The following is a 57,083-nucleotide window of genomic DNA, read 5'->3' as shown; positions in this document are numbered from 1 at the left end:
CATTTTGCGCTGGTGGTGGATGAATATGGCTCGCTCGAAGGGCTGATCACGCTGGAGGATATCCTCGAAGAGATCGTGGGCGAGATCACCGATGAGTTTGACCCGGATGCCGAACACCCGGTGCGCCGCACCGAGGATGGCAATTACGTGGTGGACGGCGCCATGACGATCCGCGACCTCAACCGCGCCACCGACTGGAACCTGCCCGATGAAGAGGCCAACACCGTGGCCGGGCTTGTCATCCACGAGGCCCAGATCATCCCGTCTGTGGGACAGGTGTTTTCCTTCCATGGCTTCCGCTTCGAAGTGTTGGAGCGCAAGGACAACCGGATCACGCGACTCAGGATCAGGCCCCTGGCCTGAACGCGAAATGGCCGGGCGCATGATGCGCCCCGCCACGCAAGCGATTTCTGGTCAGGTCGAGATGGCTCGGATCAGTTCAACGGTCCGGTGAGGAATGCAAGCGACAGAGTTTCGCTGCCTAACAACTCATAAACCGCATATCCGCCAAGCGCAGCGACCGGTGCGAGCACCATTGCGCCGATCAGACCGTAAAGAGCGAAGCGTTCCAGCTGCCGCGCGACGCGTTTGCGTTCGAGGTCCGCAGAATATGCATGAGTTGTGGTATTCATAATGTCACCGTGTTTGGCCCCGACTGTTTTTTTGCCCGGTCTTTGTGGCATAATGGGGCATCAAAATGGGCAATTTTGCGACATCATCGCAATCTTGCGAAACAACCCGATCTGGACGGACTCTTTGGAGATCATTCGCCAACGGCTCCGCCGCTGCAACCAGACACATGCAGCACAACTTATTGCCGGGAATCTATTTCTGTGAGACGGTTTTCCCGCGTGACGGATATTTTCCGGAACAACGCATCCATAAAGGGAGGACACTTATGAACCTGCGACCAGACCCGACATTTCACGCCACCCCGAAAATGGCCATGGAAGCGCCCGCAGAAACGCTGGCCTTCACCCTGATGCTTAGCCCCAACGGCTCGCAGCCCGACGGGTTGGCCGTGGTCGATGTGGACCCCACATCCGACACATATGGCCAGATCGTGCATCAGCTGATCATGCCCAATAAGGGCGACGAGTTTCACCATTTCGGCTGGAATGCCTGTTCCTCGGCGCTGTCGCCGCTGACCGGTCACGCTTTTCTGGAACGCCGCTACCTGATCATTCCCGGCATCCGCTCCTCCCGGATCTACGTGATCGACGTGAAGGAACCGCTCAAGGCCAAGATTCACAAGATCATCGAACCCGAAGAGGTCTTTGCCAAAACCGGCTATTCCCGCCCGCACACCATCCATTGCGGCCCCGAAGGCATCTATGTTTCGACCCTTGGCGGCGGTGGCGAGGACGGCACCGACGGCCCTCCGGGCATCTTCATCATGGATTGCGAAACCTTTGAAATCCTCGGCCGCTACGAAATGGACCGGGGCAAGCAGGACAAGCATTACGATTTCTGGTGGAACCTGCCGCGTGACTACATGGTCAGCTCCGAATGGGGCCTGCCGCCGCAGTTTGAGAACGGCATTGTGCCCGAGGATCTTTTGTCCAACAAATACGGCCATTCGATCCATTTCTGGAACCTGCGCGAGCGCAAGAACGTGCAGACCATCGATTTCGGCGAAAATTACCAGATGGCGCTGGAAATCCGCCCCGCCCATGATCCGGCCAAGGATTACGGCTTCTGTGGCGTGGTAGTGGATACCACCAACCTTCAAGGCGCGATCTTTACCTGGTGGCAAAAGGATGACGGCACATTCGAGGCCAAGAAGACCATCACAATCGACCCACGCCCGGAAAAGGCGGAAAACCTCCCGCCGCTTCTGCAGGGGTTCGAGGCCGTGCCGCCGCTGGTCACCGATATCGACCTCTCGCTCGACGACAAATACCTCTATGTCGCCTGCTGGGGCATGGGCGAGATGCATCAATACGATGTCTCCGACCCGATGAATCCCAAGCTGACGGGCAAGGTCGAGCTGGGCGGCATTGCCCGCAGGGCCAATCACCCGAACGGGAAACCCTTTGTCTTTGGCCCGCAGATGGTCGAGATCAGCCGCGATGGCAAACGGGTCTACTGGACCAATTCGCTCTATTCCACCTGGGACAACCAGTTCTACCCCGATGACGAAGGCGGACAGATGGTCATGGCCCATGTGGGTGAAAATGGCGGGCTGACCCTGGCCGAGGATTTCTACGTTGAATTCCCCAAGGGTTACCGCAGCCACCAGATCCGGCTTGAAGGCGGCGATTGCTCGACCGACAGCTTCTGCTACCCCTCCGTCTAAAACATGGAGCCAATAAGCAGTGCAACGGCCCTCTGGGGGGCCGTTGTCGTCTCGGGTCTTTATCACGGGGTCAATCCCGGCATGGGCTGGCCGCTGGCGGTGTCGGCTGCGCTGATGGAGCGCAAGCCGCGTGCATTGCCCCGCGCGCTGGGAATGCTGGCGCTGGGGCACCTGATCGCCATGGTGGCGATCCTGCTGCCCTTCTCGGCCATGCTGATCCTTGTCGAATATCAGCGCGAGATTCAGATCGGCGCGGCGCTTCTGGTGATTGCACTGGGCATTTACCTGTTGATCAATCGCCGCCATCCAAGGTTTCTGGCGCGGGTGCATCCCAGGAAACTGGTGCTCTGGTCCTTCCTCGCGGCGATGGCCCATGGCGCGGGGCTGATGCTGGTGCCGATCTATCTTGGCATTTGCAAAACGGTCGAGACAGATACCGGCCATGCCGCCGCGGATCAGCTGATGCAGGGCAATGCGACGATCGCCTTGGCGGTCGCCGTGGCCCATACGCTCGCCATGACGGCGGCGGGCGGTGCGCTGGCCTTTGGGGTCTATCGCTGGCTGGGGCTGGAATTTCTGCGCCGCAGTTGGTTCAACCTCGACGTGGTCTGGGCGCTGAGCCTGATCCTCGTGGGTAGCGTGGCGCTTTGGACGGTGCATTGAAAGCCGTGCCCCCTTGGTGTTTCGCGCTGGCGATCCCGAAACCGGCACTCTAAGTTCCGCCTTACCAGACCCCTGAAAAGGCCCTCCCCATGTCCCCCTATCGCGGCCCTCTCTACATGACCGCTGCCATGGCGTTTTTCGCCGTGGAGGACATGTTCCTCAAATCCGCGATGCAGGAGATCACGGTGGGGCTTGGGCTGATCCTCTTTGGCTTGGGCGGCCTGATCATTTTCCTGATCTGGGCGTGGATACGGGGCGAAGTGCCCTTGCACCCTGCGGTCACGACACGCCCCCTGCTTCTGCGTTCGGCCTCCGAAGTGCTCGGGCGGTTGTTCTATACGCTGGCTTTTGCGCTGGCCCCGCTCTCGGTTGTTTCCGCCATCCTTCAGGCCACGCCGCTGGTCGTGGCGCTGGGGGCGGTGGTGTTCTTTGGTGAAACCGTGGGCTGGCGGCGCTGGTCCGCCATCGGGATCGGTTTTGTCGGCGTCCTGATGATCCTGCGCCCGGGCACGGATGCGTTTGAGCTGACCTCGATCTTCGCGGTGCTGGGCATGCTGGGCTTTGCCGGTCGTGACCTTGGCTCGCGCGCCAGCCCCGCGTCGATGTCCAACGCGCAGCTTGGCGTGCTGGGCTTTGCCATGCTGGTGATCGCAGGGCTGATCCTGATCGCAATCACAGGCCCCGGTGCAATGCCGTCGCCGCGCGCGGCGGGACAGGTGGCGCTGGCGGTTGTCGTCGGTGTTCTGGCCTATACCGCGCTGACTGCCGCCATGCGCGTGGGTGAGGTCTCGGTCACCGTGCCGTTCCGCTACACCCGGCTGATATTCGCGATGATCATTGGAGTGGTCATTTTTGGCGAACGCCCCGACACCATGACACTGGCAGGCAGCGCGGTGATTGTGCTGAGCGGGCTGGTGGTGATCCGGCGCAGCGCTCGGTAAACAGAGATTCCCCCTTTTCACTGCGCACGCGGCTCCCTATATTCACACTGTCTCGCAAGGGACTATGGACATAAACGCGCTCGTAATAAGCGGATCGGACCCGGGGGCGGTACCCGGCGGCTCCACCAATACTCCTTCGTTTGGGGATCATGGGGCCGAAACAGGATCGACGGACGTCTAAAGGGGTTAGCTTTGTCTCGGCTGTCTGCCACCGTTACCGGCGAAAACAGTACAATTGCAAACGACAATCGTGCTCCGGTTGCTCTGGCTGCGTAAGCAGTTCGAGGAATCGAAACTTTAAGCCCTAGCGCCTAGCAGCGTTAGGCGGGGTTCGCAGGCACCTGGCAACAGAAGCCTGCACTTCCACAAAATCAGGCAGTTACGGCGCGAACTTCATGTTCGTCCAGATGCGCATGGTTGACAGGCCCCGACCGCTGCCGCATGCAGATTGCATGAGGGTGCCATCGCGCCACCCGTTGCCAAGCTGATGGGTCCATGACGGATACGCCGCCCTCTTTCCCGCATCTGTTTCACGCCTTTGCGCGCATCGGTCTGTTGTCCTTTGGCGGACCGGCGGCGCAGATCGCGGTCATGCACCGGATTCTGGTGGATGAACAGAAATGGCTGACCGAGGACCAGTTCCTGCGGGCCTTGAGCTTTTGCATGATGCTGCCGGGCCCAGAGGCAATGCAACTGGCCACCTATGCCGGTTGGCGCTTGCGAGGCACGGCGGGCGGACTGATCGCGGGGCTTCTGTTTGTCTTGCCCGGGGCGGTTGTGATTGCGATTCTCGCAGCGATTTACATCAGTTACGGCACCCTCCCGATCTTTCAGACGCTGTTTGTCGGGGTCAAGGCTGCGGTGGTCATGATCGTGGCGCAGGCGCTTTGGCGGCTGTCGAACAAGGCACTGAAGGACCGGTTTTCCATCGTCCTCGCGGTGCTGGCCTTTGCCGGGCTCTACCTGTTCCAGGTGCCGTTTCCGGTGATCATCGCCTGCGCGGCATTGCTCGGAGTCCTGCGCGCGGTCGCGCCCGCGCCGGACCTGCTCGCAGAGGCCCCACCGGGCGTTCCCCTGCGCAGCATCGCCATCTGGGGCGGGCTCTGGGTCGCGCCACTGGTACTGCTTTGGGGATTGGGTGAGGATTTCCTTCTAAACCTCTCACTTTTCTTCGGAAAACTTGCTCTCGTGACCTTTGGCGGGGCCTATGCCGTGCTGGCCTATATGACGCAGGAAGTGGTGCAGGCCCACGGCTGGATCACCACCGAACAGATGATCGACGCGCTGGGCCTCGCCGAAACCACGCCCGGGCCGCTGATCCTTGTCACGCAATTCGTGGGCCATCTGGCCGGATCCGAAGAGATGGGGCGCGCCGGGTTCGCGGTGGCCGGTCTCCTGACGCTGTGGATGACCTTCACCCCCTGTTTTCTGTGGATTTTCGCGGGCGCGCCTTATCTGGAGCACATCACCTCGCGTCCGCGGATCAATGCCGCGCTCAGCGCTGTCACGGCGGCGGTGGTGGGTGTGATCGCCAATCTGTCGCTCTGGTTCGCGCTCAATGTGATCTTTGCCGCCACCAGGACCGTCACTTGGGGGCCCGTCGATATTGTCCTGCCCCTCATGTCCACGTTCAGCCCCACGGCCTTTGTCCTGAGCGGGGTTTGCGCGGTCCTGATCTTTGCCTTGCGCGCCTCGATCCCGCTGACGCTGGCCATTTCTGCGGCGGTTGCCCTGTTGCTGGGCAGCGCCATCGGTTGACGGATAATGCCACAGCTTGCCCCCTTTTGTTTCCCTTCGAATCCCCTATGATCAAGCCAAGTGAACTGGGGCGGACCACATGGAAGACAGCATTGATTATGGAAACCTGATGCATCGCGCGATGCGGGGGCTTATCCGCAACGTGCTGACCGATGTCTCCAAACACGGCCTGCCGGGCGATCATCATTTCTTCATCACTTTTGACACCACCCATCCCGAGGTGCAGATCGCCGATTGGCTGCGGGACCGCTACCCGAGCGAGATGACGGTCGTCATGCAGCACTGGTATGACAATCTTGAAGTGGGTCAGGACGCGTTTTCCGTCACGCTGAATTTCGGCGACGCGCCGGAACCGCTCTTTATTCCCTATGACGCGATCCAGACTTTTGTCGATCCGTCGGTGGAATTCGGCCTGCGCTTCGAGAGCCAGGAAGACGACGAGGAAAAACCCCAGATCAGCGCTCTCCCGGATACCGAGGCCGAGCTTGAAGTGGAAACGCCGGAACGCGAACACCACGACGCTGACGTGGTCAGCCTTGACAGTTTCCGCAAGTAACGGGTTTCTGACCCTCATGTGACATTTCCCCGTCACAGCAAATCCGGACTTTACTTTACGTCAGCACCACATAATGAATGCCGCATCGCAGAAAATCAGTGGTGTGACATGTCCGATTTGCCGTTTTTCCTTGGCCGTCTTGTGCGCCGTCCCCACGAGGTTGCCGCTGTCGCGCCGTCTTCTCAGGCGCTGGCGCGCGCCATGGCCATGGAAGTGCCCGATGACGCCATTCCCGGCCCCGTGGTCGAGCTTGGCCCCGGCACCGGGCGGATCACCCGGGCGCTTCTGGAGCGTGGCGTTGCGCCGCCGGACCTGCATTGTTTCGAGATGAGCGCGGATTTCGCGGACCATATCCGCCATAACTTTGACGGTGTGAACGTGCATCACGCGCCTGCCCAAAGCCTTGGCCAATCGGGGTTGCGCGATGTGGGTGCGGTGATCTCGGGCCTGCCGCTTCTGTCTATCCCGAACCCGGTCGTCGAAGACATCCTGAACGCCAGCTTTTCCGTGCTGCGCCCCGGTGGCGTGTTCGTGCAATTCACCTATGGCCCGACGCCACCAGTTCCCGAAGAGTTGCGCGAAAAATTGCGCCTGTCCCACATCCGGGGCCGCAGGATCTGGAACAATCTGCCCCCTGCGCGCATCTATACCTTTCGCGGCACGGCCGAGCTCGCGTAACCTGCGCCAAACTAGCCGATTGCCCCGGATGCCGCCCCGGTTTATTCCGCATGCAACGGTATACACATGAACGGAGTGAGACATGTCCGCAACCCGCACCGAAACCGACAGCTTTGGCCCGCTTGAAGTTCCCGCCGACAAGTATTGGGGCGCACAAACCCAGCGCTCGATCCTGAATTTCCCCATCGGCTGGGAAAAACAGCCCGTGGCCATCGTGCGCGCGCTGGGCTGCATCAAGAAAGCCTGCGCCATGGCCAACAAGGAGTCGGGCAAGCTGGACGCGAAAATCGCCGATGCGATCATTCAGGCCGCCGGTGAGGTGTTCGAAGGCAAGTTCGACGACAATTTCCCGCTGGTCGTGTGGCAGACCGGCTCGGGCACCCAGTCGAACATGAATTCCAACGAGGTGATCGGCAACCGCGCGATTGAAATCCTGGGCGGCACTCTGGGCACCAAGGATCCGGTGCACCCGAACGATCACTGCAACATGGGTCAGTCGTCGAACGACACTTTCCCCACCGCCATGCATATCGCCACCGCGATGACCGCGCATGACGTGCTGATCCCGGGTCTGGAAAAGCTGCATGCTGCAATGGCGAAAAAGGTCGAAGAGTTCGACGGTATCATCAAGATCGGTCGCACCCACACGCAGGACGCCACGCCCCTGACGCTCAGCCAGGAATTTGGTGGCTACACCCATCAGATCGCCATGGGCATTCAGCGGGTCAAGGACGCGCTGGGTCGGATCTATGAGCTGGCACAGGGTGGCACCGCTGTCGGCACCGGGCTGAACACCTCGCATGGCTGGGACACGACCGTGGCCGCCAATATGGCCGAGATCACCGGCCTGCCCTTTGTCACCGCGCCGAACAAGTTCGAGGCGCTGGCCGCGCATGACGCGATGGTGGAAATGTCGGGCGCGCTCAAGGTGGTTGCTGCAAGCCTCTTCAAGATCGCCAATGACATCCGCCTTTTGGGCTCCGGCCCGCGCTGCGGCCTTGGCGAGCTGATCCTGCCCGAGAATGAGCCGGGTTCGTCGATCATGCCGGGCAAGGTGAACCCGACCCAGTGTGAGGCGCTGACGCAGGTCTGTGCGCATGTGATGGGCAATGACGCCGCCGTGGGCTTTGCCGGATCGCAGGGCCATTTCGAGCTCAACGTCTACAAGCCGATGATGGCCTATAACGTGCTGCAGTCCATGCAGCTGCTGGGCGATGCCGCCAGCGCGTTCACCGACAACCTCGTGGTGGGTCTGCAGGCCGACAAGGATCGCATCGAGAAACTGATGCGGGAATCGCTGATGCTGGTCACCGCGCTGGCGCCGGAAATCGGCTATGACAACGCCACCACCGTCGCCAAGACCGCGCATAAGAACAAGACCACGCTGATCGAAGAAGCGGTCCGCCTGGGCTTTGTGACCGAAGAGCGGTTTAACGAGGTGGTCCGCCCGGAAAACATGGTCGGCCCGAAATAATCCCGAACAGCCCCCGCACGCGCTGTGCGGGGGCTGTCGTCTCAGGCGTCAACGACGCGGAAAATCTCCCAATAGGACGAGCCGGATACCACCAGTTCGCTCATCTTCTTGCCCCAGTCGGCATGAACCTGAACCGTTGCGATCTTGTCGAAGAACGCATCGAGTTGTGACAGGTTCTCGATCTCCATCTCGGTTTCGATCACCGCTTCCTTGGCACCGATGGAGCCGGTAATCATGCGTTCCTCGGCAACATCAAGGCCGGTCTGTTTTCCGACCGCCTCGTTCCACTCTTTCATCAATGCAATTACTTCGTTCTTGTGGCCAAACTTGGCCTCGACATGCCAACGTGCAATCATCATCGTCTCATCTCCCATTTGGACCAGATGTAGACTGCCCGATGCGCCTGATGCATTGACCTGCAGTGACATCGTACCAGTTCTGGCGCAAACCCGATAGCCACAGCCATGGCCCGCCAACGAAGGATCGCACATGTCCGCCAAGATCGTGAACATGAACAAGGCAAGAAAGAAAAAAGACCGTGCGGCGCGCAAAGACCGCGCCGACCGCAATGCTGTCATCCACGGAATGCCGAAATCCGAACGCGACAAGGCCACCGCGCAGAATAAGGCAGCGGAGAAAGAACTGGACGGAAAAATCCTGAAATTGCCACAGGGCAATACCAATCATGACCAAAAATCGTCGTAAAGTTTATTTAGTTCTAATACTGTCTGCTTAATCATCGTCCCGAATTGCAGAGTTGCAATCGGTAATGAGTACACATTATATAGTTGAATAAAAATAAAACTTGTGCTGCTGCCTGTTTTGCACGAGCCATTAATGTTGCCTGTTCGGGACCTCCACCTGGAGTTATTCAATATGAATTCTCGGCCCAAAAAACGATCTTTGACGCTGCGGGGGCATCGTACTTCGGTTTCACTGGAGGACGACTTCTGGCGCGCTTTCCGTGACATTGCGGACAAAAGGTCCCAACCTATCAATGCGTTAGCCGCAGAAATAGATGAAGCGCGCGGCACCGATTGCGGGCTTGCCTCGGCCATTCGGCTTTACGTCCTACGATACTACCGCGAAAGTTGTATTGACTGACGCCAAAGGTGACTCAAAACCCTTCCTTTTGCGCCAAGGCCCAGGCGCAAATCGGAAAATCCGGATCGTTGGTCAAATCATCATTGGCCTTGTCATATTCCGGCGGCCATTTCCCCACCAGATTTCGTAACGCGGCTTCGCGGTTCCCCCATTGATCCGACATGACATTTTCGGGCTGAAACCCGCCTTCGATCAACAGGTTGGCAAGCCCCCGCGCCGACCAGCGGGAACAATCCACCGGCGCGCCGTGATACGGGATGAAAAACGGCACCGCGATCCAGAAATACCCGCCCGGGCGCAGCATCTCGCGCACATGGCGCACCGCGGCATAAGGCCGGTCGAGATGTTCCCAGACCTGATTGGCGAGAATAATGTCACACCGGACCGGCGCGCCATCCACGCTGATCGGGCCTTCGCAAATGTCATGTTCCGGAAAGAACAGGCTCTGATAGGACCGAAAGCCCAGATGCTTGCCCCAGACGCCGGAAATTTCAACCGCGTCCAGCGTCTCGGGCATCAGGGTGCGAAGGAGCGTCCGGCTCTTCTTTTGCATATAGACGCGATTCAGGCTTGCCACTATTCAACCCCAGCTGGTTTTTGGGGTAACCTAGTGCGCGTCTGTTAACCTTTTCAACACCCGCAAATGTGTCAGGGCGACGCCGGTTTGCGTCACGTCGCACAAATCTGGTCCGATTGATTTCCGATCAAAATCAGCGCGTTGCCGCCGCCTTGGCCTTTTTCCGCTTCTTCTCGGCCACGACCTTTTCTGCCAGATCGCGGGCGATGGCAAAGGCGCCCTTGATCTTGTCCGCGTCGTTTTTCCAATCGCGGCGGATGACGATCTTGTTGTCCTTGACCTTGGCCTGCCCGCGCTGGTCCTTGATGAATTCGACCAGCCCCTGGGGAGAGGCGAATTTGTCATTGTGGAACTGGATCGTCGCGCCCTTGGGTCCGCCATCCATCTTGGCAATCCCGGCCTTTTTGCACATGCCCTTGATCCGCACGACCAGCATCAGCGTGTTGACCTCACGCGGCAGCTTGCCGAAGCGGTCGATCAGTTCGGCGGCAAAACCTTCAAGCTCCACCTTGCTGGCGAGCGAGGACAGGCGGCGGTAAAGGCCCAACCGCACATCCAGATCCGGCACGTAGTCTTCGGGGATCAATACCGGCACACCCAGATTGATCTGCGGTGCCCATTGGTCGTCGGTCTCGGACAGCCCCTCCAACTCGCCCGCCTTGATCTTGGCAATCGCCTCTTCCAGCATGGATTGGTAAAGCTCGTAGCCCACATCGCGCATCTGGCCGGATTGTTCCTCGCCCAACAGGTTCCCTGCCCCGCGAATATCAAGGTCCTGAGATGCCAGAGTGAAGCCCGCCCCCAGCGTGTCCAGAGACCCCAGCACCCGCAGCCGTTTCTCCGCCGTTGGCGTCAGCCGCGCGCGCGGTTTCGTGGTCAGGTAAGCATAGGCGCGGGTCTTGGACCGACCCACGCGACCCCGGATCTGGTAGAGCTGGGCAAGCCCGAACATGTCGGCGCGGTGCACCACCATCGTATTGGCGGTGGGAATATCAAGGCCCGATTCAACGATGGTCGTCGCCAAGAGCACGTCATATTTGCCGTCGTAGAACGCGTTCATCTTGTCGTCCAACTCGCCCGCCGCCATCTGGCCATGGGCCACCACATAGGACACTTCCGGCACCTGGGTTTTCAGGAACTCCTCGATATCCGGCAGGTCCTTGATGCGCGGCACCACGTAGAAGCTCTGCCCGCCGCGATAATGTTCGCGCAACAGCGCCTCGCGGATCGTGACCGCGTCAAACTCGGAGACATAGGTGCGGATGGCAAGGCGATCCACCGGCGGCGTGCCAATGATCGACAGGTCCCGCACGCCCGACAGCGACAGTTGCAACGTGCGCGGAATGGGTGTCGCGGTCAGAGTCAGCACATGCACGTCCGAGCGCAGTTGCTTGAGCCGCTCTTTGTGCGACACGCCAAAATGCTGTTCCTCGTCGATGATGAGCAATCCGAGATTCTGGAACCGGATACCCTTGGCCAGAAGCGCATGGGTGCCAATGACGATATCGGCGGTGCCACGTGAAATCCCCTCACGGGTGAGCGCCGCGTCCTTGGCGCTCACGAAACGCGACAGGGGGCGGACATTGACCGGGAAGCCCCGGAAGCGTTCGGCAAAACTGTTGTAATGCTGCCGCGCCAGAAGCGTCGTGGGCGCGATCACCGCCACCTGCATCCCCGACATGGCGGCGACAAAGGCCGCACGCATCGCCACCTCGGTCTTGCCAAAGCCCACATCGCCACAGATCAGCCGGTCCATCGGCTGGCCCGAATGCAGATCGTCCATCACATCGCCGATAGCGCGCAGTTGGTCGTCGGTTTCCTCATAAGGGAACCTTGCGCTGAAATCCTCGTAGGCCCCATGCGGCGGGTCCATCACCGGCGCCTTGCGAAGCGCGCGTTCGGCCGCCACGCGGATGAGCTTGTCCGCCATCTCGCGGATGCGTTCCTTGAGCTTGGCTTTCTTGGCCTGCCACGCGCCACCGCCCAGCCGGTCCAGGAGCCCCTCGTCATGGCCATATTTCGACAGAAGTTCGATGTTTTCGACCGGCAGGTAGAGCTTTGAATTCTCGGCATATTCAAGGCTCAGGCATTCATGCGCAGCCCCCGCCGCCGTGATCACCTCAAGCCCGTGATAGCGCCCGATGCCGTGATCCACATGCACCACCAGATCGCCGGGGCTGAGCGATTGCGTTTCGGTCAGGAAATTCTCGGCACGGCGCTTTTTCTTGGGCGCACGGATCAGCCGGTCACCCAGCACATCCTGTTCGGAAATGACGGTTATGTCGGGCGTCTCAAACCCGCTTTCCAGCGGCCAGACAGCCAGATGCAACCCGCGCTTGCCCACGCCGCGCGCGTCGCGCACATGCACCGTCTCGGCCAGCCCTTCATCCTCGATCAATCCCGAGAGCCGCTCGCGCGCACCCTCGGAATAGGAGGCAATGACAACCGGGCCAAACTCCAGCTTGCTTTTCACATGGGACGCCAGGGCCGCGAACAGGCTGATATTTTCCTGCTGCCGTTCGGGCGCGAAATTGCGCCCGATCCGCCCGCCCGCGTCCGACACGCCGGGGCCAGAGGCCTGCGCCAACGGGTGAAACTGCAACACGCGCCGCCCCTCTACGGCATCCATCCATGCGCCGTCATCTAGATACAGCGTCTCGGGCGGCGCGGGTTTATAGACCGTGTCCATGCGCGATTTGTTCTGCATGGCGATCTTGCGCGTCTCGTACTGGTCCTCGATCATCTCCCAACGCGACAGCCGCGCGGGCGTGACCTGATCATCCAGCGTGACGGTCGCCTTGGGCAGGTAGTCAAACAGCGTCTCAAGCCGGTCATGGAAAAAGCCCAGCCAATGCTCCGCGCCCTGATGCTTGCGGCCTGCAGTGACCGCCTCGTAAAGCGGATCGTCGCTGCCCGCCGCGCCGAATTCTATGCGGTAATTCTGCCGGAACCGGGTGATCGCGGCCTCGTCCAGGATCACCTCGGAAACCGGGGCCAGTTCCACCAGATCAAGCTTTTCCGTGGTCCGCTGCGTCGCCGGATCAAAGCGCCGCGCCCCGTCCAGCACATCGCCAAAGAGATCAAGCCGCACCGGCCCGCCCTCGCCCGGTGGGAAAATGTCGATGATGCCGCCGCGCACCGCGTAATCGCCCGGCTCCATCACCGTGGGCGATTGCACGAAACCCATCCGCACAAGGAAGGCGCGCAAGCCTGCTTCATCAATCCGATTGCCGACGCGTGCGGTAAACGCCGCCTCGCGCAGCACCTCGCGCGCGGGGATCTTCTGGGTCGCCGCCGACAGGGTGGTCAGCAAGACAAACCGCTCCGGCATGCCATGCACAAGCCCCGCCAGCGTCGCCATGCGCGCGGCGGAAATATCGGCATTGGGCGATACCCGGTCAAAGGGCAGACAATCCCAGGCCGGGAAGGTCACAACGGGCATGTCGGGCGCAAAGAACGCCAGCGCCGCCTGCATCGCGGCCAGCCGCTTGTCATCGCGCGCGATATGCAGAACCGGGCCGCCCGAGCGCGCAACCTCGTCAAGGATCAGGCGAGCATCGAACCCTTCGGGCGCGCCGCCGATGATGCGTGTGTCTGTCTGTGCCATGGGGGCGTTATCTGGTCCGGTTTCCCGTCCCGGTCAACCGCCCATTCACCCGCCCAGAATGGAATGGGTGAAATTCATGTACATGCCGAACATCGCGGTGATGAAAATCGACACCACCCCCAGCATCTGCACATAAAGCCTGTGACGGGTGAGCCGCTTGCGCAGGTCTTCTCCGGCAAGCTCCAGATCCACGATCAGCCGCGCGGTATTGAGCGACAGAAGCCAGACCAGCGTCATCGGGAACAAGAGCAGGAACACCGCCTGCGCAAATTCCATCCAGTAGACAAATCCCAGAATGATCAGCGAGCTGTGGACGAAGCACGCCAGCCCCAAAAGCCACAGCCCCGCCATCTGCCCGATATAGAGCAAGCGCCCGGTATTGATCCGCACCAGGTCTTCCAGATCGACCTGGGCCTGCCCTTCATGGCGTCGCGCGCGCACGATCATGTCGAACGGAACGCCCAGCACCCAATGGCTGACCGTGGACCACATGACCGCCAATGCGATCCAGAACCAGAGGTTCGAGAAGGAACGCATATCGATCAGGTCGAAAATCGCGACTTGCAGGCTGCCCAAGCACTTGTCCTCTTGCCATTGTCCGGGCTGCTTAGCGCAAGGTTGTCCAAGGTGCCAGAGGCTGCGACACGGCACCGCTTGGGGCTGGACTTGGCGCAACAGGTTTGGCAGGTGAGAGGTCAGACGAGGAGACCGAAGATGACCATCGCCCCCTATCCCGCCGCGCGCTTCCGCCGTGCCCGCAGGTCCGCCGCCATTCGTGACCTTGTGCGAGAAAACAGCCTCAGCCCCGCCGATTTCATCTGGCCGGTCTTTGTGCGCGATGGCGAGGGGATCGAGGAACCTGTGCCCTCCATGCCCGGCGTGATGCGCCGCTCCGTGGACCGCATCGCCGATGCCGCGCGCGAGGCGCATAGCTTAGGCATTCCGGCGATCTGCCTGTTTCCCTATACTGACCCGAGCCTCAAGACCGAGAATTGCGCCGAGGCCTGGAACCCCGACAACCTGTCCAACCGCGCCACCCGCGCCATCAAGGCGGCAGTGCCCGAGATCGCAGTGATGACCGACGTGGCACTCGACCCCTACAACATCAACGGCCATGACGGTTTTGTCGTCGACGGCGAGATCGTCAATGACGCCACGGTCGAGGCGCTGGTCAAACAGGCGCTGTCACAGGCCGAGGCCGGGGCCGACATCATCGGCCCCTCCGACATGATGGATGGCCGCATTGGCGCGCTGCGCGCGGCGCTTGAGGGCGCGGGGCATAGCAATGTCATGCTGCTGAGCTATGCCGCGAAATATGCCAGCGGCTTTTACGGGCCCTTCCGCGATGCGGTGGGGGCGTCCGGCGCGCTCAAGGGCGACAAGAAAAGCTACCAGATGGACCCGGCCAATTCCGATGAGGCGCTGCGGCTGGTGGAACGCGACCTCACCGAAGGGGCCGATATGGTCATGGTGAAACCCGGCCTGCCCTATCTCGATATCTGCCGCCGGGTCAAAGATGCCTTTGGCGCGCCAACCTTTGCCTATCAGGTGTCAGGGGAATACGCGATGATACAGGCCGCGGCGCAGAACGGCTGGATCGACGGGGAAAAGGTCATGCTGGAAAGCCTCATGGCGTTCAAACGTGCAGGCTGCGACGGGATTCTCACCTATTTCGCGCCAGCAGCGGCCCGCATCCTGAACGGGCAATAGACCGCCCAAGCGGCCCGCTTGGGGCGTGACAGCGCATCGCGGCTGGGGTAAGCTTGCGTCGACGACCGGCATCAAGACCGGCGCAAGAGGCATTTCGAGCAGAGGTAAGCCATGAACACCCTTCCCCGTCGTACTTTCATGATGTCCGGCCTTGCCGCCACATCGCTGGCCGCCTGCGGCAATGGTGTCGGCTCGGCCGGCCCGGCCACCATCGACGCGCGCGCCGATGCAACCCTGTCCCAGCTTTACGCCGAATTCCCCGCCACCCGCGAGGTCGAGGCGAAATCAGTGGGCATGCTGGTCATGCCGCTGGTGACCGAGGCGGGCCTTGGCCTTGGCGGTGGTTACGGGCGCGGCGCGCTGCGCATCAATGGGGCCACCGTGGATTACTATGCGCTGACCAAGCTTTCGACCGGTCTGCAGATCGGCGCGCAGCAATATGCGCATGTGCTCTATTTCATGACCGATCAGGCGCTGGAGAATTTCCGCCGCTCGCCGGGCTTTGCCGCGGGTGCGGGCATCGAATACGCCATCCCCGATGGCGGCGGCGATGTGAGCGCAGAAACCACCACATCGCTGGCCCCGATCATCGCCGTGGTCTTTGGCCAGGCCGGTTTGCGTATCGGCGCGACGCTGGAAGGCGTGAAATACACCCGGATCATTCCCTGAATTCAGGCGGATTGGGGGGCTCTGCCCCCCGGCCTTCGGCGGTCTCCGACCCTTCGGCGCTGAGATTGATCCCCCGGATCAATCTCCGGGCGCGCCTCAGTCCCCGAGGTATTTTCAAACAGAAGAAGATCAGGAAAGATCCAGCCCCCGTCGGATCACTCCGAAACGGGGGCCTTCTCCTGTTGCGATCATCGGCGCCTCCGCCTGTACCGCAGGAACAGAGTGCATCATTACCTTAATGATCCGTTACTTCTTCTGTTTATAAATACCTCGGGGGTGTCGCGAAGCGACGGGGGCAGAGCCCCCACCCAGCGCGACGGCATAGCCGGCGCAACCTCAATGATAGGTGAACTCCCCCACAACATTGCGCCACTCCCCCGGCGCAATCATCTTGCGATGGGTAAAGCGCACGGAATGCAGCGGGCCCTCGATCTCGTCCTGCCAGAATTCTATGAATTTGAAGAGCCGGGGATGATCGGGCGCGATATCATACTCCTGCCAGATATAGCTGTTCAGCACATGGGCATAATCGGGCATGTGGTAGTAAAACTCCGCCGTCGTCAGCCCGTATCCCTTGAGCATCATTTCCGTCTCGGACATCTGCATGGGTCACCTCATTTTTGCCTGCTCCATTTTCATGATGCCCGAAAGAAATTACTTTTCAATGAAAACAGTATGTTAGCAGCTTGACGTTGTGGCTGCCAAATCCGGGCAAAGCAATGATTGCACCCCATATCCTGCCTCTGATATAAGAGCGGACAACAAGATATAGAAACCGTCAAAAACCGGTGAGGATACGTGAGCGACACGCCCCAACCCCCCGAAAACGAAGAAGAAAAGCCCGAGCGCCCGGCCTATGACGGACCGACGGTGTCGATCACCGACGAGATGAAGTCGGCCTATCTCGACTATGCCATGTCGGTTATCGTCTCCCGCGCGATCCCGGATCTGCGCGACGGGTTGAAGCCGGTGCATCGGCGCATCCTTTTCGCGATGCACGAAACCAATAACAGCCATGACAAGCCCTATCGCAAATCCGCCCGCCCGGTGGGCGATGTGATGGGTCAGTACCACCCCCATGGCGACAGCGCGATCTATGACGCGCTGGTGCGCATGGCGCAGGATTTCTCCATGTCCCTGCCGCTTCTGGATGGTCAGGGCAATTTCGGGTCCATGGACGGCGATAACCCCGCCGCCATGCGCTATACCGAGGTGCGCATGGACAAGCCCGCCGCCTATCTCCTGGCCGATATCGACAAGGAGACGGTGGATTTTCAGGACAATTACGACGGCAAGCAGAAAGAGCCCACCGTTCTGCCCGCGCGCTTCCCCAATATGCTGGTCAATGGCGCGGGCGGCATTGCGGTTGGCATGGCCACGAATATCCCGCCCCATAACCTGGGCGAGGTGGTGGACGCCACGCTGGCACTGATCGAGGATCCCGACCTGTCCTCCGAGCAGTTGATCGACTATATCCCCGCCCCGGATTTTCCCACCGGCGGGATCATTCTGGGCCGTTCCGGCGCGCGCAAGGCCTATCTGGAAGGCCGCGGCAGCGTCATTATCCGCGCCAAGACCCGGGTCGAAGAGCTGCGCAAGGACCGCTATGCCATCGTCATCGACGAGATCCCCTATCAGGTGAACAAGGCTTCGATGATCGAAAAGATCGCCGAGGCCGCGCGTGACAAGCGGATCGAGGGCATCGCCCATGTGCAGGACGAGAGCGACCGCAACGGCGTGCGGGTCGTGGTGGAGTTGAAACGCGATGCCACCCCGGACGTGGTGCTGAACCAGCTGTTCCGTTTCACCCCCATGCAGACGCATTTCGGCTGCAACATGCTGGCGCTAAACGGTGGGCGACCCGAGCAGCTGACGCTGCGCAAGTTCCTGACATCCTTCATTGATTTCCGCGAAGACGTGGTTGCACGCCGCACCGCGCATCTGTTACGCAAAGCGCGCGAACGTTCCCACGTGCTGTGCGGACTGGCCGTGGCTGTTACCAACGTGGACGAGGTGGTGGCCACCATCCGCTCCTCTGCGGACGCGGCAGAAGCCCGCGCCAAGCTGATGGAACGGCGCTGGCCCGCCCATGACATCGCCGATTACATTCGCCTGATCGACGATCCGACCCATACGATGAATGACGATGGCACCTATAACCTGTCCGAGACACAGGCGCGTGCCATTCTCGAACTGCGGCTCCAGCGCCTGACCCAGATCGGGGTCAAGGAAGTCACGGACGAGTTGGAAGACCTGGCAGGCAAGATCAAGGAATACCTCGAAATCCTTGCCTCGCGCGAACGCATCATGGGCATCATCGCGGACGAGCTGCGCGAAACCCGCGAACTATTTGCTGTGCCGCGCCGTACCGAAATCACCGACTGGTCCGGCGATATGGAGGACGAGGACCTGATCGAGCGCGAGGATATGGTCGTGACCGTGACCCAGGGCGGCTATATCAAGCGCACGCCCTTGGCCGATTTCCGCGCCCAGAAACGTGGTGGCAAGGGGCTGTCCGGTGGCGGGCTCAAGGACGACGATGTGGTGACCACGCTGTTCGTCGCCAACACCCATACGCAGCTCTTGTTCTTCACCACTGATGGTATGGTCTACAAGCTTAAGACCTGGCGCCTGCCGCTGGGCGGACGCACCTCCAAGGGCAAGGCCATCGTGAATATCCTGCCCATCCCGACCGGTGTCTCCATCGCCGCCATCATGCCGGTGGACCGGGACGAAGAGGAATGGGCCGATCTGCAAATCGTCTTTGCCACCTCCGCGGGCGATGTGCGGCGCAACGCGCTGTCGGATTTCACCAATGTGAAGCGCAATGGCAAGATCGCCATGGACCTGCCCGAGGGTGTGGAACTGGTCAATGCGCGTATCGCGGGTGAGGATGACGATGTCATGCTGGTCACCGATGCGGGCCGCGCGATCCGCTTCCCCACCACCGATGTGCGGGTCTTCAAGGGCCGCAAATCGACCGGCGTGCGGGGCATTCGTCTCAACAATGGCGACCGGGTCGTGTCCATGTCTGTAATCCGCCATTTCGAGGCCGAAGCTTCCGAGCGCGCCGCCTATCTCAAGATGCGCCGCGCCGTGGCTGGTCTGGCCGATGATGCCGAGGCCGAGGATGAGGACGCCGCAATGCCCGGCGAATTGAGCCAGGAACGCTATGCCGAAATGTCGGCGGCGGAAAACCTGATCCTGACCATCACCGCACAGGGCACCGGCAAGCTGAGTTCGTCCCATGACTACCCCGTGCGCGGGCGCGGCGGCCAGGGCGTGCAGGCGATGGACAAGGCGATGCGCGGTGGCGCTTTGGTCGCCTCTTTCCCGGTCGATCTGGATGATCAGATCATGCTCGCCACCTCCAAGGGTCAGTCGATCCGCGTGCCGGTCGATGGCATTTCCTTCCGCTCGCGCAGCGCCGGTGGCGTCAAGGTGTTCAACACCGGCAAGGGCGAAGAAGTGGTCAGCGTGGCCTGGATCGCCGAACAGGCGGATGAAGACGAGGCCGAGGGCGGCGAGGGATAACCCCGCCTGGCGGACAGCTTACCCCCGGTCCGGTGAAACCCTGACCGGGGGTTTTTCTTTGCTTATTGCTCGGCTTGCGCCAAAGGTCCCGGCGTTTCACGAATAGGCATGTGTATCAACGTCGCCAAAAGCCCCAACACAATCGCCATCCACCACATCATCGCGTAATCGCCCGTGCTGTCATAGATGCGCCCGCCCAGCCACGCGCCGATGAATGCGCCGGTCTGATGGCTGAAAAACACCAGCCCGGCGAGGGTCGACAGGAAACGCAAGCCTTGGGTCTGGGCCACCAGCCCGGTGGTCAACGGCACGGTCGAGAGCCAGAGCAACCCCATCGCGGCCGAGAAGACATAGACGCTGGCGGGCGTGAGCGGGATAAGAATGAACGCCATGATCACCGCGGCGCGGACGAAATAGATGCCCGACAGCACGGTCTTCTTGGAATACCGCTGCCCCGACCAGCCCGACAGGAACGACCCGGCGATGTTGAACAACCCGATCAGCCCCAGCGACCACGCGCCAATGATCGGGGCCAGACCCTGATCCGCGATATAGGCAGGCAGGTGGGTCTGGATGAACGCGACATGGAAGCCGCAGACAAAGAACCCCACGAACAACAAGACAAAGGACCGGTCGCCAAAGGCGGTGCGCACCGCATGGCCGAACCCGTCACTGCCCGCCCCTGTGGCGGTGGGTTTCGACACCCGCGCGATGAACACCAGGCCCGGCAGGATCAGCAGGAAACTGGCCGCGATGACAAGGATCGAGCTTTGCCAGCCAATCCGTGCCAACAGCATGGAGGACAGCGGTGCCGCCACGAACATGCCGGTCGAGGCCGCCGCCGTGCCGAGCCCGAGAATGAAACTGCGGCGGCTGGTCTCCACCACCTTGCCAAGCGCCACGATCACCACCGGAAAGGAACAGGCCCCGGTGCCGATCCCGACAATCACGCCAGAGGCCACGAAAACGCCCGGATCAATCACCGCCCCGCGCAGGAAAAACCCCAGCGCCGACACCACCGCGCCAAATCCCAGTACCCGCGCAGTGCCGAAACGATCCGCGACCATGCCCGCCAGCGGCTGGGTGATGCCCCAGCACAGCGCCTGAATCGCCATGGAAAGGGAAAACACCTCGCGCGCCCAGCCCAGATCTTCGGACATCGGGCGCAGGAACACGCCGAAGGTGGCAGCAAAGCCGAAGCCCACAAAAGCAACGAGGCCGCCCGCGACAATCGCGGCGGTGACATTGGTCTGATCTTGCATGGTGATGTCCAGTCCGGAAACAGAATGGTGACAGGCGTCATTTGAACACCACCTGAGCCAAACGCGCAACGTCTTGCATGATAGACGGCAAACGGCCAAGCCCAAACCCTGTCCCCGCCCCGGTCCTTCTTTGGCTCGGAAATATCCCGGGGGCTGAGGCGCGCCAGGAAATTGATCCAGGGGAACAATCTCAGGGCCGAAGGGTCGGGAGACCCCGCAGGGCGACGGGGGCAGAGCCCCCTTGTCCCCTACTGCCCCGCGCGTTCCGCTTCGATCTCGCGCCAGCGCGCGACGTTGCGGTTATGTTCGTCCAGCGTCTCGGCAAAGGCGTGGCCACCGGTGCCATCGGCCACAAAGAACACGTAATTGCTGTCCTCGGGATCTACGGCGGCCATGATGGCGGCGCGGCCCGGGTTGGCGATGGGGGTCGGCGGCAGCCCGTCGATGACATAGGTGTTATAGGGCGTCTCGCGGCGCAGCTCGCTCTGGCGCAACCCCCGGCCCAGCGCCCCCTGCCCGCGCGTGATGCCGTAAATCACCGTCGGGTCGGTCTGCAGCCGCATGCCACGGTTCAGCCGGTTGATGAAGACGCTCGCCACAAGGCGGCGCTCCTCGGCCACGCCGGTTTCCTTCTCGATGATCGAGGCCAGCGTGAGCATCTCGTCCTTGCTCTCCAGCGGCAGCCCGTCCACCCGGTTGGCCCAGGCCTCGTCGATGATTGCCTGTTGGCGGGCCTGCATGTCCGAGATCACCGCCTGACGCGTGGTGCCCGGGCGCACTTCATAGCTGTCGGGGGCAAGCGAGCCCTCAACGGGCAGCTCATCCACCGAGCCTTCCAGCACGTCCAGCGCCTTGAGCTCTTCGACTACCTGCCAGCTGGTCACGCCCTCGGCCAATGCGATGCGGTAGCGCGTGTCGCCCTGTTCGCGCACGCGTTTGTATTCCGTCGGAGCCTCGTCTTCGGCCGGGTTGAATTTGGCTTTCTCGACAAAGCGTTGCGTCGTCGGGTCCAGTTCGCGCACCTCGGCCGACACGCGGGTCACGCCGATCCGGTAGACCACTTCGGTGCCACAGGTGGAGGCCCCGCCCCGGGTCACGATATCGACGATCTCGGCCATGCTGGCGCCTTCGGAGACAAGGAAGGAGCCTGCCTTGAGCTCATCGGTCTTGTCCGAATAATCCGCGCCCACGCGGAACAGAAACCCGCTGGACACCGCGCCACGCTCTTCCAGATCCTTGGAGACGCGGGAGAAATTCGAGCCGCGATCCACCTGAAGGCAGATCGCTTCGGTCAGCGGACCGGGCGCGGAAAACTCCCGCTGCGACCACAAGAGCACGCCGCCGGCCAGGAAAATGGCGACGACGAAAAAGCTCAGCGCGTTGGAGGCGATGCTGCGCCACATGGTGGTTTATACTTTCTTGAACAGGACAGAGGCGTTGGTGCCGCCAAAGCCGAAGGAGTTGGAGAGCGCGTAATTGATCTCGCGTTCGCGCTTTTCATTCGCGGCAAGATCGACCGGTGTCTCAACCGCCGGATTGTCGAGGTTGATGGTCGGCGGGGCGACCTGATCGCGGATGGCGAGGATCGAGAAGATCGCCTCGATTGCGCCCGCCGCGCCCAGAAGGTGCCCGGTGGCGGATTTGGTCGAGGACATGGTGACCTTGTCCGCCGCATCGCCCATCAGCTTCTCAACCGCGCCCAGCTCGATCACATCCGCCATGGTCGAGGTGCCATGCGCGTTGATATAGTCGATCATCGACGGGCCAACGCCCGCCTTTTTCAGCGCCATCTTCATGCAGCGCAGCGCGCCGTCGCCATCCTCGGAGGGCGCGGTGATGTGATAGGCATCGCCGGACATGCCGTAGCCCACGACCTCGGCGTAGATTTTCGCGCCGCGCGCCTTGGCGTGTTCGTATTCTTCCAGCACAACCACGCCCGCGCCCTCGCCCATGACAAAGCCGTCACGATCCGCGTCATAAGGACGGCTGGCCTTTTGCGGCTCGTCGCCACGTTTGGTCGAGAGCGCCTTGCAGGCATTGAACCCCGCGATGCCAATCTCGGAAATGGCACTTTCGGCACCGCCCGCGATCATCACCTCGGCATCGCCATCCTTGATGATACGTGCGGCGTCGCCGATGGCATGGGCACCGGTGGAGCAGGCTGTCACAACCGAATGGTTCGGGCCCTTGAAGCCGAACCTGATCGACACCTGACCGGAGATCAGGTTGATCAGCGCGCCGGGAATGAAGAAGGGTGACACCCGCCGGGGGCCGCGCTCCTTGATCAGGATGGCGGTTTCGGCAATGGAGTTCAGCCCGCCGATGCCCGAGCCGATCAGTACACCGGTTTCCAGCAGGTCGTCCTCATCCTCGGGCATCCAGCCCGAATCCCGGACGGCCTGTTCCGCCGCCGCGATGCCGTAGAGGATGAAATCATCCACCTTGCGGCGCTCTTTCGGAACCATCCAGTCATCGGGGTTGAACGTGCCATCACTGCCATCGCCATAGGGCACTTCGCAGGCATAGGTGGTGGCCAGATTGCTGGCGTCGAATCTGGTGATGGGGCCAGCCCCGGATTTTCCGTCGAGAATGGCCTTCCAGCTTTCCTCCACTCCGCATGCCAGCGGTGTGACCAATCCAAGCCCTGTGACAACTACTCTGCGCATGGCTTTGCCCCCTTTTCACGCTTTGTCCGCTCTTACCCCGACCGGGCCGACAGGGGCAAGAGGCAGCGGCGCGATCATGGGCAGAGCACCGCGTATGGGCTGCAGAATGCCAACGCCCCGCAAGCTCCGCAAATGACATCCACGTTTAAGCGGGCATTGCGGGGCCGCGGGGCCAATCTTTTGCAAAAGATTGGCAAAAGCTTTGGAAAGCTTTTGCACGTGGTCGAAGCGGCACGGCAGGTCTTCCGCCGTGCCGTTACAGATCAGCGGTAGAGCAGCGATTGCCCATTCGCGAAAAGATGCACCTTGGCCGGGACCGCCGTAAGGTTCACGACCTTGCCGCGGACATCCTTGTGAATGCCTGCCAGTTTGCCGATCACCGGGTCGGCGTCGCCCTGCTTTTCGAAATAGAGCAGCGTGACCTCGCCAAGCGCCTCGGCAATGTCCACTTTGGCCTGATAGATAAAGCTTCCGTCACCGCTTTCGACGAAATCCTCGGGGCGCACGCCCACATTCACCTTCAGCCCCATATCCGCATCCGTGGTGGGATAGTCCGACAGCGCCTCGCCGCCGCCTTCCATCCGAACGCGGGTCTGGGCCCCCGTACCCACCACTTCGCCCGGCATCAGGTTCATCGCGGGCGAGCCGATAAAGCGCGCCACAAACTCGCCATTGGGGCGTTCATAGAGCTCCAGAGGTGAACCGACCTGAGCAATGGAATATTTGTGCCCGTTATCCTTGAGCGCATCCAGCACCACGATCCGGCTTGCGAGCGTCATCGCCTCGACCTGGTCATGGGTGACATAGATCATCGTGCTGTCGGGCATCTGCTCTTTCAGCTGGGCAATCTCGATCCGCGTCGCCACGCGCAGGGCGGCGTCCAGATTGGAAAGCGGCTCGTCAAAGAGATACACCTTGGGGTCGCGCACGATGGACCGGCCGATGGCCACCCGCTGGCGTTGCCCGCCGGACAGTGCCTTGGGCAGACGGTCAAGATATTCGGTCAATTGCAGCTTTTCGGCGGCTGCCCCCACGGCCGCATCGATTTCGGCCTGAGATTTCTTGGCCAGTTTGAGCGCAAAGGACATGTTATCGCGCACCGTCATATGCGGATAAAGCGCATAAGACTGGAACACCATCGCAATGCCGCGTTGGCTGGGCGGGACATCGTTCACCACCTGCCCGTCAATCTCCAGCGTGCCGCCGGTGATCTTTTCCAGTCCCGCGATCATCCGCAAAAGCGTGGATTTGCCACAGCCCGAAGGCCCGACAAAGACGATCAACTCGCCTTGTTTGATGTCGAGATTGATGTCCTTGAGCACTTCAACCGTGCCACCATAGGTCTTTCCAACATCCGTCAGTTTCAGATTTGCCATCGTATCCCTCCTCCCCGGAGTTGTTATGCCTTGAGTGCCAGTGCCGGTTGCCACGGGCCAAGATGCAGTTTTCCATCCGCCTGCGGTGCCGCCGATCCCAGTTCCGTGCCAACCTGAAGCCAGGTGCCCTTGGGCATGTCGATCGTGCCCGGCTGGTCGCTCATGTTGAAGGCGCAGAACAGGGTCTGTCCGCCATGGGTTCGCGTGAAGGACAGCACATTGCCGTCCGCCTTCAGGCCGGAATGGCCGCCCTTGACCAGCGCCGGATGCGTCCGGCGGAAGGCAATCGCGCGGCGGTAATGATGCAGCAGCGCGGCCGGGTCTTCCTCTTGCGCGGAGACCGAGCGGTTGAGGTGATCATGGCTCACCGGCAACCACGGCGCATGGGACGAAAACCCGCCATTCTGGTTCGACGGCTCCCACACCATCGGCGTGCGGCACCCATCGCGCCCCTTGAATTCCGGCCAGAATTCAATGCCATAGGGGTCCTGCAGGTCCTCGAACGCGACATCCGCCTCGGGCAGGCCAAGCTCTTCGCCCTGATAGATACAGGCCGAGCCTCGCAGGCTCATCATCAGCGTTGCATAAAGGCGCTGTGCGGCCGGCGGCAGGTCCCAGCGGGACACGTGGCGCATCACGTCATGGTTGGAAAACGCCCAGCAGGCCCAGCCATCCGCGGCAACCTCGTCCACCTTGGACAACACTTCGACCACGCGGGTCGCGGTGAGCTGATCCTTGGCAAGGAATTCAAAGGCATAGCACATATGCGCCTTGTCATCGCCTTGGGTATATTCGCCCATGATCTCCAGACCACGCTGCGCGTCACCCACTTCGCCCACACAGGTCGAACCGGGATATTCATCCAGCAGCGCCCGGAATTTTTTCAGGAACTCAAGGTTCTCGGGGCGGTTCTTGGAATAGAGATGTTCCTGGTGGTTATAGGGGTTCACGCTGGGCGCGATATTGGCGTTGCGCTTTTCCTTGGGCAGCGCCGGGTTCGAGCGCAGTTCGGCGTCATGGACATAGAAATTGATCGTATCCAGACGGAAACCATCGACGCCGCGATCCAGCCAGAACCGCACCACATCCAGAAGAGCGGTCTGCACATCGGGGTTGTGGAAATTCAGGTCGGGCTGTTCGACAAGGAAATTGTGCAGGTAATACTGCTCGCGCCGCGCATCCCAGTGCCAGGCAGGACCGCCAAAGATCGACAGCCAGTTATTGGGCGGCGTGCCGTCCTCCTTGGGGTCGGCCCAGACATACCAGTCCGCACGCGGGTTGTCGCGTGAGGCGCGGCTTTCCTTGAACCACGGGTGTTCATCCGAGGTGTGGCTGAGCACCAGGTCGATCAGCACCTTGATGCCAAGCTGATGCGCGGTCGAGACCAGCGCGTCGAAATCCGCGAGGCTGCCGAACATCGGATCGACATCGCAGTAATCGCTCACATCATAGCCGAAATCCTTCATCGGCGAGGTGAAGAAGGGCGAGATCCAGATCGCATCCACCCCCAGCGAGGCAATATGCGGCAGGCGCTGGGTGATGCCCAGAAGATCGCCGATCCCATCGCCATTGCTGTCCTGATAGGAGCGCGGGTAGATCTGATAGATGACGGCACCGCGCCACCAATCGGTGTCCTGCGCCTTGTCGAGGCGTGGCGTCAGGTTTGTATGTGCATTCATTGACATGAACTTTCCTACTTGACAGAGCCGGCCAGCAGGCCGCGCACGAGGTATTTCTGCATTGCGAAGAAGACGATCAGCGGCACCGCGATCGAGACAAAGGCGGCGGCCGCCAGAATGCCCCAGTCGCCCCCGCGTGACCCAAGAAGGTCATCGGCGATTTTCACTGTCATGACCCAGCTTTCCGAGTTGGACGGCAGGAACACTTTCGCCACCAGGAGGTCATTCCATGTCCACAGGAACTGGAAGATCGCGAAAGAGGCCAGCGCCGGGAAGGACAGCGGAAGCACGATCTTGGTAAAGACCTGAAAATCCGTCGCCCCGTCCACCTTGGCGCTTTCGATGATGTCACGCGGCAGGCCGACCATGTAATTGCGAAGCAGATAAATCGCCAATGGCAGGCCAAAGCCGGTATGGGCCAACCAGATGCCAAGGAAGCTCTGCCCGATACCCACCTTGTTGTGCAGCGTGAGCAGCGGCACCAGCGCCAGTTGCAGCGGCACGACAAGCAGGCCAACCACCATGGCAATCAGGAAACCGCGTCCGGCAAAATCCATCCAGGCCAGCGCATAGGCGGCAAAGGCCGCGATCAGGATCGGGATGATCGTCGCCGGGATTGTCACGGTCAGCGTGTTAATAAAGGCGCGGTCCATATTGTTGGAATTCAGGATCGAATCGTAGTTCTGCAGCCCAAACTCCGGCGGTGTTTCCGCCACGATATAGATCGCGGGCGGGCGCTTGATCTCGCCCTCCTGCACCCAGCGGAAATCGCCGTTTTCAGCCACGGTCAGGGACCGGTCCAGCGTCGCGGTCTCGGCGAGGATGGTGTTGCCGTCATCATCGGTCTCGGGGAATGTGGGCGCGCCACCGGCCGGGAATTTCACCACGATACGTTCATTGTCGGTCTCGCCGCCCGGTTCACGCACGTCGATCCGGTAACGCGCGATGGTCTCGCCCGGTTCTGCCGCACCCGGCTCGCGCCCGGTGATGCCGAAACCGGCCACCTCGCCCGCGCCGTCGGGCGCTTCCTCGGACGTGGTAAAGAGGTTGCCGTCCAGCACGAACAGATCCCCATCGGCCACCGCGCCATCGGCGGCGGGCTGCACACGGAACGCCTGTTCCACCGGAAACATGGAGGTCCACCACGCCGAGATCGAGATTTGTTCACGATCCCGGAAGGACGACACCAGAAGCCCCACGGTCGGCACCAGCCAGAACAGCACCAGCAAAGCCACGCTGAGATTGGTGACGAGCGACAAGCTCGACTTTTGACCTGCGATATTGTCCATCAGTTCATCTCCTTGCGGGCCTGGCGGATGTTCCAGATCATCACGGGAAGCACGATGATCATGATGACAAAGGCCACCGCCGTCGCGCGCCCGTCATCACGGAACATGAAATCCATCATGTAGCTGGGCAGGATCTCGGTATCGAAATTGCCCCCGGTCATCGCATAGACGATGTCGAAAACCTTGAGCGTGAGAATGGTGATTGTGGTCCAGACCACGACGATGGTGCCCATGATCTGCGGCACCTTGATCTTGAAGAACACCTGAAACGGGTTGGCGCCGTCGATGATCGCCGCCTCGACCGTTTCCTCGGGGATGCCGCGCAGGGCGGCGGAGAGGATCACCATGGCAAACCCGGTCTGGATCCACACAAGGATGAACATGATGAAGAAGTTGTTCCAGAACGGCAGTTGCAGCACATCCACGGGATCAAGCCCCATGCTGTCGCGCACCGCGTTGATGATGCCGATATCGGGGTCATTGGCATAGACGAATTTCCAGATCAGCGACGCGCCGACAAAGCTGATCGCCATGGGCATGAAGATCAGCGATTTCGCGATATTGCCCCATTTCAGCTTGTCGGTGAGCTGCGCCACCAGAAGGCCGAAAAAGGTCGCGGCGGCGGGTACGAAAAGCACCCAGAGCATGTTGTTGAAAAACGCCGTGCGAAAGCCCTCTTCGCCGAACATGGTGGTGTAGTTGCCCAACCCGATGAATTCGTCACCCGCGCGATTGAACAGCGAGCGGTAGAAGGAGCCGATCACCGGATAGACCAGGTACAGACCCAGTGCGAAGATCGCCGGGAAAAGGAACAGCCAGGGCCGGACCATGGTGGCGCGGTTCACATTGCGGCCGTGGTCGTCATTGCGCGCTGGAAAGATCACCTTGTCCAGAATCCAGTTCGACGCGAAGAAATAACCCACACAGCCGCCCACGCCGACAATGATGGTGATAAGGCCTTGTAAAATCGGTGACATGCAGTCCTCCCCTGTTCGGACGTTCCCCATCGGGAACTCCGGTCCGCACCATGTCCTGCCCTTAGCGACTGCGCTCTGGCGGCGTGGTGTGGTGGTGGGACCGCGCGACGCGCGCGATCCCGTTTGGTGTCAGAAGCCGTTTACTGGATCGAGTCCCAGCGGTCCTGAATGCCTTTGGCCACATCTTCGGCAGACGCGCCGGTGACATAGTCAACCATCCCGGTCCAGAACGCTCCTGCGCCGATCTCGCCCGGCATCAGGTCCGATGCGTCAAAGCGGAAGGTCGTGGCGTTCAGCAGGATCTCACCCTGTGCACGCAGGCTTTCATCGGCATAGGTCGCGGTGTTCACACCGGCATGCGCGGTGAGGAAGCCGCCCTGTGCCATCCACAGCTCATGCGCGATGGGCAGTTTCATGAACTCCAGGAACACGTTGGTCGCGTCGGACGGGTTGGTGATGCCGAACAGCGTACCCGCGCCCAGAACCGGTTTACCAAGGTCTTTTTCCTCATAGGCCGGGAAGTAGAAGAAATCCACGTCCTCGCCCACAACCGTGCCCTCGGGGAAGAAGGCCGGGATGAACGATGCCTGACGGTGCATGTAGCAATCCGCCGGGATCGAGAACAGACCATTGGGGCTGTCGCGAAAATCGGTGGTGGCCACCGCCTGCGCGCCGCCCTGCACATAGTCGTCATTGCGTGCAAACCAGCCGAATTCTTCGATCGCCTCAATCACTTTGGGATCGTCGAACTTCATGTCATTGGCGACCCATGCGTCATAATCGGCGGGCGATTGGGTGCGCAGCATGAGGTCTTCGACCCAGTCGGTTGCCGGCCAGCCGGTGGCAGCCCCGGACCCCAGACCGATGCACCACGGGGTGCCGCCATCGTCCACGATGGTTTGGGTCAGCTCCTTGAGCTCTTCCATGGACTCGGGAATGTCATAGCCCATTTCGTCAAAGGCAATCGGGTTGTACCAGACCAGCGATTTCACATCGACGCGGTAGAACATGCCGTACAGCTGGTCATTGCCATCCGCATCCGCGTAGGTGCCCAGATCAACCCAAGATTGACCAGCGGCGAAATTGTCAGCGACCCAGTCACCGGTGCCTGCGGGCAGCGGCGTCAGGTGACCCTGGCTGGCAAGGTCGGCGGCCAGACCGGGCTGCGGGAACACAGCAAGGTTCGGCGCAGAGCCTGCGCGCACCGAGATCACGATGTCCTGTTCAAAGCTGTCAGAGCCGGAATAGTTGACTGTCGCGCCCGTAGCTTCCGTGAAATAAGAGAAAACCTTGTCGACTTTTTCCTTTTCATTGCCGGTCCAGGGACCGGTGATGGTCACTTCCTGACCGGACAGGTCATGCGCCTCGGCAAAGGCGTTAAAGCTGTCCCAGCTGAAGTTACCCTCGCCCGGCGCAAACGGCAGATGGCCGCCCGCATAAGCCGTTCCGGCGGTCAGGGCGAGTGTTGCAGCACCCGCATAAAGCGTATTTTTCATCGGTCTTCCTCCCTGTGCAATATGTCGCACCTTAGAACATGGCCCTTACGCTTCAACCCGGTTTGTTTTTTCAAACCCATCCAAACCTTTAGCCAAAGCGCTTTGGATGGATCAAAAATGTGCCAGAGCACGCGTAAAGTCAACGAAAATAAAATGGCGTCTATTCAAGGTATTGATCCGAATCGCAGTAAATCCAAAGCGCTTTGCATGAATTTTGACCAAAGCGCTTTTACACGCTAGACTGCTCCCATCGCGCCTAAATGCGGAGACCGCGTCACATATGAACCTGAAACAGCTTTCAGAAGCACTGGGGCTTTCGCAGACCACGGTCAGCCGCGCGCTGAACGGCTACCCGGAGGTGAGCGAGAAAACCCGCGAAAAGGTGCGCAAGGCCGCTTTGGCCGCGAATTACCAGCCCAGTAAGCGCGCCCGCTCGCTGGCCACCGGACGGGCCATGGCCATCGGTCACGTGATCCCGGTCTCGACCCAACAGGAACTGGTCAACCCGGTTTTCGGGGATTTCATCGCCGGTGCCGGGGAAATCTATTCGGCCGAAGGCTATGACATGATCCTGTCGCTGGTAAAGGATTCCGACGAGGCCGATTTCTACCGCGACCTGAAGATCAAGGGCAACGTGGATGGCATCATCGTGCACGGCCCGCGCATGGCCGACCCGCGCATCGCGCTGCTCAAGGAGTTGGGCCTGCCCTTTGTCGTGCATGGGCGCGCCTCGGACATCGACCTGCCCTACGACTTTATCGACGTGCCGAACATCACCGCCTTTGATCAGGCCACCACGCATATGATCGAGCTTGGTCATCGACGGATTGCGCTCATCAACGGTGTCGAGGATCTCGATTTCGCCTGTCGCCGCCGCAAGGGCTATGAGCGCGCCCTGTCGCGCGCGGGTCTGCGCATTGATCCCGCCCTGATGCACTCATCCGACATGACCGAGGCCTATGGCTACAACGCCGCCCGCGACATGCTGGACACGGATAATCCGCCGACCGGTTTTGCCGTGGCGTCCATGATCACCGCGCTGGGGGTGCGCCGCGCCATCGAGGAGCGCGGGTTGAAAACCGGACGTGACGTGTCGATCGTGACCTTTGACGACGACCTGTCCTATATGCGCAACGGCACGCAGGAGGCGCCGATTTTCACCGCCGTGCAAAGCTCGGTGCGCGACGCGGGGCGGCACGCGGCGCGGATGCTGCTGGACCGGGTGGCCAATCCCAATGCACCTGCGGCGGAGACGATGATGGACTGCGGTTTGATTATCGGCGAAACAACGGGGCCGGTGCCGAAAAACTGAAGCGGCGCGCCGCCTGACACAGCCCTGCGCCGTTGCACCTCGCGCCAAGACTGGCTAAAGGCAGAGTCGCACTCTGTTAGCGCTAACTAAATCCCGGCACCTGCCGAAAACCAACCGGTGACTCATGGCTCAGACCCCGACCGCTCCGCTCGCTCTTGTTGCCGATATCGGCGGCACCAATACCCGTGTTGCCCTGGCCGAGGGGCAGCGCATCCTTGACGGGTCGATCAAGCGTTTTGCCAATGCCGGGCGGTCAGGGCTGGACGAGATCCTGACCGAATACATGGATCAGGTCTCTGAGCGTCCTCAGGCCGCCTGTGTCGCCGGTGCCGGGCCGGTCATGGACGGCGTCCTGCACATGACAAACCTCAAATGGCGCATCGACCGCGACAGCGTCAGTGCCGCGACCGGGGCGGATTTCGTGGCGGTGCTCAATGACTTGCAGGCCCAGGGGCACGCGCTGGACCATCTCGGTGAGGGCGATCTGCGCCCGCTGATCAACTGGACCGGCCAGACCGGGGCAAACCACGCGGCCAAGCTGGTGATCGGGTTGGGAACCGGCATGAACGCGGCGATGGTGTTCCGCACCGGGGATCTGACTCTGGTGCCACCGTCGGAATCCGGCCATACCAGCCTGCCCGTGCGCAACGCGGACGAATTGCGGTTTGCGCAATATCTCATCCGCCGCGGGGATTTCCCGTCTGTCGAAGAGGCGCTGTCGGGCCGCGGTGTGCAGAACCTCTATCATTGGCAGTCGCAGGAAGCGGGCGGCGATGACCGGCCGGATGCCGTCGAAATCATGCGCCGTCTGGCATCGGGCGAGGACCCGGTCGCACAGGCGGCAGCGCAATACTATGTACGTTTCGCGGGCCGCGTGACCGGCGATCTGGCACTGATCCAGCTGCCCTTTGGCGGGATCTATTTCATCGGCGGCGTGGCGCGCGCCTTTGCGCCCCATTTCGATGCGCTGGGGCTTCGCACCGCGTTTCGGGACAAAGGCCGGTTTTCGGAGTTCACCGACCAGTTCCCGGTCTGTCTGGTCGAGGATGATTATGCCGCGCTCAAGGGCTGTGCGGCGCATGTGGCGGAATTGATGGGCGCGCCGGGGTAAGTCTCTGACAAGACGAACCGAGATGTCGGTGATTGAGGTCGCGCAGGCCTGCGGCTGGTGCTGCCAGACGAATTCGAACCAGTCTCCGAATGGACAGTGACGCTGCCTCTTATTTTGCGCAGAGGCCGCGCCACTCGGCAAGAGCGGCGGCACGGTTGAGTTTGAAATTGGGTCGAGTTGAGAGGCTGCGTTCCTGATTAAAGTGATTGTAGAAGGAAGCGTGGACGGCGGCGAATTTCTGTAAACTTCGCATCCGCCGGAAGCGAAGCATGGCCCTCTCTCGTCGTCGGAACGGGAGGTGCGAATTCTCCGCCCGATTGTTCAGCCAGCGGCCTGTTTCTTGGCGGTGTTCCGCACCAATTTCCTTCAGCGCCGCTCCGTATGAACGCAGTCGGTCCGTGACGACAACCTCCGGCGGACCATGCTTACGCGTTGTTTTCTTTAAGAATTTCAATGCGGCCTTCTTATCGCGCGTCTTTGTCACAAAGCTTTCCAAGACTTCACCTTCATGATCGACCGCGCGCCATAGGTAGTGTCGCTCACCGTTAATTTTTACAAACACCTCGTCCAGGTGCCAGCGCCAGAGACTGGATTTCATGCTCGCAATTCGGCGCTTTCGGATCTCGGCAGCGAACAGCGGACCGAAACGATGCCACCAGTATCTCACAGCTACATGGCTCACATCGATGCCGCGCTCATGAAGAAGATCTTCCACATTGCGCAGCGACAGCGGAAACCGCACGTACAGCATCACTGCCAGGCGGATTATCTCACGGCTCGTTTTGAAATAGCAAAATGGATCAGGTTTGGTCATCTATAGAAGCTACGAAACCACCCTGCCCGCCTCAAGCTGATTTGCTCTGACAGTACCCCGTTTCAGCCTACACATGGCCAGTTCGCGCTCCCGCCGGCCTTCGAAAGGCGCCACAGAGTGCCGTGACTGCCGTGTTTTCAGACATGATCGATCCGGTTCAGCCTTCTTGATTATATATGCAAAGCACGACCCAGGGCCTTCTGAGCAGTTTCCTGGACTGTTTCCGTCAATGTCGGGTGCGCATGTATCGTGTCTGCGATGTCCGTCAGGGTTGCGCCCATCTCGAGCGCCAATGCAAACTCGCCGGACATTTCCGAGACCGCTGAACCAACGGCATGGAAGCCAAGCACCAGTTCGTTTTTGGGGTCGAATACGATCCGCACGAAACCGTCGCTGCGCTCCATCGTCATCGAACGTCCATTTGCGGCAAAGGGAAAAACCGTTGTTTTCGATCCCTCGATTTCGTTCGGCAACGCGCCCACGGTGACAATCTCGGGATCGGTAAAGCATACCGCAGGAATGGCGCGCTTGTCCCAGATCGAAGGCAGCCCGGCAATGTGCTCGGCCACAATCACGCCCTGTGCCATGGCACGATGCGCGAGCATCGGATCACCGGTAACGTCGCCAATGGCATAGACACCGCGCATCGAGGTGGCACAGTGGGCATCAATCGCCACGAACGGACCATCCATCGTCAGGCCTAGATCCATCAGACCAAATCCCTGCGTGACGGGCGCACGACCCACCGTGACCAGCACCTTGTCCGACGGGATTTCCACGGCGCCATCCGGCCCCTCGGCCAGAAGAGCGCTTCCATCTTCGGACAACCCGTTCGCCCTAGTCGCCAAATGCAGCGTTATCCCAAGCTCCTTCAGACGAGCCGCGACCGGCCTGGTCAGCTCGGCGTCATATTGCGGCAAGATACGGTCTGCGAATTCCACGACAGTCACCTGCGCGCCCAGCTTCGCCATGGCCGTGCCGATTTCCAACCCGATATACCCACCCCCCACGATGGTCAGCCGGTTGGGAACCTCCTGCAGGTCCAGCGCTTCAGTGGAGGAGATGACCTTCCCGCCGAACGGCAGCGACGGAAGCTCCTGCGGTTTTGATCCCGTGGCGATCACCATGGTTTCGCAGGAAATGCGCAAGGCGCCCTCGCTGGTTGAAACCTCCACGGTTTTGCCGTTGATTATCTGCGCCCGTCCAGTCACATAGCGGGTTTTGGCCTTCTTGAGCAGGCTCGCAACACCGCCGGTCAGGCGTGTGACGATACCGTCTTTCCAGGCGATCGTTTTGGCCAGATCAATCATTGGCGCAGTTGCGGAAATGCCCAGGGCGTTCTCGCCGGAAAGGCTGTGCAGCTTGGCAAACTCATCGGCTGCATGGATGAGCGCCTTGGACGGAATGCATCCGACATTCAGGCAGGTGCCGCCCGGTTTTTCCGCTTCGACGACGATCGTGTCGATTCCCAGTTGCCCGGCGCGAATGCCACAGACATAGCCGCCCGGGCCCGCACCGATGATCAGAAGCTTGCAGGTTTCGGTTTTCACGGCTCAATCCTCCATAAAGATCAGCGCCGGGTTTTCCAGCAGGGTTTTGATACGTTGCACGAATTCCGCGGCATCCCAGCCGTCGATCACCCGGTGATCGAAGCTGGCCGAAATGTTCACCATCTTGCGCGGAACGAATTGTGCGCCATCCCACATGGGCCGGACCGCCATCTTGTTGATGCCCAGTATGGCCACTTCGGGATGGTTGATGATCGGCGTCGTCGCAATCGCGCCAAGCGGACCCAAAGAGGTGATCGTGATGGTCGAGCCGGTCAGTTCGTCACGGGTTGCCTTGCCCTTGCGCGCGGCCTCGGCCAGACGCAGGATTTCGGCGGCCAATTGGAAGGGCCCAAGCGATTCCGCATGACGCATGACCGGAACCACAAGACCTTTGTCGGTCATCGTGGCAACACCGATATGAACCGGGTTATGCCGCCGGATGATGCCCGCGTCGTCAAAGTAATGCGCGTTCATCTCGGGATGCTGGTCGATCGCGCGACACAGGGCGGCGCTGACGAATGGCAGCATGGTCAGCTTCGGCTTTTCGCCCTTTCCGGCATTCATCGATGCGCGCAGGTCTTCGACCGCGGTCACGTCGATTTCTTCTATCACGGTGATATGCGGGATACGCGCATTGGCAAGCGACATGCTTTCCGAAATCTTGCGGCGAAGGCCGACGACCCGGATGTCTTCCGCGCCTTCGCGCCGCGACCGGCCGGGCTTGGGCACGGCAACCGCAGCAGGTCCGGCGGCGAAAACCGCATCAAGATCGGTGTCCGTGATCCGCCCTGCCGGACCGCTTCCGGCCACCCGCCGGAGGTCGATGCCTGCGGCCCGCGCCCGCGCCCGCACCGCAGGAGAGGCCAGTGGCGCGGCCCCTTCGGCGCGAGGGGCCCGCACGCTGCCTGCAACAGGCGGCGCGGCGGGGGGCAGTTTCGGTTCCGGCGCTCTCGGAGCAGGCTCGGGGAGCTTTTCCTCGGGCTCTTTCTGCGCGACAGGCGACGCTGCTGCCGCGTCGGTATCCGGTGCGGTCGCGTTTCCTTCGTCCGCGTGCTCGATCGTCAACAGAGTTGCGCCGACTACAAGTGTCTCTCCGATATCTGCGCCCAGCTCGACAACCCTGCCGTCGAAAAGCGACGGGATTTCCACCGTAGCCTTGTCGGTCATGACCGCGGCGAGCACGTCATCTTCCTTGACCAGGTCACCCACTTTTACGTGCCATTCGACCAGTTCGACCTCGGCGACGCCTTCGCCAATATCCGGGACCTTGATGATGCTGATACCCATGATCACTCCTCCATGGCCAATTTCAGTGCCGCGGCAATGCGCTCCGGACCCGGGAAGTAATCCCATTCCTGGGCGTGCGGATAAGGCGCATCCCATCCGGCGACACGCCGGATGGGTGCCTTGAGGTGCCAGAAACAGGCTTCCTGGACCTCCGCGATCAGTTCGGCACCAAAGCCGCTTGTGCGTGTCGCTTCATGCACCACTACGCAACGCCCGGTCTTTTCGACCGAGTGGCGGATCGTCTCGAGGTCGAGCGGCAGAAGCGTCCGCAGGTCGATGATCTCGGCATCGACACCGGCTTGCTTGGCGGCGGCCTCGGCAACATAGACCATCGTGCCATATGCCAGGATCGTGATGTCATTGCCGGGCTGACGCACCACGGCCTTGCCAAGGGGGACAGTGTAATGCCCTTCGGGGACTTCGCTTGACTCGTGCTGTGACCAGGGCACGGACTTGCCGGAATGGTCGCCGTAGAACGGGCCGTTGTAGATCCGCTTGGGTTCAAGAAAGATCACCGGATCAGGATCCTCGATGGACGCGATCAGCAATCCCTTGGCATCATAGGGAGTCGAAGGGATAACGACTTTGAGCCCGGCCACATGCGTGAACAGTGCTTCGGGGCTCTGACTGTGGGTCTGGCCACCAAAAATGCCGCCGCCCGTCGGCATCCGCACCACGATCGGACAGGTGAATTGTTCGTTCGAACGGTGCCGCAGGCGCGCCGCCTCCTGGGTGATCTGGTCATAGGCGGGATAGACATAATCGGCGAACTGCACCTCGACACAGGGGCGCATTCCCTGCGCGGCCATGCCCACGGCCAACCCGACAATCGCGCTTTCGTTGATCGGCGTGTCGAACACCCGCTCTTCGCCGAACTTCTCCTGAAGCCCGGCGGTGCAACGGAACACCCCGCCGAAAAAGCCGACATCCTCGCCGAAGACGAGCACCGATGCATCGTCGCTCAGCTTCTCATCCATGGCGCTGCGCAGCGCCTCGATCATGCTCATACGGGCCATGTCAGTACCCCATCTCCTGTCGCTGTCGGCGCAGATGCTCGGGCATGTCTGCGTAGACGCCGCGGAAAATTTCTGCCGGCGAGATCGGTTGCGGGTTCACGAAGGTCCCGTGTTTCTCGACCTCTTTTTGCACCGCCATGACCTCGGCCAGCAATTCCGCCTCGGACTGCGCGTGGCGCTCTTCGGTCCAGATGCCACGCTTGATCATGTGGGTTTTCAAGCGTTCGACCGGATCGCCCAACGGCCAGGCCAGCGCCTCATCCTTGGGGCGATAGGCCGAGGGGTCATCCGAGGTCGAATGCGGCGCGGCGCGATAGGTGAACCACTCGATCGCAATCGGACCATATCCGTTGCGCGCGCGCTGGATCGCCCAACGACTGACCGCGACTACGGCAAGATAATCATTGCCGTCCACCCGCAAGGCGGGAATGCCATATCCAAGCACCCGCTCGGCATAGGTCTTGCTCTGGCCGCTGGCGACGCCGGTATAAGTGGAAATGGCCCATTGGTTGTTGACGATATTCAGGACGACAGGCGGCTGATACACCGAGGCCGACAACAGCGCCGAATTGAAATCATTCGATGCTGTGGCGCCGTCGCCGATCCAGCCCGCCGCGATCTTGCCATTGCCACGCAGCGCGCACCCCATGGCCCAGCCGACGGCCTGCACATACTGTGTGCCAAGGTTGCCCGAGATCGAGAAAAAGCCATGCTCCCGCGCCGAATGCATGATGGGCAGTTGCCGGCCCTGCAGCGGATCGCATGCGTTCGAGTAGATCTGCCCCATCAGATCCCGCAGCGGATAGTCCGCCGCGATCAGAAGGGACTGCTGCCGATAGGTCGGGAAATTCATGTCGCCCTGCTCAAGCTGGCGCTGAAACCCGCCGCCGATGGCTTCCTCGCCGGTGCATTGCAGATAGAACGAGGTCTTGCCCTGGCGTTGCGCATTCAGCAGACGTTTGTCCACCGCCCGCATCTTGAGCATGTCGCGCAGCCCTTGCAGCAAGGACTCGTCTTCCCGGTCGGCGATGTAATCGGCCCAAGGGCCAACGGCGTCACCCTGATCGTTGAGAATACGGATCAAGCCCTGGGCGTAGTCGTGACTGTCGGCGGCCTTTAGTTCGGGCGGCGGCACATCCAGTATGCCCGCCTCCGGGATATCAATGGCCGAGAAATCAGGAGTTTCATCCGGGCGCGCGGGAGGGTGAGGAAAGTTGAGCTTTGTCTGCCTGGTCATTTTGACTGCATCCTTGTTGCTGCATCTAAGCGGATGACCTCGCCATTCAGCATGGTATTGCGGACGATATGCAGCGCCAGTTCGGCGAACTCTTCGACCCGTCCGAGGCGCTGCGGAAACTCCGAGGTCCGGGCGAGCGCATCCTGCACCTCTTGCGGAAAGGCGGTGACCATCGGGGTCGCGAAGATACCGGGGGCAATGGCGACGACGCGGATGCCGGTCTTGGCCAGATCGCGGGCCATTGGCAGGGTCAAGCCGACGACCCCTGCCTTTGACGAGGCATAGGCCAGCTGGCCCATCTGGCCTTCAAAGGCGGCAATCGATGCTGTGTTGATGATGACCCCGCGCTCACCATCGTCGTTCTGCGGTTCGGTCCCGGACATACCAAGCGCGGATTGGGTTGCAACGTTGAACGTTCCGATGAGATTGACACCAACAACCTTCGCATAAAGGGCGGGGTCATGGGCGACGCCGCGGGATACGGTCTTGGCCGCTGGCGCGATACCTGCACAGTTGATGCAGATCCTTTCCTGACCCTGACGGGCGCGCAGCCTGTCCAGCGCGGTGCTCACGTCGCCGGCATCGGAAATATCGCATTGCGCGAATGTCGCACCGGTCTCTTCGGCAAACTGCTGTCCGGCGTCCGCATTCATGTCCAGAATGCCTACGGGAACACCCTGCGCGCGCAGGGCTCTTGTCACGGCGGCCCCAAGACCGGAAGCGCCACCGGTGACGACGGCGGGGGTGTCTGCACCGATCCTCATTGCTGGTATCTCCTTTTCAGGTCACGGGAAATGTTGATCCGCTGGACATCCGAGGTGCCTTCGTAGATCTGGCAGACGCGCGCGTCGCGATAGATCCGTTCCAACGGGAATTCCGAAAGATAGCCATATCCGCCCAGGGTCTGGATCGCGTCCGACACGACCCGTTCCGCCATCTGGCTGGCCGTCAGCTTGGCAATGGAGGCTTCGCGCAGGCAGGGCTGGCCCAGATCCTTGAGCCGTGCGGCATACAGGACCAGCTGCCGCGCGGCTTCGATCTGTGCATCCATTTCCGCAAGCCGGAAGGCAACCGCCTGATGCTCGAAGATCGGCTTGCCGAACGCCTGACGCTCCAGCGCATAGACCATGGCATAGTCAAGCGCGGCCTGCGCCATGCCCACCGATTGCGAGGCAATGCCGATGCGACCCGCTTCCAGCGACGACAACGCGATCTGAAGCCCCTGCCCCTCGCTTCCGATCAACGCGCCGGCATCCACCTTGAGATCTTCAAAGGTCAGGGCGCAGGTATCAGAGGCTTTCTGGCCCAGCTTCCGTTCCGGTTCGGCCACGAAAAATCCCGGGCTGCCCTGTTCGAGGTAAAACGCCGAAATCCCCTTTTTCCCCGCCGCCGGATCGGTCACGGCAAAGGCAATCGTTGCGCCACCGATCCGGGCCGAGGTGATGAACTGTTTTGAACCGTTCAGAACATAGCCATCGTTTGTGCGCACAGCCCGCGTCCTGATCGCGGCGGCATCGGTGCCGGTTCCGGGCTCGGTCAAGGCAAAGCAGCCGATGAATGCGCCTTTGGCCGCCGGGTTCAGCCAAGCATCCTGCTGCGTCTTGTTGGCAAACATCTGCAGGATCGCGCAGAATGGCGCATTGTGGACCGACATCATGGTCGAGACTGCGCCATCGCCGGCCGCAATTTCCATCAACGCCAGCGCATAAGAGACATAGTCGGCCCCGACACCTCCCATTTCCTCGGGCACGGTCATGCCCAGAAATCCCAGTTGCCCCATCTCTTCGATGATACCGGTTTCGATGCGTCCTGCCGCCTCCCGGTCAGCCGCGCCTTGCGTCAGCTTGTCCCGCGCAAACTGCCGGGCCATGTCGCGGATCATTGCCTGTTCTTCTGTGAGGATACCCTGCATCTGATCACTCCCTCTCGATGGCGACCGCCAGGGCCTCGCCGCCCCCGATGCAGATTGCGGCGACCCCGCGTTTCAGATCGCGCTGTTCCAGCGCATGCAGAAGCGTGACGAGGATGCGCGCGCCCGAAGCGCCGATGGGATGACCCAAGGCACAGGCGCCACCGTTTACGTTCAACGTCTCATGGTCGATATCGAGATCCTGCATGAACGCCATGGCCACCACAGCAAAGGCCTCGTTGACCTCCCAGAGATCAACATCGGCAATGGTCCAGCCGATCCGGTCCAACAGCTTTCGTGTAGCCGCGACCGGGGCCGTGGTGAACCAGCCCGGCTCCTGCGCATGGCCAGAAAACCCTACGATCCGCGCCCGCACCGGCAGCGCTTTCGCCGCGGCAGCGTCGCGCGATGCCAGAAACAAGGCCGCGGCACCATCCGAAATCGAAGAGGCGTTCGCCGCCGTAACCGTGCCATCCTTGGCGAATGCGGGCTTCAGCTGCGGGATCTTGTCGGGGCGGGCATTGCGCGGCTGCTCGTCAGTTCGGATCGTCTGTTCGCCGCTGCGCGTCTTGATCGTCACAGGCGCGATTTCGGCGGTGAATACCCCGTCATCCGTGGCGGCCAGAGCCCGGTTGAGCGAGGCGATCGCATAGGCATCTTGCGCCTCGCGTGAGAATTCGTATTTCCGGGCGCAGTTTTCGGCAAAACTGCCCATCAGGCCACCTTCATAGGCGTCCTCCAGCCCGTCGAAAAACATGTGATCCAGCATCCTCACATGTCCAAGACGAGCACCCGAGCGGGTGTTTGGAGAGAGGTAGGGGGCATTGGACATGCTCTCCATGCCGCCCGCCACGACGAACCGGCTGAACCCGGAGGAAATCTGGTTACAGCCCTGGATCACCGCCTGCATGCCAGAGCCGCAGACCTTGCTTATTGCGGTTGCCGGCGTCGACAAGGGCAGGCCAGCGCCGAGGCAGGCCTGACGTGCAGGGGCCTGACCGACGCCGGCCGAAAGCACGATGCCCATGATGGTTTCGTCAACGTCATCACCTGCAATCCCTGCGTCGGCAATTGCGGCGCGAATTGCGATCGCGCCCAGATCAGTGGCTCCGATCCCGCCGAACTCTCCCTGAAACCCGCCCATCGGCGTGCGCTTTGCGCTACAGATCACAACCTCTGCCATCTTCATTCTCCCAGTCGAGCTCAAATTCGGGCGCAATATGGCATGAGTCTTTCGGCTGGTTTTCCCAAAGGATGGACAAAAATTCCAAATTCAAGCATGATACAGACATTAATACTTCAATATGAGGCTAAGTCATGCTGAAAATAGACGAAACGGACATGCGAATCCTTCGCGCGATGCAGGCCGATGGCTCCAAGACCGTAACCGAAATCGCCGAGCAGGTCGGCATTTCTCAATCGCCTTGCTCAAGACGGATCATCCAGCTTCAGGAAGCGGGGATCATCAGGGGCAAGACCGTCGATCTGGATCGCAGACGGCTTGGCTTTAACGCGCTTGTCGTGGCGCGGGTCAAACTGAACAAACATGACCGGGCGGGGCTTGAAGCCTTCCGCCGCGCGATCCGCGCCATTCCGGAAATCCAGTATGCAGTGCTGCTCCTGGGGGGCTTCGACTATCACCTTCATATCGTGGTGCGTGACATTGACCACTATCACGCGCTTGTTCAGGACAAGCTTGTCTCGCTGCCCGGCGTTCAGGAAATGGAAAGTTCGGTCATTCTAGACGTCGTCAAAAAGACGACAGCCCTGCCGATCTGATGTGCCGCGCCAACACCCGGCCATCTGGTGCCCCTGACCGTGCCTCCGGCTGCTGCCGCACCTGCTTTCACTATCGCACATTATTTTTCTCATAAGAAAATTATTGACTAAAGGAAAAATCCTTCTCTATCCTGTTTTTCATGTCGCCGGTCCGAAAGGATTCGAGGGCGACAACATCAGATCTACTCACCGCGCAGAGCGACGAGCGACATAGACCGGGAGGAACACAATATGCCGACAAATATTATCGCTGGCTTCACAGCATTACGGATTGCCCGCAAGACAGCCCAGGCCGGGGCCGCTGCGCTATTGCTTGCAAGCACGGCGCATGCAGCTGACTATGAAATGATCATCGGACACCTCTACCCCGAAGACCCGATGAGCAATGAAGTGCAGCCCAGCCTGCTGCATTTCGAAGCCCTGGTGGAAAGCGCCACCGGCGGGGCGATCGACGTGCAGATCTTTGCCGGCAGCCAGTTGGGGAACGAAGTGGAATCCGGAAAGCAGACCCAATCCGGACGCACCATGCAGGCGACGGTGATGTCGTCGGGGGCGATGTCTTCGTTCTTTTCCGACTATCAGATCGTCACCTCGCCGTTCCTGTTCAATGATTACCTCACAGCCCGTGCCTATTTCGATGGCGATTGGCACGCGAATTTCATGAAAGGGGCAATCGAGGAAAGCGGGCTGCGTTATCTGGGGACGTTCGACGACGGGGGCGGATTTGTCGCCCTGACAACCAACCAGCGGCTGGTGAAGACCGTTGAGGACCTGGCAGGCCTCAAGATCCGTGTCGAGGAAAACCCGGCACATGTCGCGATCATGAAGGCGCTCGGCGCCTCGGCCACACCGCTGCCTTGGGGCGAGGTCCATACCGCACTGTCCACGGGCCTTGCAGATGGTCAGTTCAACGCTCCGGGCATCTCGACCGCCTACAAGCTTTATGAAGTTACCGATTACACCACGCTCAGCGGCCACGTCTACAACTCGACGACTTTCGTGGTCAGCGAAAAGTGGTTCCAATCGCTGCCAAAAGAGTATCAGGAGGCGATTGCCATCGCGGCCCGCGAAGCGGTGAAGATCGGCCACGGCATCGCGGCACTTCAGGCCATCAACGGATGGACGGAAAGCTGCAAGCTGTTTGACGAATGCTATGTCCTGCCGGCTTCCGAGCGGAACAGGATGGCCGAGATTGCGCGCCCCGCATGGCGCGAGTGGGTCACCGGCGATTTCGGAGTGGACCCGGCACTGGTCGATGAGCTTTGGGCGGAAGTGGCACGCATCTCTGCCACCGAGAAAGAAACCAGCATCGGCCTCTACGCAGACTGATCCGGGATGAGCACAGCCCGGGCACGCTCCCGGGCTGCGCGTATTTGAGCATTGGAGCACCAAATGTCTTGGCTTGCACATTTCAGCATGCGTCTCAACGTGATCGTCACCGCTGTTTGCGCCGCGATTCTGGTTTCCATGCTATGCATTTCCTTTTCCGGAGCCCTTTATCAGGTAATCGTCGGTGACGCGTTGAGTTGGACCTATTCGCTAGCCCGGCAGTTTGTCCCCTGGATCGCGCTGCTCTCGATCACTGTCGCCTTTCGCGGTGGCGAGCATGTCGCCATGAAGCTGGTGAGCAATGCGATGCCGGCGTTTCTTCGCACCGTTCTGCAAGTGACGACGATTGCGGCAATTGGCGTTCTGGGCCTTGTCCTGCTGGTCTACGGAATACAGTACACCGTCGAGTCCGATCAACTGGTCATGATCAGTGACCAGATCCAGTTCTCGCAGCGTTGGGTTACGGCAAGCCTGCCGGTCGCGGGGGCGATCATGCTGGTCCATCTCGCCGCCGGGCGCGCGTTGATCGAGGAGACGTCCCCCCATGAGATGGGCTTTCCCGACAGCCGCCAGGAAACCGCTCAAAATGTGGAGCTACGCTGATGCCAATCGTTGTTTCGGTCTTCGTCGTGATGCTGCTGATCGGGGCCCCGGTCGGCCTTGTGATGGTCTTCGCAGGCGGCGCCGGCGCTCTGTCACTGGGTGGGTTGGACTACCTGATCATCGTGCCTGACAAGATGTTCTCGGGCGTTTCTTCCTTCGTGCTGATTGCCGTGCCCTACTTCATCTTCACATCCGAGCTGATGAGCCACGCCAGCCTGACCGAGCGGCTGATTGCCTTCAACAATGCGCTGTTCGGGCGCATCCGTGGGGCATTGAGTCATGTGAACGTCACGGTCAGCGTATTCTTTGCCGGGCTGACGGGGGCCGCTGTGACCGATACGGTATCCATCGGCCGCATTCTCATTCCCGCTATGAAGGAAGAAGGCTATTCGGCCGAGTACAGCGCGGCCGTCACGGCCTGTTCGTCGATTATCGGGCCGATCATCCCGCCAAGCATCATCATGGTCGTCTATGCGACTATCCTGCGTGACGTTTCGGTGATCGACCTGTTCGCCGCCGGCATCATCCCCGGCATCCTGATGGCAGGCTCCATGCTCGCCGTCAGCATATTTCTGGCATGGCGCAAGGGCTTCCCTCAGCACGAGCCCACCGCGCTTTTTGCTGCATTCATGGCCTTTCTCGTCTCGCTGCCTGCGCTGATGGTCCCCATCGTTATTCTCGGCGGCATACTCACGGGCCTGACCACCGTCACCGAGGCCTCTGCCTTTGCCGCTGTCTACACGCTGCTGGTTGGTACCTTGCTGTATCGCCGCCTGAGTTGGGCGAAGGTATGGGATGCGATGGTTGTGACCATCCGTTTTTCCGGCGTCGTGTTCTTTTTGCTGGCGGCTTCTGCGGTTCTGTCATGGTTTGTCGTTCGCTCGGGCCTCGCACGGGATGCAGCCGATATAATCTCGGGGGTGTCCGATAGCCAAACCGTACAGTTGCTCCTCGTCATCGCGTTTCTGATCCTGCTGGGCACGGTCATGGACGTGCTGCCCGCACTGGTCGTGGTCGGTCCGATCCTGCACCCCACCATGGTAGGGCTGGGCTTTGACAGTCTGCATTTCGCGATCATCATGATTGTCACGCTGAACGTGTCAAACATCACGCCGCCGGTCGGGATGACGCTGCTGACGGCTGCGAAAATCGCAGAAGTGCCGACGGAGCGCGTCGTCGTTGCAGCTATTCCGTTCTTCATCGCGGTGATCGCCTCGATACTCTTGCTGGCCTTTGTTCCTTCGCTGTCGCTTTGGCTGCCCTCGCTGCTCGACTAGGGGAAATTTGACATGACCAAGAAAGTTGTCGTCATCGGGGCCGGACTCGCGGGGCTTCAAACCGCCTTTTTTCTGAAGCGGGAGGGCATGGATGTCACCGTGGTCGAGCGCCGCGAAGGGCCTGCGCTTGAAACCAGTTTTGCGAATGGCGGGCTGATCACCCCCAGCCATTCCGCTCCCTGGAATTCACCTGGAATCTTCAAGGTGCTTCTGTCCTCGATCGGCAACCCGTCATCGGCGATCTACGTCAAGACATCGGCAATTCCGCAATACATACGGTGGGGGCTGAGTTTCGTTCGAAACTCCACGCCTTCCCGGTTTCGGCAAACCATCCAACGCAATGCACGGCTGAGCCACTATGCTCTGGACCAGTACGATGCCCTCCGCGAAACCCTCAATCCCCCGATGGACCGGGGCGGACTGGGCACAATAATGATGTACCGCGATTCCGCAAGTTTCAGGAATGCGGAGATCGCCAATGGGATCGTCGGAAGTGCCGGGGTTGATGTCACGACGTGCTCGCCAGCCGATCTGGTGCGGTTGGAACCTGCCCTGACCGATATCAAAGACAGGCTGGCCGGAGGCTTCTACTACAAAGATGACCAGCACGGCGATGCACACCAGTTCTGCGCTTCTTTGTCCGATCACCTGAGCGCCGAAGGGGCTGGTCTTTGCTATGGCGAGACGGTCATCGACATTGAGCTTTCTGGCGACATGATCAGCGCCGTGGTCACCGACAAGACACGCCATGCCGCCGACGCCGTTGTGCTTGCCGCAGGTTTCTGGAGCGCCGCGCTTGGTCAAAAGCTGGGTCTTCGGCTGCCGATCAAACCGGTCAAAGGGTATTCGGTGACCTATAACGTGACAGAGTGGAACGGCGCACCGAAAATCCCTGTGGTGGACGATACACAGCATATCGGACTGACACCTCTTGGGGATCGGATACGCTTTGTCGGCTCAGCCGAATTCGGTGGGTACTCAACCGAAATCAATCCGGCGCGCATTGAAAACCTGCGCCGCGCTGCCTTTGCAACATACCCGAGCGTACGTGAACTTGTCGAAGGGGCAGAGCCCCTGACAACGTGGTGCGGGCATAGGCCGATGACGCCGGATTGCTTGCCGATCATCGGTCAGCAAGGCCCTCGAAACCTTTTTCTGAACACGGGTCACGGGTATCTCGGCTGGACCACGGCCAGCGGCACGTCGCGTGCTGTCAGCGACCTTATCGCAGGACGACTGCCCGCACTCCCGGTGTCCGACTACAGACCTGACCGATTTTAACACCCAATACAATGCCAATCGTAGGGGCGCAAAATGACAATCGAAACACTTGGAGGCGTGGTCACTCTTGCAGATGGAACTCCGGTGCCGCTGTCAAAGGCGGTCCGTGCAGGTGATTTCATTTTTCTGTCCGGCCAGCTTGCATTCGGTTCAGACGGCAAGATCGTTGCGGGCGGCATCGCTCCGCAAACGCGTCAGTGCCTGACGTTGATCGAAGCGTTCCTGCAGAACCTCGACGCTCAGTTAACAGATGTGGTACGGGCGACGGTCTGGCTGACCGACACCGGCGACTTTGCCCCGTTCAATACGGTCTACGCAGAGTTCTTTTCGGAGTACCCGCCGGCGCGTTCGACGGTTTGCTCTGAGTTGGTGTTACCCGACGCAAGAGTGGAGATAGAGGTTACGGTATTCAAGCCCAAGGAATAGTCGGCCCGACCCTACCGGCATCCGGTGGCGTGCAAGCCCGTGCAAGAAAAAGCGGTTTTTCAACTGCTTGTTCCCCCAACCGCTGCACAATACCATATATCTCGCGGACAAGCATCTATGCCTGAAGGAGAAACCATGAATGTTTCGGCAAGGGAAACGCTCCCCGAGGAAGAGACCTTCGGACAACGTCTCAAAGCGAAGCGCAAAGCTCGCAATTTGACTCTGACAGAACTGGCAACGCGATCTTCGGTTTCTGCTTCGACCATATCAAAGGTCGAAAACGGGGGTGTTTCGCCGACTTATGACGTCATTCTGAAGCTGGCGGCAGGGCTGTCCATTCCAGTCAGCGCGATGTTTGGCGAGACCATCTCAGAATCCAACGAAGGCCCACGGCCGACTGGATGGCAAGTCGTCGGCCGGCCCGATGAATACGACTTGTTGGACACAAAGAATTACGAACACCGCTACTTGTGCTCCAGTCTGAAGACGAAGCGCCTGCTGCCTGTGTTGGTCAGGATAAAGGCGGGATCTATCGCAGAGTTCGGTGAACTCGTCCGTCATGATGGCGAGGAATTCATTTATGTTTTGCGAGGCACGGTCGAGCTGCACAGCGAATTCTATGCAACCGTTGTATTGAACGTGGGAGAGTATGCTTACCTCGATAGCACCATGGGTCACGCATACGTATCGGGGTCCAAAGAAGACGCCGAAATACTTTGCATTTGCGCGGGTCAGGTTTCGCTCGAAAGTGACGAGAAGACTGTGATTTAGAAAGGTGCTGTCAGACTAATGCGAACCAGTCTCAGTTTGCCGCTGATAGCGTGAACCTACGCGGAACAAAGTTGACGCCACTCGGCGAGAGCGGCGGTGCGGTTCAGCTTAAAGTTTTCTCGTGAGTAGAGGTGGCGTTCCTGATTGAAATGATTGTGCACTGACGAATGAACGGCGGCGAATTTCTGGAGACTTCGCATGCGCCTGAAACGAAGCATCGCCCGTTCTCGTCGTCGAAATGGAAGATGTGAGTTTTCCGCCCTGTTGTTCAGCCAGCGACCAGTTTCCTGACGATCCGCCGCCCCGATTTCCTTCAGCGCGGCCCCATATGAACGCAACTTGTCCGTGACGAATACGTGCGGCCGGCCATGCCGCTTCATTGTTTTCTTCAAGAATTTCAATGTCGCTTTCTTGTCGCGCGACTTGGTAACAAAGCTTTCAAGCACCTCGCCTTCGTGATCGACGGCCCGCCAAAGGTAGTGGCGTTCGCCATTGATCTTCACGAACATCTCGTCCAGATGCCAACGCCATTGACTGGATCGCATGCCTTCGATCCGGCGCTTCCGGATCTCCGAGGCAAACATCGGGCCGAAACGACGCCACCAGCACCGAACCGTTTCATGACTGATTTCGACGCCGCGCTCGTGCAACAGATCTTCCACGTTGCGCAGCGACAGGGGAAACCGGACGTAGATCATCACCGCCAGGCGAATAATTTCAGGGCTGTTCTGAAAACCCTTGAACGGGTCAGGTTTGGTCATGTTCAGAGGCTACGAGGCCGCCCTGCCCGTCTCAACAAAAATCGTTCTGACAAAGCCTAGCCGCCAGCCGCAAGAAGGGGATGTGGATGTGCGGGGTGCCGCCTTTCGGCTATCGCGTCGAGAATCGGAAACTGCTGGTCGACAAGGACAACGCCGTGCATGTCCGCTGGATCTTCGCCCGATTCCTCGAGATCGGGTCCTGCACGGAACTGGCTCGGGAGGTCGGCATGCGGGGTCTTCGGACGCCCCGCGGCAACCGGATCGACAAGAAGTACCTCTACCGGATGCTCTCCAACCGCGCCTATATCGGTGAGGCGGTTCACAAGGGAGAAAGCTATCCCGGCGAACACGACGCCATCATCGATCGCGAAAAATGGGACCGGGTGCACGCTATCTTGCAGGAGAGCCCGCGCAAGCGCGCCGCGCGCACTAGGGCAGCGACGCCAGCGCTGCTGAAGGGACTGCTTTTCGGACCGGACGGCGCGGCCTTTTCGCCAACCCACACCCGCAAGGGCGACCGCCTCTACCGCTATTACGTCAGCCAGACGGTGCTGAAGCATGGCGCCGGGGCGTGTCCGGTCGGCCGCGTGCCCGCCGGCGACATCGAGGCCGCGGTCGTCGATAAGCTTCGCACCGTGTCTTGCCAGCCTGAGATCGTGGCAGGGACTTGGAAAGCAGCGCGAGCCCACGCCGACGGGATCACCGAGGCCGACGCCCGCGCCGCGCTGCAGCAACTCGACCCGCTGTGGGATGAACTCTTCCCTGCCGAGCAGTCGCGCATCGTGGCGCTGTTGGTCGAGCGCGTGGACATCGGCACGGACGGGCTGAATGTGCGGCTCCGCGTCGATGGTCTCAGGGGCCTTTCGCGAGAAATGTTGGCCGGGGAAATGGGCGCTGCCGTATGACTCGCAGCGCGCCAAATCCTGAGACGGTGACGCTCCATGTTCCGTTCCGCATGGTGAAGCGCGGCGGGCGGAAGGAGATGCAGCTGCCCGCCGGCGCCGCGCTTCCGCGCAGGACCGATAACACGCTGGTCAAAGCTCTGGCCCGCGCGTTGCGCTGGAAGCGGATGCTGGAGTCGGGGGAGTTTACGACGATCAATGAACTGGCCGAACGCGAGGGGATCGCGCCGTCCTACATGACCCGCGTGCTGCGGCTGACGCTGCTCGCGCCAGATATCGTCGAGACGATCATGGGCGGAACCCAGGGGCCGGAGGTGACGCTGGCGCGGTTGCTAGGGCCGTTCCCTCTGGAATGGCAAAAAATCTTCTACCTGATGGATGCAGCCGACCCAGAGCCGCCTTTCGTGGCCTGCGCAGAGAAGGGCGGCCGTCAGCCGCTTTGTGGACGGATAATACAACCCTGCATGAACCAATTTGCAGGTGCGGAAATTTGCGACCGCTTCACAGGAAGGGGACACTCGTCACCAGCCTGCCGAACTCGTTGATACTGCAGATTGCTTAGGCGGCAGCGGTGCGCACTGCACTTGCCAAAGGCTTCGTCCAGCGCGTTAACTCTCGGCAAAAGTTCGGTTTGCAGCGTGAACGTCGTCAACAGCGTCAACAGCGGCAGACACAGGGTCCGGCAGCCGTTCCAGACGCTCCGCCACCATCTCCTGCAGTTGCCAAAGATGCAGGTCATAGACGCCGGCCCGCTCCAGTTCGGTGACGGTGTTCAGCAGGTATTCAGCCATCGTGCCGATGTGCCCTACGGCAGAGGCGAACATGTCGGCCAGCTCATCGATTGCGGGCTCGGGCCGGTACAGCGGAAAGCCGGAATCGGCGGCGAAGAGTATCGCCTCGACCAGGCCGGTCTCGGTTTCGGCCGTCACGTGTTCGGGCGGTACCGGGGGCTCTTTCTGCAGAAGGCTCACCAGCGCGGCCAGCGGGTCGTCGCCAGTGTCCATCCGCAGGACCACACCGGAACAGGCCCCGCCCCGGTCGAGGGACATCATCAGCCCCGGCGTCGAGGGGCAGCCGCGGAAGCGCCGGTCGGTCAGGCAGAACGCGCGCCGCCACCCGGTCACTTGCGCGGCCCGGCGTTCGGCCACCTCCATGCGCGGGTTCCAGATCAGGGATCCTGCAGCGAAAACCCAGACGGCGCCTTGCGTGTCGAGCCGCTCAAGGATCCCGGCAGCGGTCCGGTGGTAGAACTCCGGCGGGGGATCCTCGAGCATCACGGGCCCGCGTTCATCGACGCGCGGCGGCAGCCGATCGACAAGCGTGCGCGTGAGGCGCAGGGTCGGGACGATGGGCGGATGCTTCAGGACGGACATCAGTTCAGGCACCGGTCGAGACAGGCGAGCCAGTTCTTGCGTGCAAGTTTCGCGATCAGCAGGGCGTCGTAGCCATGCGCGGCCATCGCCTCGAACAGGTGCTGTACGCCGGTGACGTCGCCGATCAGATCGGGCAGGACGCAACCGTCGAAGTCCGACCCCAGCCCGACATGATCCTCGCCTGCCTGCGCGATCAGATGATCGAGGTGGCGCAGCATCACGTCCCAGCCGGTGCCTGTGTCCGCCGTGCCATTGGCGTTCAAGTAGAAGGTTGCAAAGTTGAACCCAACCATGCCACCGCGCTCGCGGATCATGTGCAATTGCCGGTCGGTCAGGTTGCGCGGACTGTCACACAGCGCATGAGCGTTGGAATGCGTGGCCACCAGTGGGGCTGACGAGACGCGGGCCACATCGTCGAAACCCTTTTCGTTCAGATGCGACAGATCGATCACGATGCCCAATTCATCGCACAGGCGCACCAGATCAAGGCCTGCCTCAGTGAGGCCCGGCCCGGTGTCGGGGCTGCCCGGAAAGGCCATCGGCACGCCGTGGCCAAAGATCGTCGGCCGGCTCCAGACTGGGCCAAGTGAGCGCAGGCCCATGTCGTAGAACAGGTAGAGCGCGTCAAGGTCGGGGCCGATCGCCTCGGCCCCTTCCATATGCATCACGCCCGCGATGACGCCGGCCTTCATGGCTGTGCGGATGTCGGCCACCGATCGGCAAACGCGGAAGTCATTAGGTGCCGAGCGTTCCATCCAGTGCAACAGCCCCGCCATGGCAAGCGCGTCGGGCTGTGCCTGCGGATGTTTCATTTCGGGCGGCATCGGCAGGTCGTAGGGCGGATCGGCCATCAGCGCCTTGAAGTCGGGCGGTGGGCCGCTGGACGCGGGCGGCACGAAGATTGCAAACAGCCCTCCCGCAAAGCCCGCGTCCTTCATACGAGCGAGGTCCAGATGACCGCGGCCAGCTGTGCCCAGCCAGGTCTCTTCACGTGGGGTCGGTGTTTTCAGTAATCGCAGCAGAAAGTCGTTATGGCCGTCGAAAAAGGGAGTGGGCGCGGTCATTGGGCAGATTCCTTGTTTGTGAGTGCGGCGAGGTGAGCATCCACCGCGCATAACAGGTCGCTGCAATGCGCATCGGTTATCCCGAGATGCGTGAAATGCCCGACGATATTGGCAAGGTAGTCTCGGCTGGTGCCAAGATCGCCCGCCCCATAGGCGATATAACGGACCTGTTCCGCGTGGGTCAGGTCGGGGCGCACGTCCGGAACGTCGTGGTCCGCGACAAAGGTCAACACGCGGAACTCCGCATCGCCGATCCGGGCCGGGACGAACCGAGCGAGGTAGCCGGGCGCGATCATCTCGCGTCGGAACAGGATCTCGGTCTCTGCTTCGACATCCGCCGCCGCGATCCGAAAGGCCAGCCCCTCGCACCCGTCGCACCCTTCGACGGCATCCAGCGTCGCGAACAGGCCCGGCGCCTCTTCGGTGCCGCGGCCGCCCCTGGTGTCTACCAGGATCAGGCGGCGGGCATGGCCCGCGACATGGGCACGCCGCACCTCGGCAAAGCGCAAGGCCGGATCCCACATCAGCGACCCATAGCCGAAGATCCACAGATCGCCCGAATGGTCGGCCAGCGCCTCGGCCCGGATCGCCTCGCGCTGTGCGTCGGTATGGACCCAGTCGCGTAACGCCTCTTGTTGGGGGTCTGCTGCCATGATCGCCTCAACGTTGAACGCTCGAAAGTAGGACGTCTCGGTGTCCGCGATCCGATCGCGCAACTCAGGGTGATGGGCAAAAGGGTCGGTCAGTTCAGGCAAGGCGGCTCTCCTCTTTGGTCTCGCGGACCGGTATCATTTCCATGCAGATGTCGACGCCTTCGACGATGCCCGGAAAATCCGGTGAGCCGGGCACGTCACGAAATCCGACACTCCGGTAAAGCGACTGGGCGGCGTGCAGTGCGCGATGGGTGGACAGACGGTAGCGGACGTATCCGGCAGCCTCGGCCTCGGTCAGCAACACTTTCAGCATTTGCGCGCCGATCCCGTGACCCCATGCATCGGGGCTCACGAACATGCGCTTGATTTCCATCGTCGTCGCGTCCTGCCCGTAGAAGGCGACACAGCCCACCGGCGCCCCTTCAAGCCGAGCCAGCAGCAGACAGCCCAAGGGCGGGCCGAAGCGTCCCGGCAGACCGGTGAGTTCAGCGTCAAGGTTGGAGAAGACCGACGGGTTCGGGTTTTCGCCTTTGGCTACATGTTCCATGGCCCATGCGACGAAGGCGCGGATCAACGCCCGCGCAGCGTCGAGGTCTTCGGGCGTCTCTGCGCGGGTGATGGTCACAGTCATGGCAGGGTTCCGCATTTTCATGAGAAGTGTTCGGGATAGGTGTGCATTATGGCCTGCACGACCAAATCGCTGGAAAAGGCGTCGGGGTTGCGTGCGGTCATCGCCCAGACGAAGTCGCGGCGCGCGCGTGCGTCGCCCGGATCGACGGGCGTCGACAGGCGCGCGGCAAGGCCGCGCAGCAGGGCGACGGCGCGGCGCAGCGAGACAGCAAGGCGGAGAGCGAAGACGAGGTTGGTGTCGATGGCGGCCATGATCGGGCTCCTTTGGTTCGTGGTGCGCACAACCATTTCGCGCAGTTTGATCTTCTGGCAGAACTCTGCCTCGCACTATACAGGTGAGTTTCGTTTCTGTGTTCGATATGGTCGAACAATGATGGATCACCTTGCCCGGATGGCGGTTTTTCAGGCCGTGGCGGATGCGGGATCGTTTCGCGGGGCGGCGAAGCGGCTTGGCATTTCGCCATCGGTTGTGAGCCACCATGTCAACCAACTCGAGACGCAGCTCGATCTGCCCTTGTTCTATCGGTCAACGCGGAAGCTCTCGTTAACCGATGCCGGGGCCGAACTGCTGCGCAGCACGCGTCTGATGACTCAGGCGGCGGATAAGGGGATGGCGGCGATGCGCATGCGCAAGGCGCAGCCCGTCGGTCACATCCGGGTGACGGTGCCTTCAGGCGCAAACCACCCTGCGTTCGGGGTAACCTGGCCCAAGTTGCTGAAGAGGTTTCCCGGACTGACCTTTTCGATCACCTACGCGGACGCGTTCAACGATCTCCCGGGGTCGCAGTTCGACCTCGCGATCCGGGGTGGAACGTCGGGTCTCAAGGATTCAGCGTACAAATCCCGCTTGTTTCGACGGCATGAAGTCTGGCTGACAGCAGCGCCAGACTATGTGACGGCCCGGTCGCCCGCGCAGGTAATCGAAGATCTCGCGACATGGGACTGGATCGAGTTTCCACCCGGGTTGCGTCTGAACGAGTTTCTGCTCGAGCCGAGGCCTGCCGCTCAGCGTGTCGAGCCCCGCATCGCGATCACGCTGGATTCCATGGTGGTGGCGGAAGAGCTTGCGCTCGAAGGGATTGGCGTTCTTGCGGTCCCGAGAGGGGTGGTTGAAGACCATGTGCGGAACGGGAGGCTTGTGCGCCTCCTACCCGATGTTCCGCTTCGTCCCATAGAAACCTATGCGATCTGGCCAGCCAATGTGGGTGACGCAAGCCCGGTTCGGATGGTGCTGGATTTCCTGCTCGAGAACTTGCCCAAGAGCCGCGATTGAGGTTTGGGCAGGTCACTGAAAACCATGTCACGATTCAATGACAGGAAGTCGAGGCTCGCGTGTATCGACAGATTGTTCTGCCGACTTCACTGCGGCAAGCGCAACTGGCTGATCAGGTGAACTGCAGTGCAGAACGTCAGCCCGTCTGAACGGCAGCAATATGGGCCGGTCGTGTAGATGGCTGAGCAAATTGGTCTGGGCTACGGCACGGCGCTGCTGCATGTCGCAACACGATTTGCGATTTTTCGCTGTCCGTTTCCTGCGCATCCCGGTCATTCGTGCGCCGCGTGGCGAACGACCGCTCCCCGCCCCTTGCATTGCGGGCATCGTGCAACAAAGTCTTCACTCCAAACCAAACAACGGTCTCAAGGCGTCAGGCAAAGGTTTGGCGAGTTCCCATTGAACACTGATCGGGGCTTCGCCTTCCCAGCCGGCAAAACTAACAGGCCCGGCGTAGCGAAAGGGGGCGGCGCGGCCATCGCGCTGTTTCGATTTCCTGACGAACAAGTGGACTGTCCATCCAAGCTCTTCACCTGAAATGATCTTTCCATGGCTGCTGGTGCGACGTGTTCTCGTTTGGGTCTGCCAGACAAAGCGGGTCGGGCTAGCGAATTCGTCAGCATAGTGATCGCCGACCGACATGCTGCTTTTGTCCATTGTCACGAGCAGGATCATGGCCTTGACGTTGACGTCCTTGATCACAACGATGCCGGAGTTCCAGGACCCCGTGTTGAATACGGCGCCAAAGAGAAGCGGGATACGTTCGCGTTGGTATTCCTCCCAAATCTTGGGACCCAATGCGGGCGGCGTGGGACTGCTGCCGGGAGCCTCGGCCGCTTTGGCAGGATGAGTTTCGTCAGGTTGGTCGTAGGTTATGCCGTGGGTCTGAAAATGCCGCAGCAGACGCCAATCGACCATTTCTGACGCCAATTCAGACAGGTGAAGATCATGGCTTCCGCCAATAGTTGTTTCGAAGGTGCCTGGACCAAGGCGGAACCATTCGGGTTCGCCAAGCAACTTCAGCGGGAACTTTGTCAGCAAACTACGGATCGCTGCAGTGTCATCGGGATCGACGCTGAGGTCCGATTTGATTTCAGGGTTGCGCCGCGCAAGCCGAGCGACGCGTTCAGCGAGGTCTACGATGGCAATGCGGCCCGGGAATGCGCCTGCCTCGATCATGCCGCGCAGGGCAAGCATCTTGTAGCTGCGCGTCATGCGTGTGGTCTCGATCTCGTCCAGGAGGCCTTTGTTTGCGGTCCAGGCGGAATGCATATCGCTTGTCAGATCGCCCATGTCGTTGACGAAGCCCAGCCAACCGGCATGGCCCGTTCGACCAGGATTGAAACCTGCGTGCTGAATCTCTGATGCCGTAGGGCGCACACCGTGCCGGTCGCGGAAATCGCGGTAGAAGGCGGTCAATTCTTCGCCGTCGCGCGGCTGTCGGATCAAAGACTTCAGAATATCGAGCGCTTCGAGTTCATAGGTGACCTCGCAACCAGCCGGAAAACTGATCTCGTGACTATCGAGTTTTTCCAGGGCGATCCGAAGCGCGCCCTCGCCTGCGCCAACGCGCAACAGCGTTCTGGCTTTTATCAGGAAAATGCGGTGGTTGCCGATGTAGTCGATCACGGCCAGATGCGTTTTCTCTACTGATCGGCGCAGACCACGCCCAAGCCGCTGCAACCAGATTACCGGGCTTTCGGTCGGACGCAGCATCAACACGGTGTCGATGGCGGGAATATCGACGCCTTCGTTGAAAATGTCGACCGCGTAGACGATGTCGAGATCTCCATTTTCGAGCGCCTGTAATGCGCTGGCGCGGGGTGCAGAGGTTTCGCCAGAGTGGACAGCCACGGTGCGCAAGCCGCGTGCCTGCGAGAACTCAGCCATGAAATCCGCGTGGCGGCGTGATACGCAAAAGCCAATAGCTTTCCTGCCGCCGCGCCGCGCCAGTTGATCGGCCGTCGAGAAACGAGGACCTCGATGCGCCACGCCGGCTGTTCTACGTCGCCATGACCCGCGCCCGCCGCAGCCTTGCGGTCATGACGCAAGGCGCACACGCGTTTCTTCCCTCGGAAGGCGACAGTATTCAGAGGCGGCATGCGGTTCTACCCGAGGTGAAGGGTCTTCCACCTGACAGGACCTACCTCATGCCAGACATGAGCCAGGTATTCATCGATTGGGCCGGGCGTTTGCGCGCCGGCGATGCCAGTCTGAACGCCATTTCAAAGGCGCGGACCGGTGACCCTGTCACCCTTACCCATGAACAGGGACGCTGGTGGGTACGCGACCTGTTTGATCCCACGGTTTGATGGTGTGATTTTTTCTCAGGAATTGAAGGAAGCATTATGGGACAAGTTCGTCACGGGAGCGCCACGACCACGTACGCCGTCAGAGCTGCAATACAGCG

Annotated in this window: 54 protein-coding genes, 1 other RNA gene and 1 pseudogene (1 of these 56 running past the window's edge); 27 read left to right on the top strand and 29 right to left on the bottom strand. The window is 60.8% G+C overall.

Annotation, left to right across the window (positions count from 1 at the left end; all coding sequences use genetic code 11):
- Nucleotides 1-363, top strand: the 3' end of a protein-coding gene (locus PGB28_RS16860; protein WP_271422695.1) for an HlyC/CorC family transporter. The gene continues 948 nt to the left of window position 1, outside the view; 363 of the gene's 1,311 nt are visible here — the last part of the coding sequence; its start codon lies off the left edge, out of view; it ends in the stop codon at nt 361-363.
- A 71-nt stretch (nt 364-434) separates the two neighbouring features.
- Here PGB28_RS16860 and PGB28_RS16855 read toward each other — a convergent pair whose 3' ends face one another.
- A complete protein-coding gene (locus PGB28_RS16855; protein WP_271422694.1) occupies nt 435-632 on the bottom strand; it encodes a hypothetical protein in 198 nt (65 codons plus the stop codon).
- Between the two features lie 266 nt (nt 633-898).
- Here PGB28_RS16855 and PGB28_RS16850 point away from each other — a divergent pair, with 266 nt between their 5' ends.
- The 8 genes from PGB28_RS16850 to fumC all read left to right on the top strand — a co-directional run bounded on the left by PGB28_RS16850 (nt 899) and on the right by fumC (nt 8,369).
- Nucleotides 899-2,299, top strand: coding sequence for a selenium-binding protein SBP56-related protein (locus tag PGB28_RS16850; protein ID WP_271422693.1), 1,401 nt, complete (start codon nt 899-901; stop codon nt 2,297-2,299).
- Between the two features lie 3 nt (nt 2,300-2,302).
- Complete coding sequence (locus PGB28_RS16845) at nt 2,303-2,962, top strand: hypothetical protein (protein ID WP_271422692.1); 660 nt, start codon at nt 2,303-2,305, stop codon at nt 2,960-2,962.
- An 89-nt stretch (nt 2,963-3,051) separates the two neighbouring features.
- Nucleotides 3,052-3,903 carry a DMT family transporter gene (locus PGB28_RS16840; protein ID WP_271422691.1) on the top strand — a complete coding sequence of 284 codons (852 nt, stop codon included), beginning with the start codon at nt 3,052-3,054 and terminating at the stop codon, nt 3,901-3,903.
- 10 nt (nt 3,904-3,913) lie between these two features.
- Nucleotides 3,914-4,265, top strand: a transfer-messenger RNA (tmRNA) gene (gene ssrA, locus PGB28_RS16835).
- Between the two features lie 133 nt (nt 4,266-4,398).
- The gene (chrA, locus tag PGB28_RS16830; protein ID WP_271422690.1) at nt 4,399-5,661 is read left to right on the top strand and encodes a chromate efflux transporter; all 1,263 of its coding nucleotides are present in this window, start codon (nt 4,399-4,401) and stop codon (nt 5,659-5,661) included.
- Between the two features lie 79 nt (nt 5,662-5,740).
- The gene (locus tag PGB28_RS16825) at nt 5,741-6,217 is read left to right on the top strand and encodes an SspB family protein (RefSeq protein WP_271422689.1); all 477 of its coding nucleotides are present in this window, start codon (nt 5,741-5,743) and stop codon (nt 6,215-6,217) included.
- A 108-nt stretch (nt 6,218-6,325) separates the two neighbouring features.
- Nucleotides 6,326-6,895 (top strand): class I SAM-dependent methyltransferase, encoded by a 570-nt coding sequence (locus PGB28_RS16820; RefSeq protein WP_271422688.1) that lies wholly within the window; start codon nt 6,326-6,328, stop codon nt 6,893-6,895.
- A gap of 82 nt (nt 6,896-6,977) precedes the next feature.
- A complete protein-coding gene (gene fumC, locus PGB28_RS16815) occupies nt 6,978-8,369 on the top strand; it encodes a class II fumarate hydratase (RefSeq protein WP_271422687.1) in 1,392 nt (463 codons plus the stop codon).
- A 41-nt stretch (nt 8,370-8,410) separates the two neighbouring features.
- Here the strand turns inward: fumC and PGB28_RS16810 are convergent, their stop codons facing one another.
- Nucleotides 8,411-8,728, bottom strand: a complete 318-nt coding sequence (locus PGB28_RS16810) for a hypothetical protein (RefSeq protein WP_271422686.1) — start codon at nt 8,726-8,728, stop codon at nt 8,411-8,413.
- A 130-nt stretch (nt 8,729-8,858) separates the two neighbouring features.
- Between PGB28_RS16810 and PGB28_RS16805 the strand changes: the two genes are divergently transcribed.
- Together PGB28_RS16805 and PGB28_RS16800 are read left to right on the top strand one after the other, a co-directional pair.
- Nucleotides 8,859-9,074 (top strand): DUF4169 family protein, encoded by a 216-nt coding sequence (locus tag PGB28_RS16805; RefSeq protein ID WP_271422685.1) that lies wholly within the window; start codon nt 8,859-8,861, stop codon nt 9,072-9,074.
- A 171-nt stretch (nt 9,075-9,245) separates the two neighbouring features.
- Nucleotides 9,246-9,473: a ribbon-helix-helix domain-containing protein gene (locus tag PGB28_RS16800; RefSeq protein ID WP_271422747.1), complete on the top strand. Its 228-nt coding sequence runs from the start codon at nt 9,246-9,248 to the stop codon at nt 9,471-9,473.
- A 13-nt stretch (nt 9,474-9,486) separates the two neighbouring features.
- Here the strand turns inward: PGB28_RS16800 and PGB28_RS16795 are convergent, their stop codons facing one another.
- From PGB28_RS16795 to PGB28_RS16785, 3 genes are all read right to left on the bottom strand, one after another.
- Entirely contained in the window at nt 9,487-9,990 is a 504-nt protein-coding gene (locus tag PGB28_RS16795) for a class I SAM-dependent methyltransferase (protein WP_271422684.1), read from the bottom strand.
- A 193-nt stretch (nt 9,991-10,183) separates the two neighbouring features.
- Nucleotides 10,184-13,657, bottom strand: a complete 3,474-nt coding sequence (gene mfd / locus PGB28_RS16790; protein WP_271422683.1) for a transcription-repair coupling factor — start codon at nt 13,655-13,657, stop codon at nt 10,184-10,186.
- 45 nt (nt 13,658-13,702) lie between these two features.
- On the bottom strand, nt 13,703-14,194 hold the full coding sequence (locus PGB28_RS16785) for a component of SufBCD complex (protein ID WP_271422746.1): 492 nt from the start codon (nt 14,192-14,194) through the stop codon (nt 13,703-13,705).
- A 177-nt stretch (nt 14,195-14,371) separates the two neighbouring features.
- Here PGB28_RS16785 and hemB point away from each other — a divergent pair, with 177 nt between their 5' ends.
- The gene (gene hemB / locus PGB28_RS16780; protein WP_271422682.1) at nt 14,372-15,367 is read left to right on the top strand and encodes a porphobilinogen synthase; all 996 of its coding nucleotides are present in this window, start codon (nt 14,372-14,374) and stop codon (nt 15,365-15,367) included.
- A gap of 111 nt (nt 15,368-15,478) precedes the next feature.
- A complete protein-coding gene (locus tag PGB28_RS16775) occupies nt 15,479-16,036 on the top strand; it encodes a lipid-binding SYLF domain-containing protein (protein WP_271422681.1) in 558 nt (185 codons plus the stop codon).
- Nucleotides 16,037-16,372: 336 nt separating this feature from the next.
- On the opposite strand, the gene PGB28_RS16770 is transcribed toward PGB28_RS16775, so the two are convergent.
- On the bottom strand, nt 16,373-16,642 hold the full coding sequence (locus PGB28_RS16770) for an usg protein (RefSeq protein ID WP_271422680.1): 270 nt from the start codon (nt 16,640-16,642) through the stop codon (nt 16,373-16,375).
- A 192-nt stretch (nt 16,643-16,834) separates the two neighbouring features.
- Here PGB28_RS16770 and gyrA point away from each other — a divergent pair, with 192 nt between their 5' ends.
- Nucleotides 16,835-19,570, top strand: coding sequence for a DNA gyrase subunit A (gene gyrA, locus PGB28_RS16765; protein WP_271422679.1), 2,736 nt, complete (start codon nt 16,835-16,837; stop codon nt 19,568-19,570).
- A gap of 62 nt (nt 19,571-19,632) precedes the next feature.
- Here gyrA and PGB28_RS16760 read toward each other — a convergent pair whose 3' ends face one another.
- From PGB28_RS16760 to PGB28_RS16725, 8 genes are all read right to left on the bottom strand, one after another.
- Nucleotides 19,633-20,832, bottom strand: coding sequence for an MFS transporter (locus PGB28_RS16760; RefSeq protein WP_271422678.1), 1,200 nt, complete (start codon nt 20,830-20,832; stop codon nt 19,633-19,635).
- Nucleotides 20,833-21,080: 248 nt separating this feature from the next.
- Nucleotides 21,081-22,235, bottom strand: coding sequence for an endolytic transglycosylase MltG (gene mltG / locus PGB28_RS16755; RefSeq protein ID WP_271422677.1), 1,155 nt, complete (start codon nt 22,233-22,235; stop codon nt 21,081-21,083).
- A 6-nt stretch (nt 22,236-22,241) separates the two neighbouring features.
- Entirely contained in the window at nt 22,242-23,498 is a 1,257-nt protein-coding gene (gene fabF, locus PGB28_RS16750) for a beta-ketoacyl-ACP synthase II (RefSeq protein WP_271422676.1), read from the bottom strand.
- Nucleotides 23,499-23,761: 263 nt separating this feature from the next.
- Complete coding sequence (locus PGB28_RS16745; RefSeq protein ID WP_271422675.1) at nt 23,762-24,874, bottom strand: ABC transporter ATP-binding protein; 1,113 nt, start codon at nt 24,872-24,874, stop codon at nt 23,762-23,764.
- Between the two features lie 23 nt (nt 24,875-24,897).
- A complete protein-coding gene (bglA, locus tag PGB28_RS16740; RefSeq protein WP_271422745.1) occupies nt 24,898-26,553 on the bottom strand; it encodes a beta-galactosidase BglA in 1,656 nt (551 codons plus the stop codon).
- Between the two features lie 14 nt (nt 26,554-26,567).
- Nucleotides 26,568-27,842 (bottom strand): carbohydrate ABC transporter permease, encoded by a 1,275-nt coding sequence (locus tag PGB28_RS16735; RefSeq protein WP_271422674.1) that lies wholly within the window; start codon nt 27,840-27,842, stop codon nt 26,568-26,570.
- Nucleotides 27,842-28,819, bottom strand: a complete 978-nt coding sequence (locus PGB28_RS16730) for a carbohydrate ABC transporter permease (protein WP_271422673.1) — start codon at nt 28,817-28,819, stop codon at nt 27,842-27,844. The genes PGB28_RS16735 and PGB28_RS16730 overlap by 1 nt, the downstream gene beginning before the upstream one ends.
- Before the next feature lie 140 nt (nt 28,820-28,959).
- Entirely contained in the window at nt 28,960-30,315 is a 1,356-nt protein-coding gene (locus tag PGB28_RS16725) for an ABC transporter substrate-binding protein (protein ID WP_271422672.1), read from the bottom strand.
- A 280-nt stretch (nt 30,316-30,595) separates the two neighbouring features.
- On the opposite strand from PGB28_RS16725, the gene PGB28_RS16720 reads away from it, so the two are divergent.
- Nucleotides 30,596-31,627 (top strand): LacI family DNA-binding transcriptional regulator, encoded by a 1,032-nt coding sequence (locus tag PGB28_RS16720; protein ID WP_271422671.1) that lies wholly within the window; start codon nt 30,596-30,598, stop codon nt 31,625-31,627.
- Between the two features lie 124 nt (nt 31,628-31,751).
- Entirely contained in the window at nt 31,752-32,738 is a 987-nt protein-coding gene (locus PGB28_RS16715) for a glucokinase (protein ID WP_271422670.1), read from the top strand.
- 109 nt (nt 32,739-32,847) lie between these two features.
- Here the strand turns inward: PGB28_RS16715 and PGB28_RS16710 are convergent, their stop codons facing one another.
- From PGB28_RS16710 to PGB28_RS16675, 8 genes are all read right to left on the bottom strand, one after another.
- Nucleotides 32,848-33,552, bottom strand: a complete 705-nt coding sequence (locus tag PGB28_RS16710) for an IS6 family transposase (RefSeq protein WP_271422669.1) — start codon at nt 33,550-33,552, stop codon at nt 32,848-32,850.
- A 170-nt stretch (nt 33,553-33,722) separates the two neighbouring features.
- The gene (lpdA, locus tag PGB28_RS16705) at nt 33,723-35,102 is read right to left on the bottom strand and encodes a dihydrolipoyl dehydrogenase (protein ID WP_271422668.1); all 1,380 of its coding nucleotides are present in this window, start codon (nt 35,100-35,102) and stop codon (nt 33,723-33,725) included.
- A gap of 3 nt (nt 35,103-35,105) precedes the next feature.
- Nucleotides 35,106-36,389, bottom strand: coding sequence for a dihydrolipoamide acetyltransferase family protein (locus PGB28_RS16700; protein ID WP_271422667.1), 1,284 nt, complete (start codon nt 36,387-36,389; stop codon nt 35,106-35,108).
- A 2-nt stretch (nt 36,390-36,391) separates the two neighbouring features.
- Nucleotides 36,392-37,405 (bottom strand): alpha-ketoacid dehydrogenase subunit beta, encoded by a 1,014-nt coding sequence (locus PGB28_RS16695; RefSeq protein WP_271422666.1) that lies wholly within the window; start codon nt 37,403-37,405, stop codon nt 36,392-36,394.
- Between the two features lies 1 nt (nt 37,406).
- Entirely contained in the window at nt 37,407-38,642 is a 1,236-nt protein-coding gene (locus tag PGB28_RS16690) for a thiamine pyrophosphate-dependent dehydrogenase E1 component subunit alpha (protein ID WP_271422665.1), read from the bottom strand.
- On the bottom strand, nt 38,639-39,406 hold the full coding sequence (locus PGB28_RS16685; protein ID WP_271422664.1) for an SDR family NAD(P)-dependent oxidoreductase: 768 nt from the start codon (nt 39,404-39,406) through the stop codon (nt 38,639-38,641). Before PGB28_RS16685 ends, PGB28_RS16690 begins: the two co-directional genes overlap by 4 nt.
- Nucleotides 39,403-40,554, bottom strand: coding sequence for an acyl-CoA dehydrogenase family protein (locus tag PGB28_RS16680; RefSeq protein ID WP_271422663.1), 1,152 nt, complete (start codon nt 40,552-40,554; stop codon nt 39,403-39,405). The genes PGB28_RS16685 and PGB28_RS16680 overlap by 4 nt, the downstream gene beginning before the upstream one ends.
- Nucleotides 40,555-40,558: 4 nt before the next feature.
- Nucleotides 40,559-41,734, bottom strand: a complete 1,176-nt coding sequence (locus tag PGB28_RS16675) for a thiolase family protein (RefSeq protein WP_271422662.1) — start codon at nt 41,732-41,734, stop codon at nt 40,559-40,561.
- Nucleotides 41,735-41,868: 134 nt separating this feature from the next.
- Here PGB28_RS16675 and PGB28_RS16670 point away from each other — a divergent pair, with 134 nt between their 5' ends.
- The 7 genes from PGB28_RS16670 to PGB28_RS16640 all read left to right on the top strand — a co-directional run bounded on the left by PGB28_RS16670 (nt 41,869) and on the right by PGB28_RS16640 (nt 48,017).
- Nucleotides 41,869-42,330 (top strand): Lrp/AsnC family transcriptional regulator, encoded by a 462-nt coding sequence (locus tag PGB28_RS16670; RefSeq protein WP_271422661.1) that lies wholly within the window; start codon nt 41,869-41,871, stop codon nt 42,328-42,330.
- A 231-nt stretch (nt 42,331-42,561) separates the two neighbouring features.
- A complete protein-coding gene (gene dctP / locus PGB28_RS16665; RefSeq protein WP_271422660.1) occupies nt 42,562-43,659 on the top strand; it encodes a TRAP transporter substrate-binding protein DctP in 1,098 nt (365 codons plus the stop codon).
- Between the two features lie 87 nt (nt 43,660-43,746).
- A complete protein-coding gene (locus PGB28_RS16660) occupies nt 43,747-44,262 on the top strand; it encodes a TRAP transporter small permease (RefSeq protein WP_271422659.1) in 516 nt (171 codons plus the stop codon).
- Nucleotides 44,262-45,539: a TRAP transporter large permease gene (locus PGB28_RS16655; protein ID WP_271422658.1), complete on the top strand. Its 1,278-nt coding sequence runs from the start codon at nt 44,262-44,264 to the stop codon at nt 45,537-45,539. The genes PGB28_RS16660 and PGB28_RS16655 overlap by 1 nt, the downstream gene beginning before the upstream one ends.
- Before the next feature lie 12 nt (nt 45,540-45,551).
- A complete protein-coding gene (locus PGB28_RS16650; RefSeq protein ID WP_271422657.1) occupies nt 45,552-46,820 on the top strand; it encodes an FAD-dependent oxidoreductase in 1,269 nt (422 codons plus the stop codon).
- Nucleotides 46,821-46,853: 33 nt separating this feature from the next.
- A complete protein-coding gene (locus PGB28_RS16645) occupies nt 46,854-47,246 on the top strand; it encodes a RidA family protein (RefSeq protein ID WP_271422656.1) in 393 nt (130 codons plus the stop codon).
- Nucleotides 47,247-47,381: 135 nt separating this feature from the next.
- Complete coding sequence (locus PGB28_RS16640) at nt 47,382-48,017, top strand: helix-turn-helix domain-containing protein (RefSeq protein WP_271422655.1); 636 nt, start codon at nt 47,382-47,384, stop codon at nt 48,015-48,017.
- Nucleotides 48,018-48,073: 56 nt separating this feature from the next.
- On the opposite strand, the gene PGB28_RS16635 is transcribed toward PGB28_RS16640, so the two are convergent.
- Nucleotides 48,074-48,778, bottom strand: a complete 705-nt coding sequence (locus PGB28_RS16635) for an IS6 family transposase (protein ID WP_271422654.1) — start codon at nt 48,776-48,778, stop codon at nt 48,074-48,076.
- Between the two features lie 56 nt (nt 48,779-48,834).
- On the opposite strand from PGB28_RS16635, the pseudogene PGB28_RS16630 reads away from it, so the two are divergent.
- Together PGB28_RS16630 and PGB28_RS16625 are read left to right on the top strand one after the other, a co-directional pair.
- A pseudogene (locus tag PGB28_RS16630) lies at nt 48,835-49,683 on the top strand (recombinase family protein); the annotation flags it as partial.
- Entirely contained in the window at nt 49,680-50,225 is a 546-nt protein-coding gene (locus PGB28_RS16625) for a hypothetical protein (protein WP_456300300.1), read from the top strand. The pseudogene PGB28_RS16630 and the gene PGB28_RS16625, both read left to right, overlap by 4 nt.
- A gap of 63 nt (nt 50,226-50,288) precedes the next feature.
- On the opposite strand, the gene PGB28_RS16620 is transcribed toward PGB28_RS16625, so the two are convergent.
- Genes PGB28_RS16620 through PGB28_RS16600 form a run of 5 tightly spaced genes read right to left on the bottom strand, consistent with a single transcriptional unit; the run spans nt 50,289 to nt 53,652 of the window.
- Complete coding sequence (locus PGB28_RS16620; RefSeq protein ID WP_271422653.1) at nt 50,289-51,065, bottom strand: gamma-glutamylcyclotransferase; 777 nt, start codon at nt 51,063-51,065, stop codon at nt 50,289-50,291.
- Nucleotides 51,053-52,117, bottom strand: coding sequence for a dipeptidase (locus tag PGB28_RS16615; protein WP_271422652.1), 1,065 nt, complete (start codon nt 52,115-52,117; stop codon nt 51,053-51,055). Before PGB28_RS16615 ends, PGB28_RS16620 begins: the two co-directional genes overlap by 13 nt.
- The gene (locus tag PGB28_RS16610; protein WP_271422651.1) at nt 52,114-52,872 is read right to left on the bottom strand and encodes a gamma-glutamylcyclotransferase; all 759 of its coding nucleotides are present in this window, start codon (nt 52,870-52,872) and stop codon (nt 52,114-52,116) included. The genes PGB28_RS16615 and PGB28_RS16610 overlap by 4 nt, the downstream gene beginning before the upstream one ends.
- Nucleotides 52,865-53,401 (bottom strand): GNAT family N-acetyltransferase, encoded by a 537-nt coding sequence (locus PGB28_RS16605; RefSeq protein WP_271422650.1) that lies wholly within the window; start codon nt 53,399-53,401, stop codon nt 52,865-52,867. The genes PGB28_RS16610 and PGB28_RS16605 overlap by 8 nt, the downstream gene beginning before the upstream one ends.
- Before the next feature lie 17 nt (nt 53,402-53,418).
- A complete protein-coding gene (locus tag PGB28_RS16600; RefSeq protein WP_271422649.1) occupies nt 53,419-53,652 on the bottom strand; it encodes a hypothetical protein in 234 nt (77 codons plus the stop codon).
- Between PGB28_RS16600 and PGB28_RS16595 the strand changes: the two genes are divergently transcribed.
- Nucleotides 53,642-54,673, top strand: coding sequence for a LysR family transcriptional regulator (locus tag PGB28_RS16595; protein WP_271422648.1), 1,032 nt, complete (start codon nt 53,642-53,644; stop codon nt 54,671-54,673). The two genes, PGB28_RS16600 and PGB28_RS16595, sit on opposite strands and share 11 nt — an antisense overlap.
- Nucleotides 54,674-55,015: 342 nt before the next feature.
- Here PGB28_RS16595 and PGB28_RS16590 read toward each other — a convergent pair whose 3' ends face one another.
- The gene (locus PGB28_RS16590; RefSeq protein WP_271422647.1) at nt 55,016-56,665 is read right to left on the bottom strand and encodes a DUF3427 domain-containing protein; all 1,650 of its coding nucleotides are present in this window, start codon (nt 56,663-56,665) and stop codon (nt 55,016-55,018) included.
- 167 nt (nt 56,666-56,832) lie between these two features.
- Between PGB28_RS16590 and PGB28_RS16585 the strand changes: the two genes are divergently transcribed.
- Nucleotides 56,833-56,985, top strand: coding sequence for a hypothetical protein (locus tag PGB28_RS16585; RefSeq protein ID WP_271422646.1), 153 nt, complete (start codon nt 56,833-56,835; stop codon nt 56,983-56,985).
- Nucleotides 56,986-57,083 lie beyond the last annotated feature (98 nt).

Source organism: Primorskyibacter aestuariivivens, from assembly GCF_028023675.1.
Taxonomy (GTDB): domain Bacteria; phylum Pseudomonadota; class Alphaproteobacteria; order Rhodobacterales; family Rhodobacteraceae; genus Marinovum; species Marinovum aestuariivivens.
Note: the sequence above shows the minus strand (reverse complement) of the source record. Positions and strands in the feature narration are given on the sequence as shown.

Coding starts and splice junctions, on each gene's coding strand:
- PGB28_RS16635 (WP_271422654.1), bottom strand. CDS start 48,778: ATGACCAAACCTGACCCGTTCAAGGGTTTTCAGAACAGCCCTGAAATT.
- PGB28_RS16810 (WP_271422686.1), bottom strand. CDS start 8,728: ATGATGATTGCACGTTGGCATGTCGAGGCCAAGTTTGGCCACAAGAAC.
- PGB28_RS16845 (WP_271422692.1), top strand. CDS start 2,303: ATGGAGCCAATAAGCAGTGCAACGGCCCTCTGGGGGGCCGTTGTCGTC.
- PGB28_RS16825 (WP_271422689.1), top strand. CDS start 5,741: ATGGAAGACAGCATTGATTATGGAAACCTGATGCATCGCGCGATGCGG.
- PGB28_RS16715 (WP_271422670.1), top strand. CDS start 31,752: ATGGCTCAGACCCCGACCGCTCCGCTCGCTCTTGTTGCCGATATCGGC.
- PGB28_RS16660 (WP_271422659.1), top strand. CDS start 43,747: ATGCGTCTCAACGTGATCGTCACCGCTGTTTGCGCCGCGATTCTGGTT.
- PGB28_RS16695 (WP_271422666.1), bottom strand. CDS start 37,405: ATGGCCCGTATGAGCATGATCGAGGCGCTGCGCAGCGCCATGGATGAG.
- PGB28_RS16795 (WP_271422684.1), bottom strand. CDS start 9,990: ATGCCCGAGACGCTGGACGCGGTTGAAATTTCCGGCGTCTGGGGCAAG.
- PGB28_RS16820 (WP_271422688.1), top strand. CDS start 6,326: ATGTCCGATTTGCCGTTTTTCCTTGGCCGTCTTGTGCGCCGTCCCCAC.
- PGB28_RS16675 (WP_271422662.1), bottom strand. CDS start 41,734: ATGGCAGAGGTTGTGATCTGTAGCGCAAAGCGCACGCCGATGGGCGGG.
- PGB28_RS16670 (WP_271422661.1), top strand. CDS start 41,869: ATGCTGAAAATAGACGAAACGGACATGCGAATCCTTCGCGCGATGCAG.
- PGB28_RS16655 (WP_271422658.1), top strand. CDS start 44,262: ATGCCAATCGTTGTTTCGGTCTTCGTCGTGATGCTGCTGATCGGGGCC.
- PGB28_RS16640 (WP_271422655.1), top strand. CDS start 47,382: ATGAATGTTTCGGCAAGGGAAACGCTCCCCGAGGAAGAGACCTTCGGA.
- PGB28_RS16745 (WP_271422675.1), bottom strand. CDS start 24,874: ATGGCAAATCTGAAACTGACGGATGTTGGAAAGACCTATGGTGGCACG.
- PGB28_RS16615 (WP_271422652.1), bottom strand. CDS start 52,117: ATGACCGCGCCCACTCCCTTTTTCGACGGCCATAACGACTTTCTGCTG.
- mfd (WP_271422683.1), bottom strand. CDS start 13,657: ATGGCACAGACAGACACACGCATCATCGGCGGCGCGCCCGAAGGGTTC.
- PGB28_RS16720 (WP_271422671.1), top strand. CDS start 30,596: ATGAACCTGAAACAGCTTTCAGAAGCACTGGGGCTTTCGCAGACCACG.
- PGB28_RS16605 (WP_271422650.1), bottom strand. CDS start 53,401: ATGACTGTGACCATCACCCGCGCAGAGACGCCCGAAGACCTCGACGCT.
- mltG (WP_271422677.1), bottom strand. CDS start 22,235: ATGTGGCGCAGCATCGCCTCCAACGCGCTGAGCTTTTTCGTCGTCGCC.
- dctP (WP_271422660.1), top strand. CDS start 42,562: ATGCCGACAAATATTATCGCTGGCTTCACAGCATTACGGATTGCCCGC.
- PGB28_RS16725 (WP_271422672.1), bottom strand. CDS start 30,315: ATGAAAAATACGCTTTATGCGGGTGCTGCAACACTCGCCCTGACCGCC.
- PGB28_RS16855 (WP_271422694.1), bottom strand. CDS start 632: ATGAATACCACAACTCATGCATATTCTGCGGACCTCGAACGCAAACGC.
- PGB28_RS16785 (WP_271422746.1), bottom strand. CDS start 14,194: ATGCGTTCCTTCTCGAACCTCTGGTTCTGGATCGCATTGGCGGTCATG.
- fabF (WP_271422676.1), bottom strand. CDS start 23,498: ATGCGCAGAGTAGTTGTCACAGGGCTTGGATTGGTCACACCGCTGGCA.
- PGB28_RS16760 (WP_271422678.1), bottom strand. CDS start 20,832: ATGCAAGATCAGACCAATGTCACCGCCGCGATTGTCGCGGGCGGCCTC.
- PGB28_RS16770 (WP_271422680.1), bottom strand. CDS start 16,642: ATGCAGATGTCCGAGACGGAAATGATGCTCAAGGGATACGGGCTGACG.
- bglA (WP_271422745.1), bottom strand. CDS start 26,553: ATGAATGCACATACAAACCTGACGCCACGCCTCGACAAGGCGCAGGAC.
- fumC (WP_271422687.1), top strand. CDS start 6,978: ATGTCCGCAACCCGCACCGAAACCGACAGCTTTGGCCCGCTTGAAGTT.
- PGB28_RS16710 (WP_271422669.1), bottom strand. CDS start 33,552: ATGACCAAACCTGATCCATTTTGCTATTTCAAAACGAGCCGTGAGATA.
- PGB28_RS16775 (WP_271422681.1), top strand. CDS start 15,479: ATGAACACCCTTCCCCGTCGTACTTTCATGATGTCCGGCCTTGCCGCC.
- PGB28_RS16650 (WP_271422657.1), top strand. CDS start 45,552: ATGACCAAGAAAGTTGTCGTCATCGGGGCCGGACTCGCGGGGCTTCAA.
- PGB28_RS16595 (WP_271422648.1), top strand. CDS start 53,642: ATGGCGGCCATGATCGGGCTCCTTTGGTTCGTGGTGCGCACAACCATT.
- PGB28_RS16680 (WP_271422663.1), bottom strand. CDS start 40,554: ATGCAGGGTATCCTCACAGAAGAACAGGCAATGATCCGCGACATGGCC.
- PGB28_RS16805 (WP_271422685.1), top strand. CDS start 8,859: ATGTCCGCCAAGATCGTGAACATGAACAAGGCAAGAAAGAAAAAAGAC.
- PGB28_RS16800 (WP_271422747.1), top strand. CDS start 9,246: ATGAATTCTCGGCCCAAAAAACGATCTTTGACGCTGCGGGGGCATCGT.
- PGB28_RS16600 (WP_271422649.1), bottom strand. CDS start 53,652: ATGGCCGCCATCGACACCAACCTCGTCTTCGCTCTCCGCCTTGCTGTC.
- PGB28_RS16730 (WP_271422673.1), bottom strand. CDS start 28,819: ATGTCACCGATTTTACAAGGCCTTATCACCATCATTGTCGGCGTGGGC.
- chrA (WP_271422690.1), top strand. CDS start 4,399: ATGACGGATACGCCGCCCTCTTTCCCGCATCTGTTTCACGCCTTTGCG.
- PGB28_RS16585 (WP_271422646.1), top strand. CDS start 56,833: ATGAGCCAGGTATTCATCGATTGGGCCGGGCGTTTGCGCGCCGGCGAT.
- PGB28_RS16625 (WP_456300300.1), top strand. CDS start 49,680: ATGACTCGCAGCGCGCCAAATCCTGAGACGGTGACGCTCCATGTTCCG.
- PGB28_RS16645 (WP_271422656.1), top strand. CDS start 46,854: ATGACAATCGAAACACTTGGAGGCGTGGTCACTCTTGCAGATGGAACT.
- PGB28_RS16850 (WP_271422693.1), top strand. CDS start 899: ATGAACCTGCGACCAGACCCGACATTTCACGCCACCCCGAAAATGGCC.
- PGB28_RS16685 (WP_271422664.1), bottom strand. CDS start 39,406: ATGAGGATCGGTGCAGACACCCCCGCCGTCGTCACCGGTGGCGCTTCC.
- hemB (WP_271422682.1), top strand. CDS start 14,372: ATGACCATCGCCCCCTATCCCGCCGCGCGCTTCCGCCGTGCCCGCAGG.
- PGB28_RS16735 (WP_271422674.1), bottom strand. CDS start 27,842: ATGGACAATATCGCAGGTCAAAAGTCGAGCTTGTCGCTCGTCACCAAT.
- PGB28_RS16840 (WP_271422691.1), top strand. CDS start 3,052: ATGTCCCCCTATCGCGGCCCTCTCTACATGACCGCTGCCATGGCGTTT.
- PGB28_RS16700 (WP_271422667.1), bottom strand. CDS start 36,389: ATGGGTATCAGCATCATCAAGGTCCCGGATATTGGCGAAGGCGTCGCC.
- PGB28_RS16690 (WP_271422665.1), bottom strand. CDS start 38,642: ATGACCAGGCAGACAAAGCTCAACTTTCCTCACCCTCCCGCGCGCCCG.